This window comes from Photobacterium sp. S4TG1 (assembly GCF_036040035.1).
GTDB lineage: Bacteria > Pseudomonadota > Gammaproteobacteria > Enterobacterales > Vibrionaceae > Photobacterium.
The window spans coordinates 115,343-173,013 of sequence record NZ_JAYXUH010000006.1 but is presented as its reverse complement, the minus strand read 5'-3'; the positions used below and the strand labels follow the sequence as shown (position 1 = coordinate 173,013).

The 57,671-nt window shown below is 37.5% G+C and carries 49 protein-coding genes and 1 pseudogene (1 of these 50 cut by a window edge); 29 read left to right on the top strand and 21 right to left on the bottom strand.

The features are described 5' to 3' along the window. Nucleotides 1–48 carry the 5' portion of a transcription antiterminator/RNA stability regulator CspE gene (gene cspE / locus VXS03_RS10175; protein ID WP_080157479.1) on the bottom strand. The gene continues 162 nt to the left of window position 1, outside the view, so 48 of the gene's 210 nt are visible here — the first part of the coding sequence; it begins with the start codon at nt 46–48; the stop codon falls past the left edge of the window. A gap of 543 nt (nt 49–591) precedes the next feature. Here cspE and VXS03_RS10170 point away from each other — a divergent pair. Next, the gene (locus VXS03_RS10170; RefSeq protein ID WP_080157478.1) at nt 592–906 is read left to right on the top strand and encodes a DUF496 family protein; all 315 of its coding nucleotides are present in this window, start codon (nt 592–594) and stop codon (nt 904–906) included. Between the two features lie 302 nt (nt 907–1,208). Here VXS03_RS10170 and rsmF read toward each other — a convergent pair whose 3' ends face one another. The 4 genes from rsmF to VXS03_RS10150 form a co-directional block, all read right to left on the bottom strand. Next, nucleotides 1,209–2,639: a 16S rRNA (cytosine(1407)-C(5))-methyltransferase RsmF gene (rsmF, locus tag VXS03_RS10165; RefSeq protein ID WP_327763593.1), complete on the bottom strand. Its 1,431-nt coding sequence runs from the start codon at nt 2,637–2,639 to the stop codon at nt 1,209–1,211. Between the two features lie 201 nt (nt 2,640–2,840). Continuing rightward, nucleotides 2,841–5,468, bottom strand: a complete 2,628-nt coding sequence (locus VXS03_RS10160) for an MlaD family protein (RefSeq protein WP_327763591.1) — start codon at nt 5,466–5,468, stop codon at nt 2,841–2,843. Further along, nucleotides 5,449–6,645, bottom strand: coding sequence for a paraquat-inducible protein A (locus VXS03_RS10155; protein ID WP_327763590.1), 1,197 nt, complete (start codon nt 6,643–6,645; stop codon nt 5,449–5,451). The genes VXS03_RS10160 and VXS03_RS10155 overlap by 20 nt, the downstream gene beginning before the upstream one ends. 116 nt (nt 6,646–6,761) lie before the next feature. Then, nucleotides 6,762–8,594, bottom strand: coding sequence for an ABC transporter ATP-binding protein (locus VXS03_RS10150; protein WP_327763589.1), 1,833 nt, complete (start codon nt 8,592–8,594; stop codon nt 6,762–6,764). A gap of 86 nt (nt 8,595–8,680) precedes the next feature. On the opposite strand from VXS03_RS10150, the gene VXS03_RS10145 reads away from it, so the two are divergent. From VXS03_RS10145 to VXS03_RS10130, 4 genes are all read left to right on the top strand, one after another. Further along, a complete protein-coding gene (locus tag VXS03_RS10145; protein WP_327763588.1) occupies nt 8,681–9,139 on the top strand; it encodes a GAF domain-containing protein in 459 nt (152 codons plus the stop codon). A gap of 109 nt (nt 9,140–9,248) precedes the next feature. Continuing rightward, nucleotides 9,249–9,881, top strand: a complete 633-nt coding sequence (gene proQ / locus VXS03_RS10140; protein WP_327763587.1) for an RNA chaperone ProQ — start codon at nt 9,249–9,251, stop codon at nt 9,879–9,881. Nucleotides 9,882–9,898: 17 nt separating this feature from the next. Then, a complete protein-coding gene (gene prc, locus VXS03_RS10135; protein ID WP_327763586.1) occupies nt 9,899–11,902 on the top strand; it encodes a carboxy terminal-processing peptidase in 2,004 nt (667 codons plus the stop codon). Between the two features lie 238 nt (nt 11,903–12,140). Next, nucleotides 12,141–12,806, top strand: coding sequence for a hypothetical protein (locus VXS03_RS10130; protein WP_327763585.1), 666 nt, complete (start codon nt 12,141–12,143; stop codon nt 12,804–12,806). Nucleotides 12,807–12,911: 105 nt separating this feature from the next. Here VXS03_RS10130 and pncB read toward each other — a convergent pair whose 3' ends face one another. Beyond that, the gene (pncB, locus tag VXS03_RS10125; protein ID WP_327763584.1) at nt 12,912–14,111 is read right to left on the bottom strand and encodes a nicotinate phosphoribosyltransferase; all 1,200 of its coding nucleotides are present in this window, start codon (nt 14,109–14,111) and stop codon (nt 12,912–12,914) included. Nucleotides 14,112–14,489: 378 nt separating this feature from the next. On the opposite strand from pncB, the gene pepN reads away from it, so the two are divergent. The 9 genes from pepN (at nt 14,490) to rmf (ending at nt 27,372) form a co-directional block, all read left to right on the top strand. Next, complete coding sequence (pepN, locus tag VXS03_RS10120) at nt 14,490–17,120, top strand: aminopeptidase N (RefSeq protein WP_327763583.1); 2,631 nt, start codon at nt 14,490–14,492, stop codon at nt 17,118–17,120. 121 nt (nt 17,121–17,241) lie between these two features. After that, nucleotides 17,242–17,460, top strand: coding sequence for a DUF2835 domain-containing protein (locus tag VXS03_RS10115; protein ID WP_327763582.1), 219 nt, complete (start codon nt 17,242–17,244; stop codon nt 17,458–17,460). A 478-nt stretch (nt 17,461–17,938) separates the two neighbouring features. Continuing rightward, complete coding sequence (gene pyrD, locus VXS03_RS10110; RefSeq protein WP_327763581.1) at nt 17,939–18,949, top strand: quinone-dependent dihydroorotate dehydrogenase; 1,011 nt, start codon at nt 17,939–17,941, stop codon at nt 18,947–18,949. Between the two features lie 220 nt (nt 18,950–19,169). After that, nucleotides 19,170–19,712, top strand: a complete 543-nt coding sequence (locus tag VXS03_RS10105; RefSeq protein ID WP_327763580.1) for a cell division protein ZapC — start codon at nt 19,170–19,172, stop codon at nt 19,710–19,712. Nucleotides 19,713–20,632: 920 nt separating this feature from the next. Further along, nucleotides 20,633–22,771, top strand: a complete 2,139-nt coding sequence (rlmKL, locus tag VXS03_RS10100; RefSeq protein WP_327763579.1) for a bifunctional 23S rRNA (guanine(2069)-N(7))-methyltransferase RlmK/23S rRNA (guanine(2445)-N(2))-methyltransferase RlmL — start codon at nt 20,633–20,635, stop codon at nt 22,769–22,771. After that, entirely contained in the window at nt 22,772–23,032 is a 261-nt protein-coding gene (locus VXS03_RS10095; RefSeq protein ID WP_327763578.1) for a glutaredoxin family protein, read from the top strand. It abuts the gene before it with no gap. Nucleotides 23,033–23,038: 6 nt separating this feature from the next. Beyond that, a complete protein-coding gene (uup, locus tag VXS03_RS10090) occupies nt 23,039–24,973 on the top strand; it encodes an ATP-binding cassette ATPase Uup (RefSeq protein ID WP_327763577.1) in 1,935 nt (644 codons plus the stop codon). Continuing rightward, nucleotides 24,973–27,027 (top strand): DUF3466 family protein, encoded by a 2,055-nt coding sequence (locus VXS03_RS10085; protein ID WP_327763576.1) that lies wholly within the window; start codon nt 24,973–24,975, stop codon nt 27,025–27,027. The genes uup and VXS03_RS10085 overlap by 1 nt, the downstream gene beginning before the upstream one ends. Nucleotides 27,028–27,198: 171 nt before the next feature. Next, on the top strand, nt 27,199–27,372 hold the full coding sequence (gene rmf / locus VXS03_RS10080; protein WP_036794667.1) for a ribosome modulation factor: 174 nt from the start codon (nt 27,199–27,201) through the stop codon (nt 27,370–27,372). 295 nt (nt 27,373–27,667) lie between these two features. Here rmf and fabA read toward each other — a convergent pair whose 3' ends face one another. Continuing rightward, on the bottom strand, nt 27,668–28,183 hold the full coding sequence (fabA, locus tag VXS03_RS10075) for a 3-hydroxyacyl-[acyl-carrier-protein] dehydratase FabA (RefSeq protein WP_045029019.1): 516 nt from the start codon (nt 28,181–28,183) through the stop codon (nt 27,668–27,670). Nucleotides 28,184–28,251: 68 nt separating this feature from the next. Next, a complete protein-coding gene (locus VXS03_RS10070; protein ID WP_327763574.1) occupies nt 28,252–29,967 on the bottom strand; it encodes a Lon protease family protein in 1,716 nt (571 codons plus the stop codon). 196 nt (nt 29,968–30,163) lie between these two features. On the opposite strand from VXS03_RS10070, the gene matP reads away from it, so the two are divergent. The 3 genes from matP to VXS03_RS10055 all read left to right on the top strand — a co-directional run bounded on the left by matP (nt 30,164) and on the right by VXS03_RS10055 (nt 31,463). Then, entirely contained in the window at nt 30,164–30,625 is a 462-nt protein-coding gene (gene matP, locus VXS03_RS10065) for a macrodomain Ter protein MatP (protein WP_327763573.1), read from the top strand. A 65-nt stretch (nt 30,626–30,690) separates the two neighbouring features. Next, nucleotides 30,691–30,996, top strand: a complete 306-nt coding sequence (locus VXS03_RS10060; RefSeq protein ID WP_327763572.1) for a DUF3634 family protein — start codon at nt 30,691–30,693, stop codon at nt 30,994–30,996. A 65-nt stretch (nt 30,997–31,061) separates the two neighbouring features. After that, nucleotides 31,062–31,463, top strand: coding sequence for a PPC domain-containing DNA-binding protein (locus VXS03_RS10055; RefSeq protein ID WP_327763571.1), 402 nt, complete (start codon nt 31,062–31,064; stop codon nt 31,461–31,463). 34 nt (nt 31,464–31,497) lie between these two features. Here VXS03_RS10055 and VXS03_RS10050 read toward each other — a convergent pair whose 3' ends face one another. The 6 genes and pseudogenes from VXS03_RS10050 to VXS03_RS10025 all read right to left on the bottom strand — a co-directional run bounded on the left by VXS03_RS10050 (nt 31,498) and on the right by VXS03_RS10025 (nt 38,305). After that, entirely contained in the window at nt 31,498–31,743 is a 246-nt protein-coding gene (locus tag VXS03_RS10050; protein WP_327763569.1) for a hypothetical protein, read from the bottom strand. A 120-nt stretch (nt 31,744–31,863) separates the two neighbouring features. Then, nucleotides 31,864–32,283, bottom strand: coding sequence for a hypothetical protein (locus tag VXS03_RS10045; RefSeq protein ID WP_327763568.1), 420 nt, complete (start codon nt 32,281–32,283; stop codon nt 31,864–31,866). Further along, a complete protein-coding gene (locus tag VXS03_RS10040; protein WP_327763567.1) occupies nt 32,273–33,040 on the bottom strand; it encodes a winged helix-turn-helix domain-containing protein in 768 nt (255 codons plus the stop codon). The genes VXS03_RS10045 and VXS03_RS10040 overlap by 11 nt, the downstream gene beginning before the upstream one ends. Nucleotides 33,041–33,538: 498 nt before the next feature. Then, nucleotides 33,539–34,633 (bottom strand): annotated as a pseudogene (locus VXS03_RS10035) (ISNCY family transposase); the annotation flags it as partial. Between the two features lie 406 nt (nt 34,634–35,039). Next, a complete protein-coding gene (locus tag VXS03_RS10030) occupies nt 35,040–37,136 on the bottom strand; it encodes an ATP-binding protein (RefSeq protein ID WP_327763566.1) in 2,097 nt (698 codons plus the stop codon). Nucleotides 37,137–37,141: 5 nt separating this feature from the next. Then, nucleotides 37,142–38,305 (bottom strand): FIST signal transduction protein, encoded by a 1,164-nt coding sequence (locus VXS03_RS10025; protein WP_327763565.1) that lies wholly within the window; start codon nt 38,303–38,305, stop codon nt 37,142–37,144. A 150-nt stretch (nt 38,306–38,455) separates the two neighbouring features. Between VXS03_RS10025 and VXS03_RS10020 the strand changes: the two genes are divergently transcribed. Beyond that, nucleotides 38,456–39,193 carry an SDR family oxidoreductase gene (locus tag VXS03_RS10020; RefSeq protein WP_327763563.1) on the top strand — a complete coding sequence of 246 codons (738 nt, stop codon included), beginning with the start codon at nt 38,456–38,458 and terminating at the stop codon, nt 39,191–39,193. Between the two features lie 59 nt (nt 39,194–39,252). Here the strand turns inward: VXS03_RS10020 and VXS03_RS10015 are convergent, their stop codons facing one another. Beyond that, nucleotides 39,253–39,699: a hypothetical protein gene (locus VXS03_RS10015; protein WP_327763561.1), complete on the bottom strand. Its 447-nt coding sequence runs from the start codon at nt 39,697–39,699 to the stop codon at nt 39,253–39,255. Between the two features lie 154 nt (nt 39,700–39,853). Here VXS03_RS10015 and VXS03_RS10010 point away from each other — a divergent pair, with 154 nt between their 5' ends. From VXS03_RS10010 to uspE, 5 genes are all read left to right on the top strand, one after another. Then, nucleotides 39,854–42,244: a heavy metal translocating P-type ATPase gene (locus VXS03_RS10010; RefSeq protein ID WP_327763622.1), complete on the top strand. Its 2,391-nt coding sequence runs from the start codon at nt 39,854–39,856 to the stop codon at nt 42,242–42,244. Further along, nucleotides 42,245–42,463: a cbb3-type cytochrome oxidase assembly protein CcoS gene (gene ccoS, locus VXS03_RS10005; RefSeq protein ID WP_327763560.1), complete on the top strand. Its 219-nt coding sequence runs from the start codon at nt 42,245–42,247 to the stop codon at nt 42,461–42,463. Beyond that, complete coding sequence (locus VXS03_RS10000; RefSeq protein ID WP_327763559.1) at nt 42,450–43,127, top strand: sulfite exporter TauE/SafE family protein; 678 nt, start codon at nt 42,450–42,452, stop codon at nt 43,125–43,127. The genes ccoS and VXS03_RS10000 overlap by 14 nt, the downstream gene beginning before the upstream one ends. A 74-nt stretch (nt 43,128–43,201) precedes the next feature. Further along, entirely contained in the window at nt 43,202–43,957 is a 756-nt protein-coding gene (locus VXS03_RS09995) for an FNR family transcription factor (RefSeq protein WP_080157434.1), read from the top strand. 272 nt (nt 43,958–44,229) lie between these two features. Next, complete coding sequence (gene uspE / locus VXS03_RS09990) at nt 44,230–45,177, top strand: universal stress protein UspE (RefSeq protein ID WP_327763558.1); 948 nt, start codon at nt 44,230–44,232, stop codon at nt 45,175–45,177. Nucleotides 45,178–45,230: 53 nt separating this feature from the next. Here uspE and VXS03_RS09985 read toward each other — a convergent pair whose 3' ends face one another. The 3 genes from VXS03_RS09985 to VXS03_RS09975 form a co-directional block, all read right to left on the bottom strand. Beyond that, entirely contained in the window at nt 45,231–45,539 is a 309-nt protein-coding gene (locus tag VXS03_RS09985) for a hypothetical protein (RefSeq protein ID WP_327763557.1), read from the bottom strand. A 78-nt stretch (nt 45,540–45,617) separates the two neighbouring features. After that, complete coding sequence (gene ttcA / locus VXS03_RS09980) at nt 45,618–46,511, bottom strand: tRNA 2-thiocytidine(32) synthetase TtcA (RefSeq protein ID WP_080157429.1); 894 nt, start codon at nt 46,509–46,511, stop codon at nt 45,618–45,620. Between the two features lie 162 nt (nt 46,512–46,673). Next, on the bottom strand, nt 46,674–47,852 hold the full coding sequence (locus VXS03_RS09975) for a D-alanyl-D-alanine carboxypeptidase family protein (protein ID WP_327763556.1): 1,179 nt from the start codon (nt 47,850–47,852) through the stop codon (nt 46,674–46,676). Between the two features lie 344 nt (nt 47,853–48,196). Between VXS03_RS09975 and VXS03_RS09970 the strand changes: the two genes are divergently transcribed. Further along, a complete protein-coding gene (locus VXS03_RS09970) occupies nt 48,197–49,681 on the top strand; it encodes a carboxypeptidase M32 (protein WP_327763555.1) in 1,485 nt (494 codons plus the stop codon). A gap of 156 nt (nt 49,682–49,837) precedes the next feature. After that, nucleotides 49,838–50,080: a hypothetical protein gene (locus VXS03_RS09965; protein WP_045039549.1), complete on the top strand. Its 243-nt coding sequence runs from the start codon at nt 49,838–49,840 to the stop codon at nt 50,078–50,080. A 90-nt stretch (nt 50,081–50,170) separates the two neighbouring features. On the opposite strand, the gene pepT is transcribed toward VXS03_RS09965, so the two are convergent. Next, complete coding sequence (pepT, locus tag VXS03_RS09960) at nt 50,171–51,400, bottom strand: peptidase T (protein ID WP_327763554.1); 1,230 nt, start codon at nt 51,398–51,400, stop codon at nt 50,171–50,173. A 307-nt stretch (nt 51,401–51,707) separates the two neighbouring features. Continuing rightward, complete coding sequence (locus tag VXS03_RS09955; RefSeq protein WP_327763552.1) at nt 51,708–52,538, bottom strand: hypothetical protein; 831 nt, start codon at nt 52,536–52,538, stop codon at nt 51,708–51,710. A 444-nt stretch (nt 52,539–52,982) separates the two neighbouring features. Here VXS03_RS09955 and potA point away from each other — a divergent pair, with 444 nt between their 5' ends. The 4 genes from potA to potD all read left to right on the top strand — a co-directional run bounded on the left by potA (nt 52,983) and on the right by potD (nt 57,190). Further along, entirely contained in the window at nt 52,983–54,101 is a 1,119-nt protein-coding gene (potA, locus tag VXS03_RS09950) for a spermidine/putrescine ABC transporter ATP-binding protein PotA (protein ID WP_327763551.1), read from the top strand. Beyond that, entirely contained in the window at nt 54,085–54,942 is an 858-nt protein-coding gene (gene potB, locus VXS03_RS09945; protein ID WP_327763550.1) for a spermidine/putrescine ABC transporter permease PotB, read from the top strand. The genes potA and potB overlap by 17 nt, the downstream gene beginning before the upstream one ends. After that, on the top strand, nt 54,942–55,709 hold the full coding sequence (gene potC, locus VXS03_RS09940; protein ID WP_327763549.1) for a spermidine/putrescine ABC transporter permease PotC: 768 nt from the start codon (nt 54,942–54,944) through the stop codon (nt 55,707–55,709). Before potB ends, potC begins: the two co-directional genes overlap by 1 nt. A 428-nt stretch (nt 55,710–56,137) precedes the next feature. Continuing rightward, entirely contained in the window at nt 56,138–57,190 is a 1,053-nt protein-coding gene (potD, locus tag VXS03_RS09935) for a spermidine/putrescine ABC transporter substrate-binding protein PotD (RefSeq protein WP_327763548.1), read from the top strand. 86 nt (nt 57,191–57,276) lie between these two features. On the opposite strand, the gene VXS03_RS09930 is transcribed toward potD, so the two are convergent. Next, nucleotides 57,277–57,519: a hypothetical protein gene (locus tag VXS03_RS09930; RefSeq protein WP_327763547.1), complete on the bottom strand. Its 243-nt coding sequence runs from the start codon at nt 57,517–57,519 to the stop codon at nt 57,277–57,279. Nucleotides 57,520–57,671 lie beyond the last annotated feature (152 nt).

Here is a 57,671-nt window from a genome sequence, read left to right as displayed (position 1 = left end):
CCCTTTCTCTTCGTTAAACCACTTAACGGTACCTGTTGCTTTTGACATGTTGTCTCCTGATCAATCTATTCATCACACGTTATAGCCAATATTTGATTACGGAGCGATTTGAGTGTTGAACTCTGTTGCTGATCATGAAGATGACAGCGAAGATATCCTTGTTCAGATTGCTTTAATTGTAAATAAGTACTGGTCTACTATGAAGATTAGGTGGAGATCGGTGATTTGCAAATCAAATTGGTTATTTTTTATAAAGAAAACGTAATTATTAAAGTGTCATCATTATTTCTTCGGTTGTTCATCTCTATGTCTTCTTTATTGGTAATTATCTCAAATGTTTCTTGAACGAAATCAAAGCACACTTAAATAATAAAGGGCATAATTTAGACAAGGAAAAATCTTTGAGCGTATGTTAACGCACCATCTAGATGATAATCTGCGGGTATTACTTGAGTTTACAGCAGATTTTCTGTTATAACGATTTTAGAAAAAAACTGAGACTCGACGGTTATGTACTAGGAAGTGCATTTTTCCTAATTATTAGCATTAAATCAGTTTCACAAGGCTTTATTTTCAGACTAAGGACAAAACATGAACAACATCCTTGAACTTGTTCGTCAGACTCGCCGTAAAAATAAACTTAAACGCGAGATTCTAGATAACGATCGTAAAATTCGTGATAACCGTAAGCGTGTAGAATTACTAGAAAACATGCTGGATTATATCAAACCAGATATGAGTCACGATCAAATTTTAGAAATCATCGAAAACATGAAAGGTGATTACGAAGATCGTGTTGATGATCATATCATCATCAGTGCTGAGCTATCTAAAGAGCGTCGTGACGTTAGCAAAAACGTTAAAGACCTTAAAAAAGCAGAAATTACAGCACACAAACATAACTAATTTTATGTATGTAGGCTAATAAAGACCTGGGCTATTATGCTCAGGTTTTTTTTGTTTATTTTTTATGGCAATGTTTAGGTAAGAGTAAGCGAATAATGACAAGGCATAAAAAGAGCCCGAAACGATTCCTGTGTCGGGCTTAGGGGAATGGCTCACTAATGAGCCTTGCGCTAACTGGTTATGTCTGGAATTTGATTACACTATCAATATTAGTTTAGCTTTGACGATTTTCCAGTTTTTATAACGAGCTATTGCTTATTTCATCAATAAACGGGTGGTTAACTTTGGCGCATTGAATAAAATTAGATATCAAACAAGTTAGTATCGCGTACTAATTCGCGAGGTAAACCATTTTTAATTCGATTTCCAACCCATTTACCGATGCCAATAGGGTAATCACGGTAAGTGACAATAACTTCACCTTTACCTGTTAAGTCTTCAGGGCGAATATCTCGTCCCATAAACCACTCTTTAGCTTGTGCTGCGGTTAATGCGATAACAACGGATTCTTGACCTGTCGCCAGTGTCATGATCGCTTCATGCTGCCAGCGATAACCTTTCTTATGTTGTTCAGCAAGCTTAATACCGATACGTTGGAAGCGAATTTCACCAATTAATGGTTTAATTTGTGACGGGAATAGCCACACTTCTTTATCACGTAGCCAAATATCACTGTTGGTTGATAACGTGATATTAAGATCGGTATTGAGTTGTTCAGCAATCAGTTGTTGTTCATCGGCTTTAACTTGAGTAAATGGGAATTTGCCCATCCGTTTTTTAACTGGATCGGTGTCAACGGAAGCATGTTTACGAATCCGTGCAACAAAGAAGCCTTCACTGTCAAAAACCTGAGGATAAACGTGTAAGAAGCCTTCAGTCGTTAATGCTTTGGGTGCGCCTTCAAATAAATGTTCTAAAGACTCAAATTCAACGGCATCACCAAAGGTTTCTTTTAGGTAATGACAGACTTCTTGGTTTTCACGCTGGTTAAGGGTACAGGTTGAATACACCATAACGCCGCCTGGTTTTAATGCTTGGAATGCACTAACAATTAATTTGCGTTGTACTGCGGCAATTTCATCGATGGATTCAAGACTCCAGTTAGCCATAGCATCATCGTCTTTGCGAATTGCCCCTTCACCTGAACAGGGTGCATCGAGCAAGATAGAGTCAAATGCTTCTGGTGCCCACGTACCGAATACACAGCCATCAAAATGCGTTAAAGCCACGTTATGGACGCCACAACGCTGTAGGTTTGCATGTAATACTTTAATACGGCTTGCAGCAAGTTCATTTGCCACTAATGCGCCTTGGTTTTGCATTGCACACGCTATTTGAGTTGTTTTAGAACCTGGCGCTGATGCCATATCAAGCACGCAATCAAGGGCATCATTGTTATCAAGTAAAGCAGTAACCGGCATCATTGAACTGGCTTCTTGAATATAAAACAGTCCAGCCATATGTTCGGCAGTATTACCTAATGAAACGCTTTCTTCATCCTCACGTTTGATCCAAAAGCCCGTATCACACCAAGGAACAGGGGTTAACGTCCAATCTTTATCAGCAACGCGAGTAAGAAAATCGGCCACACTTATTTTAAGTGTATTAACGCGAATGCTACGACGTAACGGCGTTTTACAACAGCTAATAAATTCATCAATACTCAGGTTTTCTGGCATTGTATGCTTGATGAGATCAATAAAAGCGTCAGGGATATAGATATTTGGATGCAAGGTAGCACTCTCTGTCAAACTAGCAATATCGGGATTCTATACTAAATAGGAACAAATATATATCAGCTATCTATGCTTCTAAGTCTGTTATAGGTAAGGAAGGATTGTCATTTTTATATTGTGAACAAAAACCGTATTTATTTGCGTTAAGCGATCAAAAAAGGAGCATTAGATGCTCCTTTTTATTAGCGGCCTATATGATTATTTAGCTGGAATAGCCGTACGCCAGTTTACCCATTGTGGATTCACTTCTTTATTAAGCAAAAAGTGCTTGCCCTGTTTGGCTTGTGGAGCCAAGGGTTGTGTTGCTGGCGTTGCAAATGAAATTCCACCGCGTAATAAGCTATCAAATGTTCCTGCTTTTACTTTGGCGCCTGTAATGCCTACATCGACATTTAGACCTGAAGCATTCCAGAAGACGCTATTAGTACGAACAAGATGACGATATTTTTGTTCGATTTGAACTGTGATTAAAACGCGATCTGCTAACGCACCTAAAGCGACATTAATAACTTGTCCAACTTGAATGTCGCGGTAAAGTAGCGGTGTCCCTTCACTGACCGAGCCGCGTTCTTCGCTTTCAAGAATAAATGTTTTTCCTGCATCAAATAATTCAGCTGAGCCTAATTTAAAGCGATGAGCACTAACACCGTTACCGGGTTGTACGGCAATATATGAGCTTAATAACGAGTCTAAGTTTTCACTGCCACTTAAACTGATTTTTGGCTTAACTACCCAAAAATAGCTATCTTTACGCGCAACGATATTGGCATATTGAGGGAATAAGCGCGCTTCAACGGTTACATTATTATGATCAAAATTTGGTTTGATGTTATCTACTTTACCAATGATTACGCCTTGGTATTTTATTGCGGTTGATGATGAGATTGAACGAGCATCATCAGCGGTTAATGTGATCATAACGCCAAAATGTTGAGCATCATTCAAACTTGAGTAAAGCTTATAATCATTTCCTGAACGATTAACCACTCCTTTGATTGAATCAAAGGCAATGCCACCTTTTAAGAGGGTTGAGAGTGGGTCAGCTTTGATCTTTACGCCGTTAAGTCCAGCTTCAACTTCAACCCCTGAACGGTTCCAAAAGACGGTGTTATTGTCGATTAAATGGCGGTATTGCTTCTGAATGTTGAGTTTAATTTCAACCCCTGATGTCGTAAGTGAAAAACTGGTGATTTCACCCACTTGTAGATTACGATAAAGTACAGGGCTACCTTCAGAAATAGGAGGTAAGTCTTTCGCGACTAATGTAAGCGTCGTAAATCCTTTTAATTTTTCATCTGCAAGCTTAGCTAAGTGTCTATTTTTAAATAGTGAATAATGCTTTTTAATGCCAGGTTTACCACTAGCAGTAAAGCTTATTGCACTGCTTATTAGTTGATCTGCTGCGGGAATGGAAACATCAACACCTTTGTTACTGATATTAGCTTCAATGCCACCATCAATAAAGAAACGACTATGAGAGCGAACTAAATGGGTATATTGAGGTTGAACTAAAGCATCAAATCTAACCTGATCACCATCAAGTTTTACGGCAGTAATATGGCCAACATCAATGCCACGATAACGCAAGGTTGTTCCTGACTTGATGCCATAACTCTTGTCTGCAAAAAGAGAGAATACAGCAACGCCAGGCTGTTGTTCTTCAAGTGTGTTTTGGGTGATAGCCGTAAAGTGACGGGTTTTTTTACCTTCTCCGGGAATTAAGCGTAGGTAGTTACCACGTACAAGGTTGCCAATATTTTTAACACCAGACAGTGAGACTTGTGCTTCTTCAAGTAATAGTCGAGATCCACTGTTGAGTAAATCACTCATGCTCGGTTCAATTGCAGCGTGGGCGACAATTTTATTGGTTTTCTCATCCAATTTTAAATCAGAAATTTTACCTATTTGAAGGCCTCGATACATGATAGGTGCACTGGAATTGCTCACATCATTGTTATCTGGCAAAGTAACTGTGATCGCAATACCTCGGCCTGCGGTATTAATGTCAGGGTAGAGATTAAATAAATGTCCTTCATCAATAGGTTTGCCTTCATCTGGTGAATCAAAGGCAATAGCCCCTGCAATGAGTGCCGATAGACTTTCAAATTGAACATCAACACCATTAAAACCAATGTTGGCATTGACGCCACTGACATTCCAAAAGCGGCTTTTATTCGTTACGAGGTTGGCGTAACGAGGCTTGATGAGTGCGTCTATTAATACTTCTTTTTTATTGGCACTTAATGTGTAGTTATAGATTTCACCAACTGGGATTTTTTTATAGAAGATTTGAGATCCAATACTCAATGAGCCTAAATTAGGGGCTTTTAATTGTAGTGTTAAGCCATTGTGTGCAGGTAAGTTCGCGGGTTGGTTTTCTAGTGCAGTAAACTTGGTTGCAAATTCACCTGCGCCGGGTTGAAGGGCAATATAATTACCCGATACAAGGGCATCTAACCCTGAAATACCTGTAATGGATGCTTTGGGTTTAACGAGCCAAAATTGAGTATGTGTGTGCAATGTTTTGACCGCTTCAGGATAAATATCAGCGGAAACATAAATGCTTTTAAGATCTTTTGACAATGTTACATCGCGAACGATGCCCACTTCTAAGCCTTGATAGCGAATGGTTGTACGGCCAGCAACTAAACCGACAGCATCATTAAAATGAATTTGAATACGCTCACCACCTTCATTAATGGCTTTATATAATAACCAGCCGGCAACAATAATGGCGAGAAGAGGTAATAACCACAGAGGAGATAAGCCGCGATCACGGCGAATATTAACCTGTTGTGGTTGAGTATTATTTGGTTCGTTGTTCATATTTGTCCCAGATTAGACGAGAATCTAAGCTCTCAGCAGCTAACATTGTTAAGATAACGACCATGGCAAAAGCGATTGCGCCAGGTCCTGGTGTAAAATCAAGAATTTGTCCACGATCGATTAACGCAACCATAATCGCGATAACAAAAAGATCCATGACCGACCATTTGCCAATCCAATGCACTATTCTAAAAATACGCATTCGTTGTAAGCGGTGGCGTTGCTGTTTAAATTGAATGCATAACAATATATATGCTAGTCCAATGATTTTAGCGACGGGAACAACAATACTAGCCACAAAGATTATGATGGCAATGCCTGTCATTCCTGTTTTTACTAGCCCAGCGACTCCCGAAAAAATAGTATCTTCAATACGCTTACCATTATTCATAAAGATAGAAATAGGGTAAAGGTTTGCTGGCAAAATGAAAATACTTGCTGTAATTAGGTAAGCCCATGTTTTTTGCAATGACTTAGGAATTCGATGATCTAAATGGCTGTTGCAACGGCGGCAATTAGGTAATGCTTCTTGGGTTAATTGGCAACAGTGACAAACGGTATCAAGCTTATCACTGATATGTTCATCTTCTGGTTGCCATGCATCCCAATAACGACGAACGCTGATCTTAGTTAGTAATACTGATAATAGTATTTGCATACTGATTAAGCAGTATAAGCCCACGCCAACATAAATTTCTGCTACCTCTTGTACTTTAAAACATGAAATAGCCAAACTCACTAAAAAGACTTCTAGCATTGTCCATTGTTTTAAATGGGACAGAATCCATAGTGATACTTTAAAAATACGAAAGTGTCGAAACCGTAATGAGAACTGCGCACTTAACACAGCGCTGATCAGTAATAATGGAGCAATGGCACTACAAAAAAGAATTAATATCGCAACCGCAGGAAACGTTGGTGCAAGGGCGAGTGTTCCAGATGCGAGTGTTGCTGGAATCATTTGGCCAACCAGCCGAATGGTAATTAGCGGTAAACTAATAGTGGGGATATAAATAATAAGACAAGCAACCGCAAGCGCTAATTCTGCATTAAAATGTGCAATACCACCGCGATAGAGTCGAGTATGACAACGTGGGCAATAGGCACTGTGTCCTTGCGTTGCCGTTTCGGGCAGCACAAGTAAATCGCAGCCTGGGCAGCGTCGAGCCTTCGACATGGTGCGTTTCTTCCTTTTGTAATTAGGTGCACAAAAGCGCTCATTGAGTGACGAGTTATCCCTTGTTTATACAAACGTTGAATACTCTCAATGAACGCCGATTGATGCACACTATATTATTTTGCGCTGATGCTGGCTACTGCTTCGTGAGAATCGATATGATGAGACGGGCCTTCTGCTGACTGAATTGAGCCATAAAGTGTCTGATATAGTCCTTGTGTATTGACTAACTCTAAGTGCGTTCCTGATTGACTGACTAAACCATCTTCCAGCACATAAATAATGTCAGCTTGTTTTACTGCAGATAAACGATGAGCAACAATAAGCGTGGTTTTGTTTTTCAAAAAGCCATTAAGCGCTGTATGTAGTGCCGCTTCTGTGGCAGTGTCTAACGCTGATGTTGCTTCATCAAGAATAACAAATTCAGGATTGGTCAATACCATACGGGCAATAGCTAATCGTTGGCGTTGTCCTCCTGATAAGCGAATACCTTGACGACCAATTTCAGTCTCTAAACCGTGGGTCAAACGTTCTGTTACATCAGTAAGCTGAGCAATATCTAACGCTTGCCATAGTTCTTCATCACTAAATGATGCGCCAAGGGTTAAGTTATGACGTAACGTTTCATTAAATAACACGGGCTGCTGTAACACCACTGCCATTTTTTCACGTAAGGCTTCATAGCTAACGGCTTCAATAGGATGATTGTTTATTAAAATATCACCACTGCTTTTTTGATAAATACCTAATAGCAGCTGAATTAAGGTTGATTTACCACCGCCAGAGGCACCCACCAAAGCCACCCGTTTCCCTGCTGGAATATCAAGATTCAAACCGCACAGCACTTCTTTATCGTTATCATAAGAAAAATGTAAGTCACGAATGTTAATTGCAATAGTTTCCTCGCTATTAAAAGGGTAAACCGTAGCGGGGGGACGAACTTCTTCTTCCAAGGCTAATAAGGTATTGAGACGTTGCATAGCAGCTGCTGCACCATACCAAGCGAATTGAATACCCAATAATTCTTGAATTGGTCCTAACATAAACCATAGATAACTAAAGACAGCTAACATTTCACCAATGGTTAAATTACTAAATAACACCATCAGCATGGCGGCAGCACGAAATATTTCAAATCCGATTAAGAATAATAGGAAGGAAATACGGCCAGCAGCTTCTGATTGCCATGCATATTTATCTGCACTGTGACGAATATCACTGGCATTACCTTTTAATTGGTCTAAGAAATCACGTTCACGATTAGAGGCACGTAATTGGTACAAGCCATCTAAAACTTCAATTAAGTGGTGTTGAAATTTTTCGTAAGATTGATTTTCTTTGCGTTTTAAGTTTTTAACGCGGCTTCCCATTAGCTTGGATGCATAGACAACAATAGGGTTGATGATCAAAATGAAAAGCCCAAGCTTCCAATCTAGCCATAATAGAACGCCAGCAGTACCGACAACGGTAAGTAGCCCAATAATAAAGCGGCTTAATGTATCACCAACGAATTTATCAATCGTCTCGACATCAGTAATGAGGTGGGAACTAATACCGCCACTACCACGTTCTTCATACTGACGCATACTTATACGGCCTAATTTATCCAATAAATGTTGGCGTAAGTTATAGGTTATATCTTTTGATACTAATGTAAATTGTCTACTTTGCAGTATATTCAACGCCTGACTAGCTGTGCGCATTAATACAACTAAGACTAGTACTAGTAAAATATATCCCGTTGCATTGTGCCAAGCCGAAGGTAGAAGGGCGTTAAGATAAGTGATGCCTTCTCCTGGTTTATTCAATAAAACTTCATCCACCATCAGTGGCATTAAAAGTGGAATAGGCACACTGATTAAGGTGGCGATAACCGCAATAATGTTCGCAACAACTAATCTTGGTTTATGTAATGTCGCTTGTTGTAGCAACCAGGACCAATTAATCATAAGATGGTTCTTATCTTTCACTGTGAGAATAATTCCTATTATCAATTTTATTCTTGCTATTCTAACGGCTATATACGGAGTAAGCTATGGAAAATACAACCGCTTTTTATAATCGTCTCACCCAACAGGCATTGGCGTTGATTGAAGGTGAAACAGATCTTATTGCTAATATGTCTAATATTAGTGCGTTATTAAATATGGAGTTAGAACAAATTAATTGGGTTGGGTTTTATTTACTTAAACAAGACCAATTAGTCTTAGGTCCATTCCAAGGAAATCCCGCGTGTGTTCGCATTCCGGTTGGGCGAGGTGTGTGCGGTACCGCGATTTCTGAGAATAAAGTACAACGTATTGCTGATGTACATACTTTCCCTGGGCATATTGCTTGTGATGCTACAAGTAATTCAGAAATCGTTATTCCGCTTACAGTGAAAGGAAAATTAATCGGTGTGCTGGATATTGATAGCCCAAATTTGTCAAGATTTGACCAAAATGATGAACAAGGTCTAGTTTCTTTCGTAGAAGCACTACAAAAAGTACTCTAATTTCATGCTTTCGGTGGTTTTTCCGCGTTAGGTAATTATAATAGCAGCACTATTTCTTTTTGAACAAAGCACAAATAACGAGCAATCCTCGTTTATGTCAGGAAACTCCATGGAAAACTCTGAAAAGTTAACGAACAGTAAAGAAGTTATTGCATACATCGCTGAGCGTTTCCCAAAATGTTTCACTGTTGAAGGTGAAGCTAAGCCACTTAAAATTGGCATCTTCCAAGACCTTGCAGAGCGTCTTAATGAAGATCCAAAAGTAAGCAAGACTCAGTTACGTACAGCTTTACGTCAATACACATCTTCTTGGCGTTACCTTCACGGTGTTAAAGCGGGTGTGAACCGTGTTGATCTAGATGGTAATGATTGCGATGTTCTAGAGCAAGAGCACGTTGATCATGCGCTTAAAGCTTTAGAAGAAAGTAAAGCTAAAGTCCGTACTCGTCGTAAAGAGCAAGCAATTGCAAAAGCGGCTAAAGAAGGCGATGCTAAAAAAACACGAGCAAAAACAGTTAAATCTAACAACACTAAGCCAAAAACAGCTACTATTAAAAAGAAGCCTGTAGAGACAACACGTGCGCTTAATGCTGATGAAGTAATTGTAGGCAAAAATGTTCAAGTGAACATGGGTTCAGGTAACATGCCTGCGACTATTGTTGAAATTAACAAGGACGATGTGCGAGTTCGTTTAAATAATGGCCTAGTAATGGCTGTTAAAGCGGAGCACTTGCGTTCATAAAGGAGAATGCGCGACACATGAATTGTCGATTCCGTTTCTCACTGATAGCTGCTGGCATGGTACTAGCAGCTTCGGTTCAAGCCGCTGAGGCTAAGTATTCATTAAGTGATGTGCCGCATCTTGCTTCTGAAAAGCAGCATGCAACGGCGAGCACTAGAGTGGCTTCGCGTTATATGCGTTCTCACTATAAGCATTTTACACTTGATGATCAGTTTTCTGGACAAGTATTCAATCGTTATATTGAAATGCTTGATTATAATAAAAGCTTTCTTAACGCAACAGATGTCAAACAGTTTGGTAAATGGAAAAGCCAGTTAGATGATCAACTGAAATCAGGGAATACATCAGCTGCGTTTGATATTTTTAATAAAGTCCTTCAACGTCGTTTTGAACGGTATCAATTTGCACTTACGCAATTAAATACAGAAATCAAATTCGATGGTAAAGATGATTTTGTTATTGATCGTTCAGAGCTTGAATGGCCAAAAGACAATACTGAACTGAATGAGATTTGGCGACAGCGCGTTAAATATGATGCGCTAAATCTTAAGCTTACAGGAAAGAAGTGGCCTGAAATTCAAAAGACGTTAACTAAACGCTATAACAATGCGATTAAACGTTTAACACAAACACACAGTGAAGATGTATTTCAGCTATATATGAATGCTTTTTCACGTGAGGTCGATCCACATACAAGTTACTTATCGCCGCGTAATGCTGAACAATTTCAGGCAGAGATGAATCTGTCATTAGAAGGAATTGGTGCAGTATTGCAGGTTGAAGATGACTATACCAAAATTCGTTCTTTAGTTGCTGGTGGACCAGCGGCGAGCTCGAAAAAAATCACAGCAGGTGATCGCATTATTGGCGTAGGTCAAGAAGGCAAGAAAGTTGTTGATGTTATTGGTTGGCGTCTTGACGATGTTGTTCAGTTAATCAAAGGGCCTAAAGGCAGTAAGGTTATTCTGGATATACTACCTGAAGGCAATAATGCAAAGAGTTACACCGTAACTATTGTACGCGACAAGATTCGTCTTGAAGATCGTGCAGCGAAGTCGGAAGTGAAAACTGTCGATGGTAAAAAAATTGGTGTGCTTGAAATTCCAAGCTTTTATGTGGGACTATCAGAAGACACCAAAAAAGAACTGGTTAAATTAAACGATCAGAAAGTTGATGGTGTTGTGATCGACTTACGTAATAATGGCGGTGGCGCATTAACTGAAGCGACAGCATTGACAGGACTCTTTATTACAAGTGGGCCTGTAGTGCAAGTGCGTGATAGTTATGGTCGAATTAAAGTTAATGGTGATTCAGACGATCAAATTTCTTTTGATGGACCATTAACCGTATTAATTAACCGTTATAGCGCATCAGCTTCAGAAATTTTTGCGGCTGCTATGCAAGATTACGGACGTGCTATTGTTTTAGGTGAACAATCTTTTGGTAAAGGTACGGTGCAACAACACCGGTCATTAAATCATCTGTATGATTTATTCGATAAACCATTAGGCCATGTTCAATATACTATTCAAAAATTCTACCGTATTAATGGTGGAAGTACTCAGAATCTAGGTGTTGTGCCTGATATTTCTTTTCCTTCAGCTATTGATCCTGCTGAAACAGGAGAGAGTGTTGAAGATAATGCATTACCTTGGGATAGTATAAAGCCTGCAGGTTATAAGAAGTTACATAATTACAATACGCTTGTACCGATACTAACAGCTGATCACCAAGCCCGTATCAAAAATAATATGGAGTTTGGTTTTATCAATGAAGATATTTTGACCTATAAAAAGGAAAAAGATATCAATACGATTTCATTGAATGAAAAGACACGTGTAGCCGAGCAAGATAAAGAAGATTCAGATCGTTTAGCCCGCTTAAATAAACGTCAAAAAGTATTAGGTAAAAAGCCTTTTGCTGATTTGGATGCGGTGCCAAAAGATTATGAAGCGCCAGATGTTTATCTTGATGAAGCTGTCGCGATAACGGCTGATTTTAGTGATCAAAAACAATCGTAATAATGATTAACGGAACGACATTATCGTGTTGATGTCTCTATTATTAAAGCGCTCCTTAGGAGCGCTTTTTTTTGATCGTAGTTTTTGTGTCTTATTATTGAGATAAATTAAATCACAAAGTGTGATATTGCGCATATTTTTCATCGAAAATTAGGTTTCCCAACTAGCTTTAGTATATGACCTCTGCAGCTTGAAGAGGCAATACAAAAGCTAAAATATTCATCAAGGGGAAATGCGTATGATGAAGACGTTTTATTTTTTCTGGTTATTTATCTTGAGCTTGTTTAGTTTTCATTCTGTTGCTGATGATATTACTGAATTTGACTATCCTTTTTTATTAGGTAATTGGTATTGGTTTAGTGATAAACAAGAAGGTATTGAAAGTGATGGCGAACGGTATCGTGCAATGCATGTCATGTTCAAATCAGATTATCAATTTGCAATGCGCTTATTACGTATAGATGGTCAAGTTGAACAATGGACTGGTGGATATGATATTGATGATACTAATATCACTTTTATTTCCGCGGGTGAAGATGATCAGATTCATACTTATTTACTAAGTTATAATCGGTTTGTTCTTGATGGAGCTCAGTTTACTAAATTAGCACCTGAGCATTTAGCTGGAAATTGGAGCACAAAAGATATTTCAGGCCAAGATGTTGCTGACAATATTTCTGAGTTTACATTATCTCTACGACCAGACTTTTTATTCTCTGCTGAGATCTCCAATCTTGCAGGTAAAAAGAAAGAACACCGTGGTGTATATTATTTAGAAGATGATCAAATTGTATTGTTATATGAAGAAGGGCAACATGATAGTCGGTTTGTACTGAATGGCCATAATACCTTAACGTTAACGAATAAACATTTTGGAATGGAAGCGGTATTAAATCGAGACTGATGTAAATAGTGAAAAGCATTAATTATTATTATTATGAAAAAAAAGAGCGGACAATTACTTGTTCGCTCTTTTTATTGAATATTATTAAGAATCGTCAGTCGATTATTATTCGTTAACTAACTGGAATGCTGTGCGCAATTGATCAAGGTAGTTTTCATCACGACAAATACTTTTACCAGGTTCGTCCGATATCTTAGCGACAGGGCGACCTTCACATTCTGTTAGTTTTAACACGACATTCAGTGTTTTTACATTAGGCAGATCACAAGTAAGTTGTGTACCAATACCAAAGCTAACATTAATACGATCATTAAAATGTTTGTAAATAACTAATGCCTTATCAAGAGTGAGGCTATCAGAAAATACTAATGACTTTGTTTTTGGATCAATACCTAAATCTTGATAGTGTGCAATGGCTTTTTCACCCCAAGAAATAGGGTCGCCACTGTCATGACGCAAACCAATAAAACGCTCAGAAAGACGCTGATCGAAATCACGTAAGAAAGCATCCATATTGATACAGTCTGTTAATGCTATACCTAAATCATATGGATATTCTTGTAACCAACGGTTAAGTGCTAATTGTTGAGAATCAGCCAATTCACCAGACAGTTGTTGATGTGCTTGGAACCATTCATGTGCTTGAGTGCCTACAGGAGTTAATCCACGAGTGTAGGCTAAGTAGTAATTTGACGTACCTTTGAATTCAGGCATATTATCTTTAAGATAATCAACGACATGGTGATGAACATCTTTTGAAAAACGACGACGCGTACCAAAATCAACTAATGCAAATTGGCTTAAATCACAGTCTTTCGCATCATGATAAAAACGGTCAATTTTAGTTTTTAATTGTTCAATAGCAACGGCTGCTGTTGCTTGTGGATAAAGATGTTTACAGCGCGTTTCGCAGATAATGGCAAGTAGTGGTACTTCCCATAAAATGACATCAAGCCACGTGCCACGAATCGTAATCGCGAGTTGATCACCTGAAGTATCAATTTCAACATCATTAGCATTTAGTTTGAAATTTTTTAAAAATGCAAGGTAATCAGTATGGAAAAAAGTCAGAGTCGATAAGAAATCGAGTTCACCTTGGGTGAAAGATAAGGTCGCAATGTGATCAATTTGTGCTTGAATTTCAGCAGCGTAAGGACGTAAATCTTCTTCGCTACGGCAATGAAACTCAGCCACAGCTTCAACGCCTGGGTATTGATGAAAAACTGCTTGTTGCATATGCAATTTATAAGCATCAGTATCAAGCAGGGAGTCGATAACCCCAATATTGTGTCTGTTATTATTCATACCTGGTAGTAGATACTCAAATTAATAAACTTAAAGAATTTATTTTTATAATTATAGGATCTTTAAATTCAATGTCTTGGACATGGTTTATAAGGTTTAGTAAATAAATAACTAAACTATTTAACTGGTGTGAGATTGTGACCTAAGAGGTGAACTACGTCAAGGAATATCAAGTTTACTCATTGTGACTGTTGCATTAATCATCTCAACGTGTATCACGAGTAAAACACGGAAACGATTACGTTTAAAATTATAAATATTGTCGGTTAAGTCATGCTTGAAAAGTGTTATTGGTGACACAATATTAAAATATAACAGTCAACATTAATCGGTCGCTCGTGGCTAGCGCTCTGAGCAATCATAAAGGATATAAAAATAATGACAGAACATTCTACAGTGACTCAACCTGCGGCAAAATATCGTTCAGACTATCGCTCGCCTGACTACACCATTACTGATATCGATCTGACATTTGACCTTCATGATACTAAAACAACCGTTGTTGCTATTAGTCATGTTGTACGTCTTAGTGACGAAGCGAATGCAGATTTAGTGTTAGATGGCGATGATTTAACATTGATTAGCGTAGCTATTAATGGCCAAGATTGGCAGGATTACCACCAGCAATCAGGGCATTTGACGTTAACTAATCTTCCTGCTGATTTTGAATTGGCAATTACGACTGAAATTAATCCTGAAGCGAATACGCTACTTGAAGGTCTATATAAGTCTGGCGGTGGTTTTTGTACTCAGTGTGAAGCTGAAGGTTTCCGCCGCATTACGTTCTATTTAGATCGCCCTGATGTTTTAGCACGTTTTACTACTAAAATTATTGCAGACAAAGCCGCTTTTCCTTACATGCTAAGTAATGGTAATCGAATTGCGGAAGGTGAGCTTGATAATGGCCGTCATTGGGTACAGTGGCAAGACCCATTCCCTAAACCATCGTACTTATTTGCACTTGTTGCTGGTGATTTTGATGTATTGCGTGACACATTCACCACTATGAGTGGACGTGATGTTGCACTAGAAATTTTTGTCGATAAAGGCAATCTTGATCGTGCTGATTATGCAATGACATCATTGAAGAATTCCATGAAGTGGGATGAAGAACGTTTCGGTCTTGAATACGATCTAGATATTTACATGATTGTGGCGGTTGATTTCTTTAATATGGGTGCAATGGAGAATAAAGGTCTCAATGTCTTTAACTCTAAGTTTGTATTAGCAAATCCAAATACCGCAACAGATACTGACTATCAAGGTATTGAAGCTGTCATTGGTCATGAGTATTTTCATAACTGGACAGGTAACCGTGTTACTTGTCGTGATTGGTTTCAATTAAGTTTAAAAGAAGGCCTAACCGTTTTCCGTGATCAAGAGTTTTCTTCAGATTTAGGCTCTCGACCTGTTAACCGTATTGCTAATGTGCGTATTGTTCGTGGTCCACAATTTGCTGAAGATCGTGGCCCAATGTCTCATCCAATTCGTCCTGAAAAAGTCATTCAAATGAATAACTTCTACACATTAACTGTGTATGAAAAGGGCAGTGAAGTGATCCGTATGCTACATACTTTATTGGGTGAAGCAAATTTCCAAGCGGGCATGAAGCTATACTTTGACCGCCATGATGGTACAGCAGCAACCTGTGATGATTTTGCACAAGCGATGGAAGATGCTTCTGGGATTGATTTAAGTAGTTTCCGTCGCTGGTATAGCCAAGCAGGTACACCAGTTGTTAGTGTTTCAACTGCGTATGATGCATCAGCGAAGAGTTACGCTGTCACTATTAAGCAGCAAACCCCCGCAACCGCAGAGCAAGTAGAAAAGCAGCCACTGCATATTCCGTTTGATATTGAGCTATACAATAGCAAAGGTGAAGTGATTGCCTTACAAATCAATGGTGAAATAGTACATAACGTACTTGATGTAAAAGAAGCTGAGCAAACATTTGTATTTGAAAATGTGACAGAGCAGCCAGTGATTTCGATGCTACGTGAATTCTCAGCACCAGTGATCTTAGAATATGATTACACTGATGATGAGTTAATTTTCTTAATGGTTAATGCATCGAATGAATTTGCTCGTTGGGATGCAGGACAAATGCTATTAGCTAAATATATTCGTCAAAATGTAGCCCAAGTACAACAAGGTCACAGTGTAACGTTACCTGATGCTGTTATTGATGCGTTCCGTGGCGCATTACTGGATGAAAACCTTGATCCTGCTTTTATTGCTGAGATGCTAACACTGCCAAGTGAAAATGAAATTGCAGGCTGGTATACAACTGTTGACGTTGATGCGATCAATCAAGTTGTGGGTGCATTTACCCAGTTACTTGCGTCTGAAATGGAAGATGAGTTTAGTGCGATTTATCACAGCTTAACGCAAGGTAGTTATAGCTTAGATCATACCGCAATGGCACAACGCGCACTGCGTAATAAATGTTTGTCATATTTAGCATTTACCGCACAAGGTAATGCATTAGTAGCTGCGCAATATAAAGTTGCTGACAATATGACAGATACGATGGCCGCAATGTCGGCAGCCAATAATGCGCAACTTGATTGTCGTGCAGAGCAAGTGGCTGATTTCAGTGATAAATGGAGCCATGATGGCTTAGTGATGGATAAATGGTTTATGTTGCAAGGCACCAATCCTGCGGCAGATGCATTAGAAAATGTACGTCAGACAATGAACCATCCGACATTTAGCTTGAAAAACCCTAACCGTACTCGTAGTTTAGTTGCTGGTTTTAGTGCTAATAACCCAGTCCATTTCCATGCTAAAGATGGTTCTGGTTATGCGTTTTTAACTGAAATATTAACGATTCTAAACACCAGTAACCCACAAGTAGCGGCTCGTTTGATTGAGCCTTTACTTAAACTGCGTCAATATGATGCTAGCCGCCAACAATTGATGCGCGAGCAACTAGAAAAATTAGCAGCGATGGATAATCTAGCTAAAGACCTATTTGAAAAAGTACAGAAAGCGTTAGATCAAAAATAAGTTATTGATGATCTAATATGATGGTAAGCGAAAGCCAGTGACTGATTGATAATAGTCACTGGCTTTTATTTTATCTTATTGTTTTAACCGATTTGATATCACAACGAATGGATAATTAGCTATGCGCAGCTTTACATTTACGATTGATATGAGTTACACCCTTTTTCAGCAACATTATTCAGGTGCCGCCAGTAGTGTGGTGGTTTTAACGGATACTGGCTTAAAGCTTCAACTACCTGCGATAAGGTTACGGCGTTTTTTAACTCATGCTGGTATTACCGGGAAATTTCGTGTAGTGGTTACCAATGATAATAAACTTGAGACTATCGAACGCCTTTAGCTGTGTTTTTAAATTTATTTTCAGCGGTTACTCATAATGGACAATAATAATGTTATTGCATGCTATTTTACAACGTTGGCATTATTTACTACACCTGAAATACCATCATTGATGGCTGTTTTTCTATTAAATAAGGTGAAATGATAGCAATAATGACTAATAAGAAAATACTGAGTTGTGGTTATATATAAAAAATGACGGCCTTAAATAACAGGTTTATCGTAAATGAAATGTATTAATTAGTGATTGTTATGTAAGGTAAATGTTCTTATGTGGTTTGTTTTACCTCACATCACGAAAACGTTTGCTTTTAAGGGTAATTATTTGAAACTAATGCCGCTTATAAGCTATTGTAAATATTGATATAAAATATAAGTCCATGTTTTATTGATAATAATCAAAAGAATAGGGATTGTATTTAGCCTTATAACTGTGAATAATACCACCCCGTTTATACGGGATTTTTAATGGAGTTATAATGTTATATCGCATCGCACGATCCGCTATTTTCCAGTTGGATGCAGAAAAAGCACACGACCTCGCTATTCAGAATTTTTCTCGCTTTACTGGCACTCCACTTGATCTCTTCTATCGTCAACATGTTCCTGAGCGTCCTGTTGAAGTTATGGGTATTACGTTTAGAAATCCTGTCGGTTTAGCGGCTGGCCTAGATAAGAATGGCGAATGTATTGATGCATTTGGCGCAATGGGATTTGGTTTTGTTGAAGTTGGTACAGTAACACCTCGCCCTCAGTCGGGTAATGATAAACCACGTTTATTTCGTTTAATTCCAGCTGAAGGCATTATTAACCGTTTTGGTTTTAATAACCTAGGCGTTGATAATTTGGTTGAAAATGTAAAGAAATCAAATTACGACGGTGTGATTGGCATTAACATCGGTAAGAATAAAGATACACCGATTGAAAAGGGTGCTGAAGACTATTTAATCTGTATGGAAAAAGTTTATCAGTATGCAGGTTATATTGCAGTCAACATCTCATCGCCAAATACACCAGGATTACGTTCGCTACAATATGGCGAAGCATTAGATGATTTATTATCACAACTAAAACAAACACAAACTGAGCTAGCTGAATTACATGGCAAGTATGTACCGTTAGCACTTAAGATCGCGCCTGATCTTGATGATCAAGAAATAGTTCAAGTTTGTGAATCACTCATTCGTAACAATATCGATGGTGTTATTGGTACTAACACTACATTAGATCGTACCTTAGTTGAAGGTATGGATCATTGCGATGAAATGGGAGGGCTAAGTGGTCGCCCATTGCAAAATAAGAGTACTGAAGTTATTCGTAAAATGGCTATTGCGTTGAATGGCGCATTGCCGATTATTGGTGTCGGTGGTATTGACTCTGCAATGGCTGCTCGTGAAAAAATTCAAGCAGGTGCGCAATTGGTTCAAGTTTATACTGGCTTTATTTACCATGGCCCACGTTTAGTAAAAGACATTGTTAACGGTCTTTAATATAAATAGCTAGCCATCGTTCATCTATCATAAGATTATTATTGGAGCCAAATTGGATCATGCATTCAATTTGGCTTTTTTGTATCTACGAATAAAAAAAATAATAAAACTGCATAATTTCAGGGGAATTATTGTCATTATTTTTCCCCTTTTAATTTTTCATCTGTGACGTAAAATTTTGTCTACAATCGTTGATATAGAGTAAGAGAGTGAGGGAATCATGCTAACTCCAAACAATTCTTGGCACTGGCGGTTTGATATGCAACGTAATACGCTGATACTTGATCTTGGCAATGAATTATTATTTTGTGTTTCTATACCAACCAAAAAATTAGTTGAAGAGGCCAGATCAACATCAAAGCAAGTCTTTACGGTAACCGATGTAGCGGCTTATCAAGCGTTTAAAGAAGGCATGGATGAGCTAACACTTTCTGAAGCGCGTAAATCTGAATTAGCATTAAATGCCGTAGCAACGTATCGTTTTCAAAAACCTATAATGGCTAAAAGTTGGTTTTTTACGCCGCAAATAGGAGCTGATCCTCATTGGGGAGAAGTGGTTATACTACAAACGGATCATGGGTGTGCTCGATTTATTGTGGTTGAAAATGACGGCAATTCAAGCCTTTGTATGTTAGCTGATGTAACACCAATGGCATTAGATAATAATAAGGTAATGAACTTTTCTGATACGATCCGCGTAATGAATAATCGAATGACATCTTATTTAGACGCTAAACCAATGAACTTTGCTTTAGTAGGGTAGGGAATAGTTTTCCATTCTTCTCCATTTAGGTTCGTAAATGGTGTTTAGGTTTATTCATCACCAGTCCCTAATCTTTAAGCATTACCCTTGCGCGTAATATACTTCCTTCTTCCATACGAACAAATCTCGATTACACTTTCGCTTTATTTCTATCGTACTAGTGCCTTTCTGTCTGCTTATCATTGTAATCAATTTAGTACCATCACAACCAATATTCCTTAATCGACCTATATAGACTTATCTATCTGCTTAAATAGTCTTGTCTACATTTGACCTTTTGTCTTGTTATTGTGCTGGTGGTTTTAAGTAAATTGCGACAAAAAAGTGATATGGGTATCATTAACTATGTGATCAATCTCAAAAAAATAAACATTGCAGCCTAAATAATAAGCAAATCAGGCACACTTAAATACGAATAATCTTACCAATATTACAGCTAATAACCTCACTTATTATCTGCTAATTTCCTTATTTTGAAGGCACCAATACCCTGATTATAAAATAGTGCATTTGGTTATTCCAATTATTCCAAATACCAGTTAAAAGGTTAGTGTTTGGTTTTTGTTTTGCGCGACACTCATTGTAAAGTTAAGAGTTTATCTATATTTTTTTATTATTAATTAATGGTTTATCTATTGTTTATATTTGAAAACAATGGATTCAACCTTGGTTTTGGTGATGACAGGTAGCAATATTTGGCTATATTGTTTCTATACGTATTCAATGATGCTTATCATAAGACAAATGACTTGCTAGTAAAAATATGCGCTGAATTTATGTTCAAAAAGTGAGGTGGAAAGGCTTATCAGTTAACAAAGGTTGTTTTTTTCATCTAATAAGGAAATTGATTGAGGTAAAAGCGAGGTATTTAATGTGATTTCAGTTATAATTCGACGCAATATTAGTGTGAAAAGAACGCCATGAATCAATATTTAGCGATTACTTCCCGCGGCCTAGAAAACTTGCTTGCGGATGAACTAGAACAATTAGGTGCACAAAACATTCAAGTTGTGCATGCCGGTGTCCGTTTTAAAGCAGATCAAGCAATGGCTTATCGTTGCTGTCTATGGACACGTATTTCCTCTCGAATCATCCAAGTGTTGAGTGAGTTTAATGTCCGTGATGATATGGACTTATACTTAGGTGCAACGGCGATTAATTGGATGAGCCACTTTGATAGCAATACCCGTATTGTGGTTGATTTCAATGGTACTAACCGTGAAATCCGTAATAGCCAATACGGTGCGATGAAAATCAAAGATGCGATTGTTGACCGTTTTACTAAAGCGGATCTTCGTCGCCCTAATATCGATCGTGAAAATCCAGATTTACGTATTCATATGCGTCTGTCTGGTGAGAAAGGTATCCTTGGCCTAGATATGGCAGGCAGCGGTTTACACCAACGTGGTTACCGTAGCGAAGCTGGTCGTGCTCCTCTTCGTGAAACTCATGCTGCAGCTTTAGTTATGAAAAGCGGTTGGACACCAGAAATAGCATTGTTAGATCCAATGTGTGGTTCTGGTACGTTAGTCATTGAAGCCGCTATGATGGCTGCTGAAATTGCACCAGGCCTTAAACGTAAGCGTTGGGGTTTTGAGTCAATTAAAGACTTTGACAAAGAAGCATGGTTAGAAATTCATGCTGAAGCGACAGTAAAAGCGCGTCGTGGACCATCAAAAGTAACGACTAAGTTCTTTGGTCGTGAAATGGATCAACGTGTATTAGCGATTGCTCGTGATAACGCAGGTCGTGCTGGTGTGAAGAGTTTGATTGATTTTGCCTATGGTGATGCAACACAACTGATTCGCCCAGAAGGTTTTGATACTGGCATCATTCTTTGTAACCCTCCTTACGGTGAGCGTTTAGGTACAACATCTGAACTTATCTCATTGTACAAAGAGTTTGGTAATCGCTTAAAGCTGGCTTTTGAAGGTTCAGTTGCGGCTATCTACTCAGGTTCAAATGAATTGTTAAGCTGTATGCGTATGCGTGCTGACAAACAATTTAAATTAAGTAACGGTGCATTAGATTGTGTACTTAAAACATACTTAATTACGGCAGGTAGTGTTAAGAAAGAAGACGGCGAAAAAGAAGGCGTTATTGTTCAAGAAGACGTAGCACCTGATTTTGCCAACCGTTTAAAGAAGAATATTGCTAAGTTAGGTAAGTGGGCTAAACGTGAAGGCGTTGAGTGTTACCGTATTTACGATGCGGATCTTCCTAACTACAATGCCGCTATTGATAAATACAATGATTATTTGATCATTCAAGAATACGCGGCACCCAAGACGGTTTCTGAAGAAACAGCGCGTCGTCGTATTATGGATGTATTACGTGCCACGATTGAAGTAACAGGTGTTGAGCCAAATAAAGTTATTTTAAAAGTGCGTGAGCGTCAAAAAGGCCGTAATCAATACCAAAAGCTATCAAGTGCAGAACGTCACATGACAGTGGATGAATACGGTATTAAGTTTAAAGTAAATCTTTATGATTACCTTGATACTGGTTTATTCTTAGATCACCGCATTACGCGTCGTATGCTAGGTAAAATGGCAGCAGGTAAAGATTTCCTTAACTTGTTTGCTTACACTGGTTCTGCAACGGTTCATGCAGCAGTCGGCGGTGCTAAGTCGACAACAACGGTTGATATGTCGAATACTTACTTGCGTTGGGCTCAAGAGAACATGGAGCTTAATAACCAAGTAGGTGATCAACATGAGTTTGTTCAAGCTGACTGTTTACAGTGGCTACAAGAAGTTGATGATACGTTTGATCTGATTTTTATCGATCCACCAACGTTCTCAAACTCTAAGCGTATGAAGCAGACGTTTGACATTGAACGTGATCACATCATGTTGATGGAAAACTTAAAGCGTATGCTGCGTCCAGAAGGACAGATTGTATTCTCTAACAATAAGCGTCACTTCAAGATGGATCTTGAAAAACTGACTGAACTTGGCCTACAAGCTAAGAATATTTCAGATAAGACTTTACCACTTGATTTCGCTAAGAATAAGCAAATCCATAACTGTTGGATTATCACTCACAAGGAAGACTAAGTGTTAATCACACTTTATAGCACACAAGGATGTCATCTCTGCGAGCAAGCTTATAGTTTGCTGGTGGAGATGGGTGTGCAACATCAAGTAAGCATCGTTGATATTGCCTTTGACGATGCTTTATTCTCTCGTTACGGTGTAACAATACCCGTACTCTCAATTTCAAATCATGATGATCACACTATTTCGAAGCCAGAACTTCATTGGCCGTTTGATCGGAATAGGTTAACAGCATGGTTAACTACTAATGAGCTTGGTTAAAAAAAGATGGCACTAATTAAAATCAGTAACGCCCAACTAGCCTATGGCGATCATGCTTTACTCGATAAAGCTGAATTTCTTCTTCATTCTCATGAGCGTGTTTGTCTTGTTGGTCGTAATGGCGCAGGCAAATCAACATTAATGAAAGTGATTGCTGGTGAGGTATTACTTGATGACGGTAGCATTCAACGTCAAAACGAGCTGGTGGTTTCGCGCTTAGAGCAAGATCCACCACGTAATGCTGAAGGTTCAGTCTTTGATTATGTTGCTGAAGGTCTTGCTGATGCCGGTCGTGTATTACGTGAATATCACCACCAGTTAGATTTAGTGACAGAAGATCCTAGTGAAGCGAATATTAATAAGCTAGCGCGTATTCAAGAACAAGTTGATCACCATAATGGTTGGCAGCTTGATACACGCATTGCTGCTGTTCTAGAAAGTTTAAAATTAGAACCACATACACTGTTAACTGACCTTTCTGGTGGTTGGCAACGTAAAGCGGCACTTGCTCGTGCGCTTGTATGTGATCCTGATATCCTTTTATTGGATGAGCCAACGAACCACCTCGACGTAACAACAATTGAATGGCTTGAAGGTTTCTTAAAAGATTTCCGTGGTTCAATTATCTTTATTTCTCACGACCGTGCATTCATTCGTTCAATGGCAACACGTATTATCGATTTAGATCGTGGTCAATTAGTGTCTTTCCCTGGTGACTATGAAGCTTACTTAGATGCTAAAACTGAACTATTACGTGTAGAAGAAGAACAAAACGCGTTATTTGATAAGAAATTAGCGCAAGAAGAAGTATGGATCCGTCAAGGTATTAAAGCACGTCGTACGCGTAATGAAGGGCGTGTTCGTGCACTTAAAGCATTACGTAACGAGCGTAGTGAGCGTCGTGACGTGGTTGGTAAAGCTGATATGCAGCTACAAGATGCTAACCGTTCAGGTAAGATTGTCTTTGAAGCTAAAAATATCGGTTATAGTTACGGCGATAAGCAAATCGTTAAAGACTTTAGCTTTAATGTTATGCGTGGCGATCGTATTGCATTAATTGGTCCTAACGGTTGTGGTAAGAGTACGCTGATTAAAGTGATGCTTGATAAATTACAAGCAACAGAAGGTGACTTCCATTGTGGTACTAAACTTGAAGTCGCTTATTTTGACCAATACCGTGAAATTCTAGATCCAGAGAAAACGGTAATGGATAACCTTGCTGACGGTAAGCAAGAAGTAACCATTAATGGTAAGACGCGTCATGCTTTAGGTTACTTACAAGATTTCTTATTCCATCCTCGTCGTGCTCGTACGCCGGTTAAAGCATTGTCTGGTGGTGAGAAAAACCGTTTGTTACTCGCAAAATTGTTCCTTAAGCCTAATAATTTATTGGTTCTCGATGAACCAACAAACGATTTAGATATCGAAACATTGGAACTTTTAGAAGATATTCTTGCCAATTATCAAGGGACACTACTTTTAGTCAGTCACGATCGTCAATTTGTTGATAATACTGTGACTACAAGCTGGATTTTTGAAGGTGATGGCGTTGTTAACGAATACGTTGGCGGTTACCATGATGCTCAGTCTCAGCGTGCTAATTCTTATGCTAATCAAGCGAAAGAGCAGGCAGCTCAAATTGAATTAGCAAAAAAGAAAAAAGCAGATCAAGAACAAAAGCAGCAACAAGCAACACCTAAACGTGCAGGTAAGAAGCTATCTTTTACGCTTCAACATGAGTTAGCAGGCTTACCGCAAAAAATTGAAGACTTAGAGAATGAAATCGCAAAATTGCAGGAACAAGTTAATGACCCTGCGTTTTTCTCGGATCCGAAAAAAGATACTCAAGCGACTCTTACAGCTTTAGCTAAGCTTGAAGAAGAATTTGAAGTAGCTTTTGAACGATGGGAAGAGCTGGACGCGATGCAAAAGGAATCCTAATGCCACATAAGATGTTAAAGCTTTCTACACTTGCTATTTTAATTGCAGGGGCATCACAAGCGAGTGCTGCTGTATATACTGTTGTACCTGTTGCAAATGCTGATAGTGCAGGTGTTAAGCAACTCGCTAATCAAGATTATTTTGCAGAAGCTCAAGCTAACGCAAACAGTACGCCGATCACTGTATCAAGTACGGGTATTAAGCCATCAGCTGAGAATGCGAACTGTTTTACAGGTACTGAGTGTGCTGTTGATGATTACACTGTTACAGGTGTTGCTCGTCGTGGTACAGAAGGTACACCAATTGTTGATGTCACACCATACAATCAAAATAGCCAAGATATTGTTAACCAATATGAATTACATCGTTATTGTGATGATTACTTAGGTTATGGCACTTGTGATGTTTGGGCTGAAAATCAATTTTTTGGTCTGAAATATACTGATGATAATGAATGGGATGGTCAAGGTTTAGGTGGCTTACAGAAAAAGTTAGCTGCTTGGGTATACGGTTACCATTCTAATTCTCAAGGCTTATTGAATGGTGAAGCTATAGATTCTTTTGCTACTGATGCGGCAAAATACGATGGTACTCAAAAATCAAACCTTGGTAATATTATTGCCGACACTACAGACACGCTTGTAAAGGGCGCTGTAGGAACTAATTTTGTTTACGGTATTACTTCATCGTCATTATTTAAGAATGGCTCTGGTATGCCGCGTGCATTTGAAAAGCGTGGTTTTGTTAATACTAACGGTCAGTCTGTTCAATTAGCGCCTGTAACTACATCAAATGCACTTGTTTCAAATATGGGACAAACACAGGCTAATGATGCTGTTGCTATGACTGACGGTAAGTTACTTGTTGTTGGTTCATCATCTTATGCGCCAAGTTTCTTCGCTAAAGATAGTGATGGCAAAGATCGTGAAGATGATGATAAATTACCAAGCTCTCAAGATATCTTAAATGATGGTTCAGACTTACTTCATTTTGACACAATGAAGTTATGTACAACCAACGTATCTGAGAATATTTATTCAAATTGGGAATGTCAGTTTAGTACGTTTGCAAACGAAGCTGCATATTGGCTGGTGGATACTGATGGAAGTGTAACATCCCATGCCATTACTGCGGGTAGCGGCGATAATCGTGACGGCTTAGCTGTTATTGATAAAGACAATGACGCATTATCATTTCAAGCCTCAGCTCAAGCGGTTACATTAGATGCCAACGGTAATCCCATTGTTGCTGGTTATTCAACAACAGATGTTAGAGATGACTTTTACGCAATACAAGCAGCATATTTCACACCTAAATCTGCTGATTTAACCTCATGGACTCGTACTTTAATTCCTGGATTAGATATTAAGCCTGGTGACGATCGTGATTTTACTTACACTATGGCAAATGGTGTTAACAATAAGTCTGTTATTGTAGGTGATGCAAAAGGTAATGGTGAGAAACCACAACGTGCATTCGTTTACAAAGCAGGACAAAGTAAAGCGCAGTTTTTTGATGATCTAGCACCGTCTATTTTCTTTAAAGATTCAAACAGTAATGCAGCTGCAGTCAATGATAATGATCAAGTTGTAGGCTGGGTTGATATTGAAGCAAGTAGAGGTAAAGAAGCACGTCATCGCGCATTTACTTATATGACAAATAATTCTGTTATTAAGAATGCTAATGGTGAAGTTGTTCTTGCTCCAAATAAGGCATGGATGCTTGATGATCTAACCAATGATCCAAATGCAGGCGTGGGTTCTGTAGCAAACTCATACCGTATTTTAGACGCGACTGGTGTTAACAATGCGGGTGTGATTGCAGCGACTGCTTATTACTGTCAAGGTGGATATGCGAATCTTAGTAATCTTGCCCATTGTAATAGTACAGAGCAACGTGTCATCGTTAAGCTAGTACCTAATGCAAATGCAACAGCTAACGATATTCAACCTCGTGTAAAAGATGAAGATGAACCTTTGGAGCGTTCAGGCGGTTCATTAGGCATTTTAGCTTTGACAGCACTAGGTTTTATTGGTTTCAGAAGAAGAAAATAATTTTTTAATTAAATTATTTAATTGCAACGGGCTCACAAATTGTGAGCCCGTTTTGTTTTTGAGCTTGATCAATTTCAAAATTTGACCCATTTTTAATAAAGGAGTCATAACACTCCGTCATTACTTTAGTGTAATGAAAAGTACCAAACAGATAAGGATGAGGATCGAACTATGAAGAGACAAAAGCGGGATCGTTTAGAACGCGCACAAGCTCGAGGTTATCAAGCCGGTTTGAATGGCCGTTCTACAGATGATTGTCCGTACAACGGTACTGACGCCCGTACGAATTGGTTAGGCGGTTGGCGAGACGCAAGAGAGGAAATGCAACAAGGTCTCTATAAATAAGATAACCTCCCTCATGGTTAACCTTTCTGAGGCCCCTTAGGAGAAGGGGCTTTTTATTATTGCTATCATTCTTGTAGAACGATGTTTATCACACTCGCGAAATAAGCTATCTATTTCTAATTTATTGCTGGTGGATGTTAAATTAGCTAGCATTAATTTCAAAGGTGATTGATCGGCGGTGGTATTGTCTGAGGCAATTATTGGTGGGTACAATAGAATATTAAATAGATAAAACAAGCGAAAAAAAAGCTCTGAAGAAAACCCCAGAGCTTTAATATTTTAGCATCTAGTTGTATTAGAAGTTGTCCGTATCTTTAAATAGACCTACTTTAAGATCTTTAGCAACATAGATTTCTTTGCCATCAACAAGAACGCGGCCATCTGCAACACCCATAATAAGCTTACGGTTGATAACACGTTTAAGTTGAATATCGTAAGTGACTTTTTTCGCTGTTGGTAATACTTGGCCTGTAAATTTAACTTCACCAACACCAAGTGCACGGCCTTTACCTTCACCGCCAGACCAACCAAGGAAGAAACCAACAAGCTGCCACATAGCATCTAAGCCAAGACAACCAGGCATTACTGGATCACCAATAAAGTGACAATTAAAGAACCATAGATCAGGATTGATATCTAATTCCGCATGGATAAAGCCTTTGCCGTGGTCTCCACCTTCAGCTGAGATATTCACAACACGGTCAATCATCAGCATATTGTCTACTGGTAGTGATGGAAATTCAGGACCGTATAGCTCGCTTTTACCACATGCAACTAGTTCTTCGTGTGTATAAGAATTCTGGCGTGTCATTAGAATCATTTACTCCTTCAAAAGTATGCAAGCAATTTAGCTTACACGTGTACGCTAAACAACTCGGATCAGTTCTGGCCCAACCAGTTGGATATCATTAATCGTAGTCGATTTACAATACCAATCTCACTTGAAAGGTCGCCATGGTGGAAATAATCGATGCGTTCTTCAATTAAAGAGAGGATAGTTTCGTCGTCCTCGTTTTCACTACGGAACGCTTTATTGGTAAGGCGAGGGATCGCTTCATCAACATTATTTACCGCCCAAACATGGAATTGTTTCGCTTTAATTGCTTCGATCACTTCATCGTTTAAGCAAAGGCTTGATAAATTAGTATGCGGTAAAATTACACCCTGATTACCCGTTAGGCCGCGATGAACACAAACCTTATAGAAGCCTTCAATCTTTTGGTTGATGCCACCAACCGCCTGCACACGGCCAAATTGGTCAACTGCGCCTGTCACTGCAATTTCTTGATTAATAGGTTGTAAGGATAATGCAGACATTAATGCACAAAGTTCAGCTAATGATGCGCTATCACCATCAACTTCTGAATAGGATTGTTCAAAAACAATCGATGCAGAATAAGGAAGCGCTTGATCTAAATCTAGGGCTGTTGCGACAAAGGCTTGCATGATCATCATACCTTTCGCGTGAATATTACCGCCAAGTTCAACCTTACGTTCAACATCAGTAATATCACCATCGCCAAAGTGGACCACACACGAAATACGTGCTGGCTCACCGTAAGCGCTAGGATGTCCTGGCATTTCAACAACCGTTAAGCCATTAACTTGACCGATTTCTTCACCTTCAGTCGCAATTAATACTTGGCCGTGATGGATATCTGCAATGGCACGCTCAGGTAAATATGACTCACGATATTCTTTTGCTCTTAATGACGCTTTGATGTGAGCCGCAGTAATTAGATTACCTTCTGACTCAACTGACGCTTCTGAGAGCAAATTTAAATGCCATAATGGACATAAAGGTAAGCGTGTTTGATCTTCTGCGTGACGAGCACCTGCGAGTAATAGAGTATGAATCGCGTCTGAATCAGCAAAAGCGGGTAAGTTATAGTATTGGCTAATACCTTTAACATAACTGATGTAATCGGTCAGTGTTGCTTCATTAAGCAATAGATCTTGCTCAAATTCACCGTACATTGCCATACCATCACTTAAATCAGGCTCGGCAGCATCAAGCTCTGCCATTAAATAACGTTCGCCTATAATTATAAGCTTAACATTAACTGTTTCTGATACTGGTATTTCATAGAGACGTTTATTCGTGATAGGTTGCCACTCAAGTTGGCCATCCATTAGAACATTTTTTAACTGCGGCCATAAGCTTGGATCGCTTAAAATGGCAGTAATAGATAAAACAAGGTAACCGTTATGGGCTTGATGAAGTAGACCGTGTTTTAATTGTGGTTGTGTTTCACCGTCTTTAGCCGGATAAACTGCGCCAAATAACTTCTCATGAGTGACGTTGTCACCTGCAATGATGATGGGTTGTTCTACAGTGTTTTCATTATTTACGCTTGATTTATTAATACTTTTTTTTAGCAATTCAATAATGTAATCACGATATAACGTGTTATCGGAAGCTGTAATGCGTAGAATGCGTGGCTGTAAATTCATCGCGGTGAAGCGGCGTATAGCATCTGACAAGCGAGACTGAAGGATGCCGACCAGAGTAGGTTCTAGATCATCATATTGATCTAATACGTGCTGATACGGGCTGTAATCTGGAAACATGTTACGCCAAGATTCTTCATGCATAAATTTATGATTTCTATTGTTACTGTGATAAAGATGTGCAGTATAAAGCAATCAAAGGGCTCATAATAGACACTTATCGTCTATATTTAAATTTCAATATTAAGGCGACTTAATATTAAGAGAATAGATTGTTATTTTACCGTTCCAGAGTTACACTGTAACAGTTAACTTTAATAGTTTGAGAATTATCAATCCTATGAAATATCAGCAACTTGAGAACCTTGAAGCAGGTTGGAAATGGACTTATTTGGTGAAGAAATGGAAAGAAGGAGAGGCAATAACAAGCTTTGTTGATCAAAGTGAAGCTGATGCAGCAATACAAACCTTGCTCGCAATTGAACATGAACCAACCAAGGTTATCGAGTGGATTAATAGCAATATGGCGAATAGTTTAGAGAATAAACTAAAACAAGCCATTAGAGCCAAGCGTAAGCGGCATTTTAATTCTGAACAGACGCATACAAAAAAGAAATCCATTGATTTGGATTACCGCGTTTGGGAAAAATTAGCCGAAAAATCACAAGAGTTAGGCTCAACATTATCAGACACTATTGAATATTTGATCAGTGAAAGCTCTCGAACCGAACAAGCGAGTCAAACCGTTTCAGATTTAAAAAATGACCTTAACCAACTACTTAATTCAGATTCTTTTGAATAATATACTTTTGATGACGTCGTTGGTGTTTTTCTTTTAAGCTAAACTTTATTATTAAGGAGTGTGTAATGGAATATGTTCTTTTATTAGCTGTTGTGGTTATTTTTCTTGTATTTAAAGATCGACCAGTAATGGTACTAGAGTTTAAAGATGGTGAGCTTACTAAGACAAAAGGGCAAGTGCCTACTGGATTTCAAACTGCTTGTCGAGATATAGCTCATAAAACCCCATTCTCTGGACGCGTAAAAGTATATAAAACACGATTTGCGACTAAATTAGATTTTTCAAATACCGTTCCACCTAAAGTAAAACAACGTATAAAGAATGTTTTTCCTCATAACATATCGACATCAAAACGTGGAAAAAGAGCATAATATGGATTTTAAATAAAATAACGCTATCAATTTCGGTAGCGTTTTTTATTATAATGAGGTTTTAAATGATAACACCCTATGCAAAGCGGTTATTAAAAGGGGATGATTTACGTTATTCACTATTAGAAATTATTCAATTAAAGAAGATACAGGCTGGTTCATTATTAACAGGCATCGGCTGCTTATCTCAAGCTAAAATTAGATTAGCAAATGAGCAAAAAATATTACACCTTGAAGGGCCATTAGAAATTATATCGTTGTCTGGAACATTAACACCTAAGCATGTTCATGTACATATTTCTGTAGCTGATAGTGAGGGGCGTGTATACGGCGGCCATTTAGTTCCCGGTTGTATAGTGTCTTACACTGCAGAACTTTGCTTACTTGAATATAATAATTTAAAATTTATATGTGAGTATGATAATAAAACGGGCTTTGATGAACTGGTTATATTTGAAAATAACTAATCAGCCCAAGTTATTTATTCTTGGGCTGTCATTGTTATCCAATAGATTTCAGTAATGCTTCTTTACTTTGAATAAAAAAGGCAATCTTTTCTTTTAATTCTGCTAGTTCTGTTTCTGCTTTTAGTCGCAGAATTGTTTCTTTTTCTAATTTTTCGCCAATTTCAACAGCTAAATAACCACCTTTAATTAATGCTTTAGTTGTTACATTTGTTTCTGTAAGAGATTTTAATGCTTCAATCATGTAATAATGTTGATCGATATCTCTAATTGTAATAGCCATAGATACTCCTTTTGTTATTAATAATATCAAGAAGATAGTAATCAGTGAATCTTTTATTCTAATGCACTATAACTTTATTTATACTCTTATTTTAAAGCCATCTCTCGACGACTTTAAATTTTAAATTATTGTTCTTTTTCCTATTAGAATCTCAGAAAAAGCCCCGTTTTGACAAGAAAAAGGGGAGCGTGATATATAAATAGCATCACCAGAACGTAATGAGTCTATAAAAAAGTTACTAAACATTAACTGTGAATTATTACTATCTAAATGCTCCATACCTAATAAATAGTAGTGGTTTTGGAATCTCAAAAATAAACCATTAAAACGACTAGAATAATAATTATTCGTACTACATTTTCGTGAAATCAACATAGAAGCATGGCCATCATTCAATGTTAACTGTAATGTATCCTGTGCTGCATTATTATTTTTTGTAGAAAACTCATATGTAGCTTTCGTATTTACTGAGCTGATTATTGATTGAGCTAATAAAAAAACAATTGCACTAATAATGCCAATAAGCGCTTTATTTAACACTACAAATTTCCTGTTTGATCGTTGATGAGTAATCAACAAAATGGCCATTACTTATGCTAAATAATTGATAATAATTACAACCTTTACTCATCGGAAAGGCGTACCATTGGCTTATACTGCTATTATCATTTTGTAATATTGCATTCTGCACCGGTTTAGGCAAATCTACACCATCATAAATAACAGGTAATCCTTCAACAGAAGTTGTATCAACAAAAAATAACAAGCGATAACAAATTATTAATGTAGTAAAGAAAAAAGCAAGAGCAATGATAATATCAAACAGTTTTATATTACGGATACGTGTTTTTTTAAAAGCTACGTTGTCTAATTCTTGATGTTTTATATCTTCTTTTTTTTCATTTTTAACAATGGATTGAGCTTCACTATTTACAGCATCATTTTTAGGAGGGTGAGAACCGTCATCAATAAGTGCTGTTTGTCGAATACAATATCCTAATTTAGGCTCAGTCGTTATTATTTTATGCTCACCAATTTTAGTAAATGCAGTACGTAAATTTTTAATTGCAACCGTTAATGAATTATTGGTAACAATTTTACCTTGCCAGCATTCAGCTAATAAAACTTCTCTATATATTGTATTATTAGCTGCTTCAGCAAGAAGAGTGAAAATTAAGGTTTCCGATCGTGATGCTTTAATAAAAGCACCATCACTAATCCGCGTTATGGTTCTACGTGCAAAATCAACATCGAAACGCCCAAGACGTTTACAACCGCCGTTTACTTCATCGTTCATTTTTATTCTTATCTATCAGTTTTAGCTATAAAACAATAACTAAATTGTCATCAAATACACAATATCAAAGTAGAGACAGTGTCTTAGTATTCTATACAAAACCGCTAAATATGCAATTGTGAAACGGGTATAACCATCATAAAACCTATAACTCTTCGAGATGATTTATTCTCTTTAGAAGATAATCTATACATTATTGTCTTAAATCTAAGTATTTTTATCGTAAATGTTAATTTCCTACCTGGCTAATGCAAGATAACTTATATTTTATGGTACTAATAGTGCAGAAAATTTAAATACGAAGAGCAAAACGCTGGTTTATTATGGTTAAAAATAGGCAATAAAAGAGGATATTATTCATAGAGACTGATATATTTTGTTGAATTCTGCTTAATCAATGGATGTTGATCACGATAAAAACATCCATTGATTAAGCTACAATGATAAAGCTAAGATTATAGAGCAGGGAAGTTAGGCATTTTTCAAACGTCTTAAAAAATGACCATATTGAATGATGATGGTGCCATCTTGGCGATCAAGAACCTTAACACCTTGATGTACAAGCCGTTGATTTTCTTCAGTTGGGTCAATTAAATAGATGACTTTGTCGTATTGAAATGTCAGTGACTTTGAGACTTTTCTTGGCTCTTGCCATGCGAAAATATCATGTAATTCATCTACTGATTCTCGTAATGGCCGATGCATGTCTTTAGGATATTGAGCAGCTTTGACAAAACGTTGGTTAAAAACAGTGATAAAGTCGGGGAGCCACGCATTAGCTTGTTCAATATTATCAATGTGTTGTAAACGCATTTCTTTGACTAAGCGATCTTGTAAGGTTTTGTTAGCACGCTCAACACGACCTTTAGCTTGAGAGCTATTTGCGCAAATCAATTCAATGTTTAAGTCATGCAATACACGACCAAACTGAGTCATACGGTTGGTTTTTGCATCCCGTTTACTGACATGAAATACCGCATGCCGATCACTATAAAAAGCAGAGGGTTTGCCATGGTGTTCAACATATTCACGCGTGGCGACCATATAATCAAACACAGATTCTGTTTCACTAAAACGTAAGTTCATCAGTTTGCCGGTGGCATCATCAATGAAAACCAACAAACAACATTTGTCACTGCGACCTTCAAACCAATCGTGATGTGAACCATCTATTTGAATTAACTCGCCATAACAATCACGACGATGACGCGGTTGATAGACGCAAGGCTTACGTTTGAAATGTGGTACCCAAAAGCGATCAGCGATCATCCATTGGCGTAAGGTTTCTAATCCAATTTTAATGCCGTGGCGTTCAATCAATTTTTCACGTGCCAATGTCGGCCCAAAGTCTGCGTAATATTCGTGGATCAGGTTTAAACATTGATGGCGTATATCAGCATTAATTTTATTGCCTGGTGATTGGCCACGACGCTGATGAACCAAACCAACAGCACCGAGATCTCGATAGCGTGTTATTAATCGTTGAACCTGACGAACACTGACATTAAGAAGCTGTGCAGCATCTTTACGTTTGATTCGTTTTTCACAAACATCACGAATTGTACCTAAGCGAAATATCTCTTTGTCATTCATGGTAACCAACATATTTTGTTTAACTCAAATTGATCAGCAGATACTGATCACTATAGAAAAACAGGACATTTTAGCTTTGCAAAAAAGAGACACTTTACCTTGGGAGCTACAACCTAAGTGCGCATTATGTATATTATGTTAAATAAGGTGTAAGGTATTGAGTCTCTGCTGCTATATTGTATGAACTTACCTTTAAGTACTCCTCTTTTATCTTGTACTTTATCAGTTGAACCGGTCTATTTAACAGTATTAGCTATTTACCATAAAATAGGTAATTAACACTTAATTTAAATACTGCCGCACATGTTCATTTTGCTTGGTACTTAAATTAAGTGTTAATTACTCACAGATCAAAAAAACGGACAACTATAATAGCTGTCCGTTTGGTTCATCAATCAACGTTCATTTATGACGATACTTTACTGACAGATTTTAGATTTTGGTATTTTTCCAGCATTAAATCTAATTCTTCTGGTTGTATTGGTTTAGCTAAAAACCCATTCATTCCAGCTTGTTGATATAGAAATTGATCACTTTGCATTGCATTTGCCGTTAAAGCTACGACTGGAATGTTTATATTGAGCTTTCTGATATGCTTCGTCGCTTCTAATCCATCTAAAACAGGCATTGATATATCCATAAGCACTAAATCAAACATATTGTGACACTGTAACAGTTTTAAAACCGCCTCTTGCCCATGATTAGTTATCGTGACCTTATGACCTCGGCGCTCTAACATTAGCTTAGCGACTAACTGATTAGTTGGACTGTCTTCTGCTAATAATATATCTAAAGACCGCGTTGAGTGTGAATGCTTATCGGCCGTTAAATTTTCGGTCTGTTCAACAGCTGGCTTAATGGGAAATGTTATTTTAAAACAACTCCCCACACCTAACTCACTGCTAAGTGTAATATTACCGTGCATTTTTTTGATCAATAACTGACTGATCGTCAATCCTAATCCTGTGCCACCGTACTTACGAGTAATACTACCATCAGCTTGGTGAAAAGGATGAAATAGATTATCTTGAGCATCTTCAGCAATACCGATACCAGTATCACAAACGGAAATCTCAATATTGTTATCAACTTTATTAGCAATGATTTTAACTAAACCAATATCTGTAAATTTAATCGCATTACCAATGAGGTTAAACATGATTTGAATAATACGATTCTTATCTGCAAAGATATATTCAGGAATTGATTTAGCAATATCACACTCTAGAAGTATGCCTTTTTTATTGGCTTCTGGTAGAAGTTGGTTCTTCACTAAAACAATACTGTCAGAAAGATTTATATTGCTATTAAACAGTTCAAAACTACCTGATTCAATACGGGATAAATCAAGAATGTCATTAATAATAGTTAATAGTAAATGTGCTGATTGCTCCATTTGCCCTAACCATTGTCGCTGTCCATTCTCTAAGCCTGATGAAGACAACATATCCATTAAGCCTAATACTGCATTTAATGGCGTTCGTATTTCATGACTCATCATTGCAATAAATTGTGATTTGGCTTTGTTTGCTGCCTCAGATTGTTGACGTGCTTGCTGTAAATCAAATAGTCGTTTTTTCCTAACCGTGATATTTTTTACAGTACCACGATATCCTAACAGTATCCCGTGCTTACTATAGTAAGGTGTACCGCTAAAACTTAACCATTGTTCTTTGCCATCAATGAATAATTGCCATTCTAGATCTTCAAACGATTTATTTTGTTGTAATTGTGTACGAAACTTTTGTTTGAAATCTTCATGCTCGCCAAAGAAATCTAAGATATTATCTTTATCTATTAAGTGGTTAGCGATTTGAGCTGCAGAAATATAACTGAATTTATAGTCAGTGTCGATTTCCCAGAACCAATCACCAACAGTACGAGCAAAGTCTTTAAATCGTTGCTGACTATGGATCAATTCTTGGGTTCGTGCTGTCACTAAAGACTGTAACCGCTCACGATAATCAATATCTATAATCGCACGTTCAAGTAATGGCCGGAATCTATTTAGCACTCGACGGCAACTGGATGTGAAATGCCCTTTTTCACTACTCATTAGAATGATCATGGCATCACCAGAGCTAATCTTCACACCAGTAATTAAACTAGAATGACAAATATTTAATAGATCTGGGCTTTTATTTTTAAATTCTTCTATATCTTTGGGTGAATATAAAGCGATACATTCGCCATTTATACACCGATTAAAGGTACTACTAACTTGCCAATGACTTAAATCAAGGGCTGTTACTGTGCTCATTAATACATGTAAATCAGATGCTTCGTCATCACGAGTTAAAACAATAGCATTATCAAAAGCAATAAACTTACGTAATACTTCTAATAAACTATTAAAAACTTGTCGCTTATTATTAGCGCCAGCCATTGCTGAGACACCCTCAAGAATAGCCGCATTCTCTATACGTAATTGTGTTTCTCTTTCTTGAGTTCGCTGAAGATCTAATAACGTTTCTTGTAGTTTTTCTGAATCACTACTAATCATAAATATTAGTCCCTATGAAAAACAACAGCGGAAATCATTAAATTGCCATGAGCATTTTCACCCGTAACAAATTGTCCTTGCTCACCAAAAGTAAATGGACAAACAAACGGTTTATTATGCATGGCTATATTCACATACACTGCAACTTCGTTCATACGCTGCTGAACTTTAAGCATACAACCTGCACAATATATTGTTAAACCACCAATAGGATTTAATTTAATGCCATTAGTTGCAGTTATTACTCGGCCTGCCCGTGTTATTAAACGTTCATCAGTACCTGTCATAAAATATAACCGTTCGCCTTCAATAATTGAGGCAAACATTTTTAATCCATTCGTTTGAGTAACCATTAGTGGATGAGCTAATTTAAAATAAGGTAAATCATGGATAGTGCCAACTAAACGACCAAGTGGATTTAAACTACTTTCATTTATAATACTGCTATTAGCTTCAAATTTCTGTTGAATCCATTTTTGGTAAACGTCTGCTGCAGGTTGATGATCTAGTTCAATAACCTCACGTCCACGTACCTTTGTTGCAATAGCTGAATATTCTGTTGCGGCATATCCTGAGTGAAAAGAAAAACTTATTTCACAATTAGGATAAAATACAGTAATACCTATACCTTGTTGTGTTTGTTGTTCTTGATTAAATATCTGCCACTTACCTTCTACATTATTATCTGCTGCGCTACCGCCAATAATAGCAATATTTTTTCCAACTACATCTTCTATACCACGAATAACCTCTTCTTCGTTACCAGGTGTAGCATGAAGTAATATTAATGCCGGCGATTCACCAATACGGCCGCTATTATTAATGGCTTTAAGTATTGCCTGACGGGCTATATTAAAGATGGAACTATTAGAAGAAACAATTGATGTTCCATAAGCACCAATAATATCATTAATAGCCCAAAGTGCTAGGCCTTGTCCTTTTATATACCCATCTTCTGTCATAAACCCCTGACAAGATGAGCAAGCAAGAAAAGGAGTATTTGGGTAATGTTCAGTCAACATTGATTGTAAAATATCGCAATCGTAATCTTCCGAAAAATACAGTAATAATAATGATGGTGGTGCTATTTTCTCATCTAATTTATTGATAGCTTCAATAATTGCGTCGCGAGAATTATTTAGCAAAGAAAAACTTGTTGCAATATCCATAGCCATATCTTTTTAATTTTTCCCTATCATAATCATTTTTCTGAATACGATCAGTAAGCAAATCATTTTTAATTGTTATTTTTTATCTTATTATTAATAATCACTCAGTTATCTCCTATCATAGTACAGTTAATAGACTCATGGAGTATTATGTCACATTCAATTGTTCAAAATGTTATCTTGGTTACAGGTGGTGCAAAAGGTATTGGGAAAGGTATTTGCCAATATTTATCAAATAAGAATAATATCGTCATTGCTATCGATATTGATATTGACGCAGGACATCAACTTGTTGCAGATGATCCTAAAATTCGTTTTTGGCCGGCGGATGTAACCAATAAAAATGACATCAAAACGATTATTAACGAAATAACATTACAGTTTGGTCAACTCAATGGCCTTGTCAATAATGCTGCAATTGCTGATCCTTATAACACCCCATTAGATTCATTATCTCTTGATGAATGGCAGCGTATTATTGATGTGAATTTAACTGCGCCATTAATGGTTACTCAACAATGTTTACCTTTATTAAAAGCATCACATGGAAGTGTTGTTAATATTGCTTCAACGAGAGCATTGCAATCAGAAGCAAATACTGAAGCTTACAGTGCAACGAAAGGAGGAATTGTTTCTTTAACACATGCATTAGCTGTAAGTTTAGGGCCTGAAATAAAAGTAAATTGTATTTCACCTGGTTGGATTAATGCTGCCAACAACACACTAAGCCAAATAGATCATCAGCAACACCTCACCGGACGTGTTGGGCATACTGATGATATAGCAGAAGTCATTGAACTTTTAATTTGTACCCAATCTGGATTTATTACGGGGCAAAATTTTGTTATTGATGGCGGAATGACAAAGAAGATGATTTATACAGAGTAAATAATGATGACAGTTTATTTACTCTATATAAGGTATTCGGCGCTACTTTAGGTCGAATATCACTGTTTATTAACAGTAAATTGTGACGAATAAATATCTTTATCCATTTTAATATCAATAACCCATGTCATTTTATCATGGGTGCAATCAGGAACAGTAAACTTACCAAGCCAACCTTCCTTTTGTTGCGTAAATTCAATAGGTAATATACCCATATTCATTGTTATACCACTAACAGTTGCACTAGGAGCAATGTCAACATTACTAATTTGTAGTTCAAGCGGTGCATCAGCTTGTGGTTCTTTTGATAGTAGTGTTACTGTTGCCTGCTTATTATTAATAGTAAATACACAATCGCCAACATTTAAATTGCACGTCGTTTCCTGAACCTGAGTTGGTACTTTTGGTTGGTATGTTACTGTTCTCCAAACAAAAGCCGTGATTAATATAATCATTAAAACAATAATTTGAATTAATCGGCCTCGTGTTAATTTTTGTGCTGCCATGGTTATTTATTCCTTGGTTACTATTGTAATATGTTCTGAAGTTAAAAATACTTTTTATATGATATTAAGTGCTAACCTTATAGGGAGCGAATAATTTTCCTATTTAATTACATGGGTATAGCAATAAATGACCTCAACAAGTATAACACCACCCATGGTTCAAGGTTGTTATCATTGTGGTGAACCAATCCCGGAAAAATGTAATTTAAGTGTTGAGATTCTCGGTGAATCTCGCCATCTATGCTGCGCTGGATGTGAAGCTGTCGCAACAATGATCGTTGAAAATAACCTAACCAATTATTATGAATACCGTACCCAACCGGCTCAAAAATCAGAATTAGTCCCTCAGCATCTAAAGACATTATTACTTTATGATCATCAAGATATACAAGATGACTTTGTAAGGGAAAATGCCCAACACCATAAAGAGATAGTACTCTCTGTTGATAGTGTTTCTTGCGCCGCTTGTGCATGGCTAATTGAAAAACAATTATATAAACAAAGTGGTGTTATTACTATTGAAGTTAATATTACTACTCAACGTGCATTATTAGTGTGGGATGACTCCCAGGTAAAATTAAGCCATTTACTTACGCTTATGCATCAATTAGGTTATAAAGCGGCACCTTTTGAAGTCGATGCACAAGAACAACACTACCAAAAAACAATGCGTCATTATCTTTATAAACTTGGTATTGCTGGCATTGCGACAATGCAAGTTATGATGTTTGCCATCGCCTTGTATTTTGATGTTTTTGATAAACATGAGAACAGCTTTCGGAATTATTTACGCTGGATAAGTCTTTTTATTACAACGCCTGTACTATTATATTCAGCGTTGCCTTTCTACCGAAATGCATGGCGTAATATTAAAGCGTTAACATTAGGAATGGATGTTCCTGTTTCTATTGCTTTATTATGCGCTTATAGTGCGAGTATTTTTGCTACAGTCACAGATCAAGGTGAAGTATATTTTGAATCAATTTCGATGTTTACTTTTTTCCTGCTTCTAGGTCGATTTTTAGAAATGCGAGCAAGACGCCATGCAACAGCAATCAGTTCAAACCTCTTAAAACTCATACCAGCAATGGCAACTCTGGTTTCTGGTGAGCAAGTAGCAGCAAAAACCTTGAAAAAAGGTGACACTGTCACGATACTGCCTGGGGAATATCTCCCTGCCGATGGGGTTATTATTCAAGGACTAACAACCATCGACGAATCAATGCTGACAGGGGAATCAATCGCAGTTAAACGTTCTAAAAATGCCCATGTTTTTGCAGGGACATTAAATGGAAATGGCAATATAACCATCAAAGTGACGCATAACCGAAAAGATGCCTTCATTTCAAGCATTATACGCTTACAAGATCAGGCGTTATATTCTAAGCCTAAAATTGCCGTAATGGCTGATAATGTTGCACGTTATTTTGTTGGTGCTATTTTGGTTATTGCTGTCATGACATGGCTATATTGGCATGTTTATCGTCCAGAAGATGCTTTATGGATAACACTGGCTGTATTAGTTGCAACCTGCCCTTGTGCATTATCACTTGCCACACCAACAGCCCTTACTTGTTCGACATCAAGTCTAGGACAGTTAGGGTTATTAGTTCGTCGTGGCCATGTTCTTGAAACTTTATGCAAAGTAAATCATGTCATTATAGATAAAACAGGAACGTTAACGGAAGGAAATGTTCAGTTAGTTGGTACCACTATTTTTGGGCAGTATTCAACCTCTGATGTGCTTACATACGCAGCCGAATTAGAACGCTATGCTAATCACCCTTTAACTAAGCCTTTTCTTCCTTACCAAGCGAAAAGACCACTTTTTGATAGTGTTAAAAATATCGTTGGCCATGGCTTAAGTGGCAAAATAAACAACCAACAATGGCGTATTGGTAAATACGAATTCGTTAGGGATAGTCAATCCAATTTAGCCCCTCTTGCGAATGTTGATTATTGCGATGACTATTCAATATGGCTCTCATGTGATAACCATATAGTTGCCGCATTCAAAATTGAGGATCCTCTTCGCCAAGACAGTAAACAATTGGTAGATAGCTTTAAGCTACAAGGAATGAAAGTCACGATATTAACAGGAGATAATTCTGTTCATGCTCAACGTGTCGCTGAACAATTAAATATTGATCATTTACACGCAAATATGACGCCAATAGGTAAATTAAATTTTTTAAAGGAAATACCCGCAACGGATGTTTCATTAATGATTGGTGATGGCATTAACGATGCCCCTATTCTAGCTGGTTCGCATCTATCAATTGCGCTTAATAGTGGAGCCGATATTGCAAAATCATCAGCTGACATCGTGTTGTTGGGTAATAATTTGTTATCTATTATTGCAGCGCGTCAATTAGCTTTACGCACTCGAAATATAATTCGAGAAAATTTGGCGTGGGCATTAGGCTATAATTTAATTATTCTCCCGCTGGCTATCGCTGGACTTGTTGTTCCTTATATTGCAGTTATAGGAATGTCTGTAAGTTCAATTATTGTTGTATCAAATTCTTTAAGGTTATTAAGATAAATGGCAATTCTTTACATATTAATACCAATAGTGCTCATTTTTATTTGCCTTACAATCATGGTTTTTTTATGGGCTGTACACAATAATCAATTTGAGGATTTGGAACACCAAGGTCACAATATTTTGTTTGATGATGATGTCGAAAAACCTTCACATCCTTCTCAAATGTCGTCAAAAAATAGCCCTCATTTATCTGATTCTGACGATGACAGAACTTAATTTTGTTGCTGCGCTACTCATTGGTTTAACGGGAGCAGGCCATTGTATTAGCATGTGTGGTGGTATCGCAGCGGCGGTAACTATTGGAATGCCAAACAAGCCCCAACATCATTGGATATATTTACTTTATTACAACCTAGGTCGAATAAGTTCATACATGATCGCAGGTTTGATTGTTAGCCAAGTTATTGTTGAAATTTCAGCCATAAGTAATTCGGCTAGTATATTGATTTTAATGAGAATAATAGCTTCTCTTATGATGATAATATTAGGGCTGTATATTGGAAAATGGTGGTCAGGCCTTACTTATATAGAGCGTGTTGGACATGTCATTTGGCGTTTTATTTTACCGTTAACGAAACACTTTTTACCATTAACATCACCGACTAAAGCAATCCCTTTTGGTTTCCTTTGGGGATGGTTACCCTGCGGGTTAGTTTACTCAACATTAACCTGGGCAGCCGTCTCTGGCAGTGCCATTGACGGCATGATGATTATGCTAGCTTTTGGCTTAGGAACCTTACCTGCAATGCTTGCTCTTGGGTCTATCGCTGACAAATTAAAATCATTATTGAGCAACAGCTACTTTAAACGAATTAATGGTTTATTTATCATCCTTTACGGTATTCATACTGGTTATATTGCAATCAATCAAATATGGTAAGGTTTTTAACACTCGTAATATTGCTTCATAATATGTTAAAATATTGACCTACATCAAATTGGTTAGATAGGCATATGATTTCAGACAAATTTACCACAAAACGTATCCAATCAGGTGGATGTGCTATTCACTGTCAAGATTGCAGTATTAGCCAGCTATGTATTCCATTCACGTTGAATGAATCGGAGTTAGATCAACTGGATCAAATAATCGAACGTAAAAAACCAATCCAGAAAGGTCAAGAGCTCTTTAAAGCGGGTGATGAACTGAAATCATTGTATGCCATTCGTTCTGGTACCATCAAAAGTTACACTATCACTGAGCAAGGTGATGAGCAAATCACAGCTTTCCATTTAGCTGGTGATTTGGTTGGTTTTGATGCTATTAATGAAATGCAACATCCTAGCTTTGCACAATCACTTGAAACATCAATGGTTTGTGAAATACCGTTTGAAATACTTGATGATTTGGCGGGAAAAATGCCAAAACTTCGCCAACAAATCATGCGCTTGATGAGCAGTGAAATTAAAGGCGATCAAGAAATGATTTTATTGTTATCAAAGAAAAATGCTGAAGAACGTTTAGCTGCATTTCTTTACAATTTATCACTGCGTTTTTCTCAGCGTGGCTTCTCACCTCGTGAGTTCCGTCTAACAATGACTCGTGGTGATATCGGTAACTACCTTGGCCTTACGGTTGAAACTATTAGTCGTTTATTGGGTCGTTTCCAAAAGTCTGAAATGCTAAGTGTTAAAGGTAAATATATTACAATCTTAGATCATGACGAACTAGCCAAACTTGCAGGTGTAAGTAAGAACAACAATTTATAATCTGCTATACCCTATCTAATCTATTTATAAGCAGGTGCTATTTTAGTACCTGTTTTTATATCTATCACTACCGCATATAACTGTTCATTTATCCCATTTTTGCATTTTATTGCTCAAACTACTCCCCATCTTGATGAGTTTAGAGTACAGTAAATATTATGTTAATTTTTTAATCACTTGATTTGAAAGTGTATCTGATAAATACAACGGTAAATGTATTTCTTTGTTCGTACTCATTCAGAAAAGAGATTCTGCCGTAGGGAGACATTATTATGCAAAAATATAAAAACATACTTGTTGTCGCTGATCCTGAACGTGAACAACAGCCAGCAATATCTCGTGCTATTCATTTAGCTAAGTCTTGTGATGATGTGAAAATTATTGTTTTCCTAGCTATTTATGATTTTTCTTATGAAATGACATCAATGCTTTCTTCTGACGAACGTGACGCAATGCGTCGTGGTGTCGTTATGCAGCGCGAAGAATGGCTAAAAGAAATCATACAACCACATGCTGATCTTGGTCTTAACATTGAGATTAAAGTCGTATGGCACAACCGTCCTTACGAATCCATAATTGCTGATGTATTTAGTCAAGACATTGATTTACTCATAAAAGCCACACATGAGCATGCAAAATTAGGATCAGTTATCTTTACACCAACAGACTGGCATTTATTACGTAAATGTCCTGTGCCTGTTTTATTAGTAAAGGGTGAAAACTGGCCAGCAAATGGTAACGTTCTTGCCTGTGTGAATTTATCTGCTGAAGATGAAACCCATGATGATCTTAACGATAAGATTGTAAAAGAGGCCCTTGCTTTTTCATCAATCACACACGCAAACGTCAACTTAGTGAATGCCTACCCTGCAACACCAGTTAATATCACAATTGAATTGCCTGAGTTTGATCCCGCATCATATACCGATGCAGTCCGCGGTCATCACTTAATGACGATGAAATCATTACGCCAAAAATACGCTATTGATGAAGAGCAAACCTATGTAGTTGAAGGCTTAGCTGAAGATGTCATCCCTAAAATTGCTGATGAGATTAAAGCTGAGCTAGTTATTCTAGGTACAACTGGACGTACTGGTTTATCTGCGGTCTTTATTGGTAATACGGCAGAAAATACAATTGATAGTCTAAATTGTGACTTATTGGCTTTAAAACCAGATGGTTATATTAGTCCATTAGCGCCTAATTCTATCGATGAGTAACTGTTTCAATCTATATCTGTATAACAATAAACGCCTCAGCTGAGGCGTTTATATTATTTAGGTTCGACTTCTTTTTCATTGGCAAGCCATTTAGCAAACTTTGTTAAATACCATTCATTTTCTTGTTTTGAACAATAAGCTCGACTCAATTTACGGTGCTTCCACTCTGCAGCTAATGACACGCGAGTTTGGTTAGTTGCCCGTTTACCTAAATATGTTTCACAAAGCTGAGTATTAGACATCTGTCGAGCATAGCTATTTACACTGCTTCCTTGTATACCCATCTGCTGAGCTTGATGTGAGCTACACCCTCCGATTAAGCCGCATAGGCCTACTAGTATAATTAGCCGTAATTTTACCATTCTTCATATCCTATAAAGCAAAACAGCACCGGCTCAATAAAGAACCCGATGCTGTTTTGTGACTAATTGTTATTATATTTAAACGTTAGTAACATCAATAAACATGCTTTCATCAATGTTTGTCGAAGATACTTTTGCTTCAGTGAAAGCATATTCAGCTCTCTCACCTTCACGGTCTAGTGGCAGATTAACAAAATCAAACAAGTTTTTATCTGCCAATTGGCTTGGACTGATATTCTGAATTGATTTGAAAATCGCATCAACACGACCAGGTGTCTTTTTATCCCAATCAATCAACATTGCTTTAATGCTTTGACGTTGCAGGTTTTCTTGTGAACCACAAAGGTTACAAGGAATAATCGGGAACTGCTTATACTCAGCGTATTTGATCAGGTCTTTTTCACGACAATATGTCAATGGACGAATAACAACGTTACGGCCATCATCTGAGCGTAATTTAGGTGGCATTGCTTTTAGACGAGAACCATGGAACATATTTAAGAATAGTGTTTCAACGATATCATCTAAATGGTGCCCTAGTGCAATTTTAGTCGCACCAATTGTTTCAGCAAAAGAATACAGCGTACCACGACGTAAACGAGAGCATAAACCACAGGTCGTTTTACCTTCTTCTACTTTTTCCTTAACCACAGAATAAGTATCTTTATCGACAATGTAGTAAGGAATATTTAGGCTTTGGAAATACTCTGGCAAAATATGCTCAGGAAAGCCTGGTTGCTTTTGATCTAGGTTAACCGCGACAACGTCAAACTTAATTGGCGCTGCTTTTTGTAAATTAAGCAGAATATCTAACATCGCAAATGAATCTTTGCCACCACTAATACATGCCATTACCACATCACCTTCTTCGATCATGTTGTAATCAATTATGGCGTTACCCATATTGCGGCGAAGACGTTTTTGCAGTTTGTTATATTCAAGTGTTTCTTTACGGTTATCTGTCTGATTCATTACTACTTCTCGAACTACCGACAACATCGATAGTAGAATTGCGGGATAAGAATTTATAGGGCATGAATTATACGTATTTTATTGTTGACTGGAAATAGCTATCCACAATAAAAAAGCTCAGCACGTAATGGCTGAGCTTTTTTAATCAAAATGATTGAGTGATTACTTAAATAATCCCATCACAAATTTCTTTACTTGGTCAATTAAACGGCTAAAGAAACTACCTTCATCAACAGCTTCTAATGCAACAAGAGGTTGTGTACCAACTTGTTTATCATTCACAGAGTAAATAATGTCGCCAACTTGTTGCCCTTTGGCGATTGGAGCTTCAAGTTCGCTGTTTAGTTCAACACTGGCGGTTAATTTTTTGGTATCGTTACGTGACAATGTCACATAACTTGTTTTATCGACACCTAGATTCACTTGATCTTTATTACCAAACCATACACGTTCAGTAATGATCTCATCACCCGCTTTATGCGGTGTCACTGTTTCAAAAAAACGGAAACCGTAGTTTAGTAATTGTTTGCTTTCTATTTCACGCGTTTTAGTACTTTTGGTTCCCATAACAACTGCGATTAAACGCATGTCACCTTCTGTGGCTGAACTGGTTAAACTATAACCTGCACCACTGGTATAACCGGTCTTCATACCATCAACGTTCATACTTGGATCGTTTAATAAACCATTACGATTACGCTGAGTAATATTGTTATAAGTGAATGATTTCTCACTATACAATGGATAAATACTTGGTAAATCACGAATAAGAGCCTGACCTAATAAAGCAATGTCATAAGGCGTGGTATATAAGTCATTATTATCAAGGCCATGTGGATTAGCAAAATTAGAATTATTCATTCCTAATTTTTTTGCCCATGAGTTCATTAAGCTAACAAATGATTGCTCAGATCCTGCCACATGTTCTGCAATTGCAACACTTGCATCATTACCTGATTGAATAATCAATCCACGGAAAAGATCCATTAGTGGAACTTCACTGCCTACTTCGATAAACATTTTTGATGAATCAGGGAAGTTTTTCGCCCAAGCATTACGGCTAATAACAACAAGATCTTTCTCATTAATATTGCCTTGCTTCATTTCTTGACCGGCAACATAGCTTGTCATTAATTTGGTCAAGCTCGCTGGGTTTAACTTTTCGTTTGCATCCTTCTCTACTAAGACTTTACCTGTATTGTAATCCATCAATACATAGCCTTTTGCACTTAATGTTGGTGCATCAGGTACGACTGTTGGCATTGCTGCAAACGCTGAAGATGATAAAGAGTAAAGCGCAGTAGCACCGACAAGAGACAAAAAACGAGTAGTCTTTTCCATGTTAGGCAAAATTCCTTTAAAAAACGATAAAATCAATCTACATAGCTATTAAGGACTTGCAGAAACCTAATAGGTATTGAGATTGGCTGCCAGTATATCGAAAAAATATAATAAAACAGGTCTTGGTAACATTGTCTTACGAATTCCTATCACTGATTACATTTATAACGATAATTGCTTTAAATATAAATCATTGCGAGCAATTAACTACTGCTTATTTGATTTTAAATTCATAAATACTGCTGTGTTCGCATTTTTATTACTGCACTAACTGAGAATCTCTATTAAATAGTCGTAGGTTAGGTTAAATTTATTCTATTGCTGTTTATCTATTAGGAACAAGTATGAATAATTACAATAAATTAGAACGTCATGCTAAAAAGCTATCTCGACTTGGCCATCTTAGTGCTATTTGTGGTTGGGATCAGGCTGCAATGATGCCTAATGGTGGTGCACAAGCGCGTTCAGAAGCAATGGCTGAACTTGCCGTTATGTCACATGAACTAGCCACTGCTCCTTATTTAGAAAATTGGTTTGCAGAAGCAGAAAAAGAACATCTTACCGCCGAACAACGAGCCAGCCTTACAGCCCTTAGACGTCATTGGATGATGCATAATATTTTACCCGCAGATCTTATCGAACAGCAATCACTTGCATGTTCTCAATGCGAACATGCTTGGCGCTCACAACGTAAAGAAAACGATTGGGAAGGCTTTAAAGCTAACTTAAAGCCTGTGGTTGAATTGGCTCGCCAAGAAGCCGCTATTCGCTCGCAAGCAACAGGCTTAAGCCGTTATGATGCTTTACTGGATATTTATGAGCCAGGAATGACATCTGCAGTACTTGATGATATTTTTGCTGAAGTTAAATCATGGTTACCTCAACTTATTCAACAAGTCGAAGCCAAACAAGCGACAGAAAAAACACTACCGCTATCAACCCCATTTGCTATCGAAAAACAACAATCGTTAAGCTTGAATGCCATGAAATTACTTGGGTTTGATTTTGACCACGGACGACTAGATATCAGTACTCACCCATTTTGTGGAGGCGTACCAACAGATGTCCGTATTACTACTCGCTATGATGAAAATGATTTCACCTCAGCATTAATGGGCGTTATTCATGAAACCGGTCATGCACGTTATGAACAAGGCTTACCACAACAATGGCGCGACCTTCCTGTCGGTGAAGCACGTTCAATGGGGATTCATGAATCACAAAGTTTATTTTGTGAAATGCAATTAGCGCGTAGTCCTGCATTTAGTAGTTTATTAGCTCCGATGATACAACAATCATTTGATTCAACGGCAGAATCATTATCGGCTGAAAATCTTTGTCTGATTAATACTCGTGTTAAACCTGGATTTATTCGTGTTGACGCAGACGAAGTCACCTACCCTGCACATGTTATTTTACGCTATGAAATTGAACGTGACTTAATTGAAGGTAATATTGAAGTTGATGATATTCCAGCTATTTGGGATCAGAAAATGTCTCAATACCTTGGGCTGTCAACACTCGGGAATTTCACCGATGGTTGTATGCAAGACATTCACTGGACCGACGGTAGTTTTGGCTATTTCCCAAGCTACACTCTAGGTGCAATGTACGCAGCACAATTTATGGCGACCATTAATAAAGAAATGAACGTAGAACAGCTCGTTACTCAACGTAATCTAACGCCAATATTTGAGTGGTTGCATGATAATATTTGGAGCAAAGGCTCAACATTATCAACTGATGAGCTGGTGGAGAAAGCAACAGGGGAAACACTAAATCCAGAGCACTTTAGAGAACATTTAATGCAACGTTATTTAAATAACTAATCACCACTTTTTTATGAACTATCAACAGAAAAACAGTAATTATTTGATAAGTTTGTAATATTTAGCAAGATAATATCGGTTAGATCACAGTTTAATCAGCATTGTTTTTTATACTCATAATCAATAAAGATAACGGTTACCATTAAGGATTTAAGAATGACTTATAAAGCAGCAGATCTAAATTACCATGGCGAGAATTGTGGTGTGCATAACTGGATCACAGATGGCGGTCAATCATTCTACTGGCATCCTGATTGGCTACATATTGCTGAAGATGAAACAGGTCTTCACAGTAAGCATGAAATTGAAGTTGAAAAAGGTGGAGAAATCACTAAGGGTCATGCTGTTCATGCGATTTTGAAGCGTTTAAATGAAATGTTAAGCAACGATCACGCTTAAATTACAAACTAGAAATTATTAATGTTTCATGAAAAAGCCACTATCAGCATTGATGATAGTGGCTTTTCTTTTATCTGTTAATTAGCAGAATTAAGCGTATCGATTCGCGGTATTCTCAGCAACTTTTACAATAACTTTAACGGCAAGTTCCATACCTTCAACAGTGATAAACTCATGAATACCGTGGAAATTATAACCGCCAGTAAAGATATTAGGACAAGGTAAACCCATAAATGATAGTCGAGCACCATCAGTGCCACCACGAATAGGTTTTATTTCCGGCTTAACATCACAATCAAGCATCGCTTGCTGAGCAATCTCAATGATATGCGGGAAAGGTTCCACCATTTCACGCATATTATAGTAAGAGTCCGTTAAGATCAGTTCTACTCGGCCCTGTGTTAGCTTACCATTTAGTTCATCTACTTTTTGCTGCATGAAAGCTTTACGCTTTTCTTGACCATCACGATCAAAGTCACGAATGATGTAACCCAATTCAGTACGAGCAACAGATGCATCCATTGACTTTAGGTGATAAAAGCCTTGGTAGCCCTCTGTGCATTCAGGGGTTTCATCGGCTGGCATCATTAATTGAAATTGTGCTGCAATGTTCATGGAATTAACCATTTTATTTTTTGCAGTACCAGGATGAACGTTAACACCATAACAAATGACATCTGCAGAGGTGGCATTGAAATTTTCATATTCCAACTCACCAATCGGGCCACCATCGATAGTGTAAGCCCATTGTGCACCAAACTTTTCAACATCAAATAAGTTTGCACTACGACCGATTTCTTCATCGGGCGTAAAACCAACACAAATATCGCCATGCTTAATTTTAGGGTTAGCAATAAGATAAGCGATAGCTGTCATGATCTCTGCAACACCCGCCTTATTATCAGCACCAAGTAGCGTTGTACCATCTGTCGTGATGATATTGTGACCATGTAACTTATTAAGATCTGGGTATTGGAATGGAGAAAGGATTTCATCCCCTATCCCTAACGCTATATCACCACCGCGGTAGCTTTCTACAAGTTGTGGCCGTACATCTTTACCTGAAGCATCGGGTGCTGTATCCATATGAGCGATAAAACCAATAGCAGGAATATCGCCATCCATATTTGCAGGTAATCGTGCGGTAAGGTAGCCGTTGCTATCTAGAGCAACGTCACTAAGCCCTAACTCTATCATTTCAGATTGAAGAGCTTCAGCAAAAACGCGTTGTCCAGCAGTACTAGGACAAGAGGAAACTGCATCGTTAGATTGAGTGTCAAAACTTACATATCGTAAAAAACGTTCTATTAACTTATCCATAAAGTCGCCTTTCTTGCTTGAGCTGACAGCTTATACTGCCCTTATTTATTATTATTTACATTATGGGTATATTGAAAATAAATGACATTGAGATACATCATCATTAAGGCTATTTTTTTGTAAAATGAGTCCCCATTTTTAAATGAAATTTTAATTAAACAGCATGATTTATTTGAAATTAATGATTATTGATGAATTTAAAGGTGTGTTTATTTCTTGATTAAAAAATAAAGTTATAGTGCACTAGGGTGCGAGTCTAAAAAAAAGCTCCTAAATAAAGGAGCTCTTTGTATCTATTCTGATTGTATTACGCATTAAACGTATCGTTGTTTAGTGGATCACTGACATTATCATCAGACCTTGGCTCATTACTATTATCGTTAGGATTAGATACCGAAGTTACCTGCAATGTAATACCAAACATATTACGATAGATAATCGCTTTCACATTAAAGAAAAATGGTAGTGTCCAAATTAAACCAATACCTGCTGTTGCAATAGACATGAAAAAGAAGATCATTACGATTAAGTAAATTGCAGTCATTGGCATCACTTTACGCACCGTAGCCATAAAAGAATATTGAATCGCTTTAATCGGAGTAACGCGCTTCTCACACACAAGTAAGATAGCCATGCTTAGCGCCATTGTTAAAAACAATCCGACTAAAGGGAAAATGCTGCTGCCAATACCCTGAATAGAAGAAATTAATAACATTGTAATAATCGATACGAGTGTAAACGAAAATCCTTTAACGATTTGGCTTGGTTTTGTTGGCAGCCCTACTGAATGATTAAGCGCCATTAAGCTAACCCCAACATATAATGGAGCAATCAAAACATCAGACCAAAAGTTAGCCATAAAGCCTGCTTTTAGGATGTCAGCGGTAAAGCCCTTCCCCGTTATAAAAGCGTCAAAAAACACATTAGGATTACCTAACTGAACTTTTAGACTTAATAGCAATAATGCGATTTGTGCAATAAACAAACAAATAACAGCAGGCAAAAACTTAGTGAAATTCTTTGCTGTAATTTTGAACGCTTCTTGAAGAACGGCAATAGGTTGTAGATCAACATCGCCCTTCATTGCTTTTTCAATTGAACCGCCAACGTGAAAACTTTTTTTAGTTGTCTCTTTCATACTCATATCATCATTATTTTGGTACTTGTATTGTACGTCACTCATCATGGTACAAAAACACTATTCACGTAAAAATTTATTTCAAAACCTCGTTACCGCCTGAAAAACAGCCAAAAAATTACTTGCAAGGCGATATCTACCGCTTTTTTTTACTTTCTTGTCCTCATTACTAACGTCTTTTGAACGTAAGTAAAAAAATTTTGAGCTTAAAAATAAAACATTTCGATTATTACTTTAATCGTAATTTATTTTTTCAGTATTATTTGTAATAGCGACCATATTGCAACGGATCGACGTGCTATCATTAAAGTAAGCAGCGTCTAATCTATAAATTTAGTGAGAAAATGCTTTAAATTGAAAGACTACAGGTCTATTATGCGCCCCTAATTTTAGCCAAAATATTGGGGCTTAACCAATCAGTCCCAAGGTGGAGATAACGTAGAATTGAACGTTGCAAAAACATCTAAGAAACCTGTAATTCAGCTGAAGGGTCTTAGCAAAAGCTTTGACGGTAAGCAAATCATTACAGGTTTGGACCTAGACGTAAACGATGGTGAATTTTTAACCATTTTAGGTCCATCAGGCTGTGGCAAAACCACAGTGCTTCGTCTTATTGCTGGCTTTGAAACTGCCGATAACGGTCAGATTACTATTGCCAATAAAGATGTTACTGACATTCCAGCTGAACAGCGTCTCGTTAATACGGTGTTTCAGAGTTATGCACTGTTTCCACATATGACAGTGTTTGAGAACGTCGCGTTTGGTTTACGCATGCAAAAAGTGCCATCGAGTGAGATTGAACCTCGAGTTATGGAAGCATTGCGTATGGTGCAACTTGATAAGTTTGCCCCTCGTAAACCACATCAATTGTCCGGTGGCCAGCAACAACGTGTTGCTATTGCCCGTGCAGTTGTTAATAAACCAAAAGTTCTTTTGCTTGATGAATCACTTTCTGCTCTTGATTACAAATTACGTAAGCAAATGCAGCTTGAACTGAAGCAGCTTCAACGGAAACTTGGTATTACCTTTATTTTCGTTACTCACGATCAAGAAGAAGCACTATCAATGTCTGACCGAATCATCGTTATGCGTGATGGTTGTGTTGAACAAGATGGTAGCCCTCGTGAAATTTATGAAGAACCGACGAACCTATTTGTTGCTCACTTTATCGGCGAAATCAACGTATTTGATGCCATCGTTAAAGAGCGTTTAGATAGTAAACGTATTATGGCAGATGTTGAAGGTCGTCACTCTTTAATCCACTGTGAGCTTGATGTCGCTATTGGCGACAAAGTGAAAGTGCTATTACGCCCAGAAGACATCCGTATTGAAGAAATTCATAACGGTGAACAAGCTACGGGTATTTTAGGTAAGGTTAAAGAGCGTACTTATAAAGGTATGACGCTTGATTCTGTGGTACAGCTAGATTCAGGAAAATCGGTAATGGTTAGTGAATTCTTCAACGAAGATGATCCTGACGTAGACCACTCTCTTGATCAAAAAGTTGCCATTACTTGGGTTGAAAGTTGGGAAGTGGTGCTAGCAGATGAGCAAGAAGTTTAATCTCCAAAACATCATCATAACGATTGTTGTAAGTTGGTTACTGCTATTTGTATTTGTACCAAACCTTATGATAATCGGCACGAGTTTTTTAACCCGTGATGATGCAAACTTGATCAAAATGGTGTTCACGCTAGATAACTATGAACGTCTTTTCGATCCAATGTATGCAAAAGTGCTTTTGCATTCATTTAATATGGCAATTACAGCAACGCTATTGTGTTTGTTGATTGGCTACCCTTTTGCGTATGCCATCGCTAAAATGCCTGAAAAATGGCGACCATTTATGTTATTTATGGTCATTGTACCCTTTTGGACTAACTCGTTAATTCGTACGTATGGCTTAAAGCTGATGCTCGGTACACGTGGTATTCTAAATAATGCGTTAATGTACTTAGATATTATAGATAAACCTATTCGTATTATGTACACCGAGTACGCTGTAATGATTGGCTTAGTTTATATACTATTACCGTTCATGGTACTGCCGTTGTACTCCGCGATTGAAAAGCTTGATAATAACTATATTGAAGCGGCTCGTGATTTAGGTGCGAATAAAGTTCAAACATTTATTAAAGTCATTTTCCCATTAACAATGCCTGGCATTATCGCCGGTTGTTTATTGGTACTACTTCCAGCATTAGGTATGTTCTACGTATCTGATTTACTTGGTGGTGCAAAGAACTTGTTAATTGGTAACGTGATTAAGAGTCAGGTACTCAACGCTCGTGACTGGCCATTTGGCTCTGCAACCAGTATTGCACTGACGTTAGCAATGGCAATTATGTTATATGCCTACTACCGAGCAGGAAAATTACTGAATAAAAAAGTGGAGCTTGAATAATGGGTCGTTTTTTTAAATTCAGCTTTATGTCCGTTGTATACACTTTTTTGTATGCTCCGATTGTTATTCTGATCATTAACTCATTTAATGCTAGTAAGTTTGGTATGAAATGGGGTGGCTTTACGACCAAATGGTATGAAGAGCTAATCAATAATGACAGCTTGATGCAGGCAGCTGGCCACTCAATTACGATTGCGGTTATTTCAGCAACAGCAGCATCGCTAATTGGTAGCTTAACCGCTGTTGCCCTATTTCGTTATAACTTCAAGGGTAAGAAGTTTGTATCAGGTATGCTCTTTTTAGTCATGATGTCACCTGATATTGTAATGGCAATTTCATTACTGGCTTTGTTCCTATTAATTGGAGCGAATCTAGGTTTCTTAACGTTATTACTATCACATATTACTTTTTGTCTACCGTTTGTTGTAGTGACTGTCTACAGTCGTTTAAAGGGCTTTGATGTAAAAATGCTTGAAGCTGCACGTGACTTAGGTGCAAGTGAGTGGGTGATTTTAAAACAAATTATCCTACCTCTCGCTAAGCCTGCTGTTGCTGCTGGTTGGTTATTAAGCTTTACATTATCACTTGATGACGTAATTGTGAGTTCGTTCGTTACAGGACCTAGTTATGAAATTTTACCTTTAAAGATTTACTCGATGGTTAAAGTCGGTATTTCACCAGAGGTTAATGCATTGGCAACTATCATGCTGATCATTTCATTATTCCTTGTAATTTGTTCGCAATTACTTGCAAGAGAAAAGAAGTAATATTACAGCTTTTAGCATTATTAAATGGCTAACTTATTTAAGTTAGCCATTTTTTTATCTGCGTTTTATTACACCATCTAAACATTGAATGTCCGTTGACATCTCAGGCTGCATTAAGACAGCAGATCACACAGGTCATATCACAAGAACTATTCAAGTTCTATTTGCTGTTTAATTTGTATAACAATATTATCTAAACGTTAACTACCTGTTATTAATCAATAGTCTGTAAATAAATATCTTATAGATGTGTTTATATTTGTGATGGCAGTATGATTTTATCTGCTATAATAGCTACGTTTACCAATTCATATTTGTTTTAAAAGCACACTATTTTAACGTGCTTATAAACGACATAAAATTAGGAGAGGCGGTTAAAGCCGCTAGAGAACACTCTCGATATCCTGTTTAGTTAGGAGCTAACAACGATGAAAAAATGGTCTTTAATGATGGCCGGTACAGTTTGTGCAATGTCAATGTATTCAAACATTGCTACTGCTGCAGATTCAGATAGCAATGAATTATACTTTTACAACTGGTCTGAATACATTCCAAATGATGTATTAGAACAGTTCACAAAAGAAACCGGTATTAAAGTAATTTATTCGACTTACGAGTCGAATGAGACCATGTACGCTAAATTAAAAACTTATGATAAAGGCTACGATTTAATCGTTCCTTCAACTTACTACGTTTCTAAAATGAGTAATGAAGGCATGCTTAAGAAAATCGATAAATCAAAAATTCCTAATTTTGCAGGTATCGATAAAAACTATTTAGATAAGCCTTTTGATCCTAACAATGATTACTCTATCCCTTATATTTGGGGTGCGACAGGTATCGGTGTAAATACTGATGTCATCGATAAATCAAAAATCACTAGCTGGGCTGATTTATGGGACCCTAAATGGCAGGGTCAGCTAATGATGATGGATGATGCACGTGAAGTGTTCCACATTGCATTACGTAAACTAGGCTATTCAGCTAACACTCAAGATCCTAAGCAAATTAAAGCAGCTTATGAAGAACTTAAAAAACTAATGCCTAACGTATTAGTTTTTAACTCTGACTTCCCTGCTAACCCTTATATGGCTGGTGAGACATCACTAGGCATGTTGTGGAATGGCTCTGCATACATGGCGCGCAAAGAAGGCGCTCCAATTGATATCGTATGGCCAAAAGAAGGCGCTATCTTCTGGATGGACAGCCTAGCAATTCCTGTTAATGCGAAGCACGTTGATAATGCATACAAGATGATCAATTTCTTACTTCGCCCTGATATTGCGGCAAAAATTGCACTGCAAATTGGTTACCCAACACCCGTTGCAGCAGCGAAGAAATTATTGCCTGCTGATTTCGTAAATGATCCAAGTATCTACCCACCACAATCAGTAATGGATGCGGGCGAATGGCAAAACAGTGTTGGCCCTGCAAGTGAACTATACGAAGAGTATTACCAAAAGCTAAAAGCTGGTGAGTAATAATTATCGTTAGAAAATAAAAAAACCGAGCTTTAAAGCTCGGTTTTTATATGCAAAATAAATATTCTATTTAATGCTAATAAATATCACAATTTAGCACTTAGAATACTCACTTCTTTACTAATAGATTTAACTTCAAACTGATTACTTATTTTAAGTGACTCAACTTGAGGTAATCCCCATGCTTCATAATTCACAACATTCCCATCAGTGGTTATATTAATCGGATCACCAGTTAATACGTGACCACTCCATGAAACTGATGCGGCAAAAGTCATTGAACTGAAAATTGATAAGATTACCAACAAAAAATACTGTTTCTGTTTCATATTTAAGCAGCGCTATAGCTAAAGATTCATTACGACAACTATAGTGTTAGCATTATACTTATTGAATATTTAAATGTGCTAACAGGCATTTAATTGCTTCTCATCAAAAATATGCCACATCAAATTTAGAATTAATCTCTTTTTATATAGAA

Coding starts and splice junctions, on each gene's coding strand:
- VXS03_RS10170 (WP_080157478.1), top strand. CDS start 592: ATGAACAACATCCTTGAACTTGTTCGTCAGACTCGCCGTAAAAATAAA.
- VXS03_RS10160 (WP_327763591.1), bottom strand. CDS start 5,468: ATGAACAACGAACCAAATAATACTCAACCACAACAGGTTAATATTCGC.
- VXS03_RS10155 (WP_327763590.1), bottom strand. CDS start 6,645: ATGTCGAAGGCTCGACGCTGCCCAGGCTGCGATTTACTTGTGCTGCCC.
- VXS03_RS10150 (WP_327763589.1), bottom strand. CDS start 8,594: ATGATTAATTGGTCCTGGTTGCTACAACAAGCGACATTACATAAACCA.
- VXS03_RS10145 (WP_327763588.1), top strand. CDS start 8,681: ATGGAAAATACAACCGCTTTTTATAATCGTCTCACCCAACAGGCATTG.
- proQ (WP_327763587.1), top strand. CDS start 9,249: ATGGAAAACTCTGAAAAGTTAACGAACAGTAAAGAAGTTATTGCATAC.
- prc (WP_327763586.1), top strand. CDS start 9,899: ATGAATTGTCGATTCCGTTTCTCACTGATAGCTGCTGGCATGGTACTA.
- VXS03_RS10130 (WP_327763585.1), top strand. CDS start 12,141: ATGATGAAGACGTTTTATTTTTTCTGGTTATTTATCTTGAGCTTGTTT.
- pncB (WP_327763584.1), bottom strand. CDS start 14,111: ATGAATAATAACAGACACAATATTGGGGTTATCGACTCCCTGCTTGAT.
- pepN (WP_327763583.1), top strand. CDS start 14,490: ATGACAGAACATTCTACAGTGACTCAACCTGCGGCAAAATATCGTTCA.
- VXS03_RS10115 (WP_327763582.1), top strand. CDS start 17,242: ATGCGCAGCTTTACATTTACGATTGATATGAGTTACACCCTTTTTCAG.
- pyrD (WP_327763581.1), top strand. CDS start 17,939: ATGTTATATCGCATCGCACGATCCGCTATTTTCCAGTTGGATGCAGAA.
- VXS03_RS10105 (WP_327763580.1), top strand. CDS start 19,170: ATGCTAACTCCAAACAATTCTTGGCACTGGCGGTTTGATATGCAACGT.
- rlmKL (WP_327763579.1), top strand. CDS start 20,633: ATGAATCAATATTTAGCGATTACTTCCCGCGGCCTAGAAAACTTGCTT.
- uup (WP_327763577.1), top strand. CDS start 23,039: ATGGCACTAATTAAAATCAGTAACGCCCAACTAGCCTATGGCGATCAT.
- VXS03_RS10085 (WP_327763576.1), top strand. CDS start 24,973: ATGCCACATAAGATGTTAAAGCTTTCTACACTTGCTATTTTAATTGCA.
- rmf (WP_036794667.1), top strand. CDS start 27,199: ATGAAGAGACAAAAGCGGGATCGTTTAGAACGCGCACAAGCTCGAGGT.
- fabA (WP_045029019.1), bottom strand. CDS start 28,183: ATGACACGCCAGAATTCTTATACACACGAAGAACTAGTTGCATGTGGT.
- VXS03_RS10070 (WP_327763574.1), bottom strand. CDS start 29,967: ATGCATGAAGAATCTTGGCGTAACATGTTTCCAGATTACAGCCCGTAT.
- matP (WP_327763573.1), top strand. CDS start 30,164: ATGAAATATCAGCAACTTGAGAACCTTGAAGCAGGTTGGAAATGGACT.
- VXS03_RS10060 (WP_327763572.1), top strand. CDS start 30,691: ATGGAATATGTTCTTTTATTAGCTGTTGTGGTTATTTTTCTTGTATTT.
- VXS03_RS10055 (WP_327763571.1), top strand. CDS start 31,062: ATGATAACACCCTATGCAAAGCGGTTATTAAAAGGGGATGATTTACGT.
- VXS03_RS10050 (WP_327763569.1), bottom strand. CDS start 31,743: ATGGCTATTACAATTAGAGATATCGATCAACATTATTACATGATTGAA.
- VXS03_RS10040 (WP_327763567.1), bottom strand. CDS start 33,040: ATGAACGATGAAGTAAACGGCGGTTGTAAACGTCTTGGGCGTTTCGAT.
- VXS03_RS10030 (WP_327763566.1), bottom strand. CDS start 37,136: ATGATTAGTAGTGATTCAGAAAAACTACAAGAAACGTTATTAGATCTT.
- VXS03_RS10025 (WP_327763565.1), bottom strand. CDS start 38,305: ATGGATATTGCAACAAGTTTTTCTTTGCTAAATAATTCTCGCGACGCA.
- VXS03_RS10020 (WP_327763563.1), top strand. CDS start 38,456: ATGTCACATTCAATTGTTCAAAATGTTATCTTGGTTACAGGTGGTGCA.
- VXS03_RS10015 (WP_327763561.1), bottom strand. CDS start 39,699: ATGGCAGCACAAAAATTAACACGAGGCCGATTAATTCAAATTATTGTT.
- VXS03_RS10010 (WP_327763622.1), top strand. CDS start 39,854: ATGGTTCAAGGTTGTTATCATTGTGGTGAACCAATCCCGGAAAAATGT.
- ccoS (WP_327763560.1), top strand. CDS start 42,245: ATGGCAATTCTTTACATATTAATACCAATAGTGCTCATTTTTATTTGC.
- VXS03_RS10000 (WP_327763559.1), top strand. CDS start 42,450: ATGACAGAACTTAATTTTGTTGCTGCGCTACTCATTGGTTTAACGGGA.
- VXS03_RS09995 (WP_080157434.1), top strand. CDS start 43,202: ATGATTTCAGACAAATTTACCACAAAACGTATCCAATCAGGTGGATGT.
- uspE (WP_327763558.1), top strand. CDS start 44,230: ATGCAAAAATATAAAAACATACTTGTTGTCGCTGATCCTGAACGTGAA.
- VXS03_RS09985 (WP_327763557.1), bottom strand. CDS start 45,539: ATGGTAAAATTACGGCTAATTATACTAGTAGGCCTATGCGGCTTAATC.
- ttcA (WP_080157429.1), bottom strand. CDS start 46,511: ATGAATCAGACAGATAACCGTAAAGAAACACTTGAATATAACAAACTG.
- VXS03_RS09975 (WP_327763556.1), bottom strand. CDS start 47,852: ATGGAAAAGACTACTCGTTTTTTGTCTCTTGTCGGTGCTACTGCGCTT.
- VXS03_RS09970 (WP_327763555.1), top strand. CDS start 48,197: ATGAATAATTACAATAAATTAGAACGTCATGCTAAAAAGCTATCTCGA.
- VXS03_RS09965 (WP_045039549.1), top strand. CDS start 49,838: ATGACTTATAAAGCAGCAGATCTAAATTACCATGGCGAGAATTGTGGT.
- pepT (WP_327763554.1), bottom strand. CDS start 51,400: ATGGATAAGTTAATAGAACGTTTTTTACGATATGTAAGTTTTGACACT.
- VXS03_RS09955 (WP_327763552.1), bottom strand. CDS start 52,538: ATGAAAGAGACAACTAAAAAAAGTTTTCACGTTGGCGGTTCAATTGAA.
- potB (WP_327763550.1), top strand. CDS start 54,085: ATGAGCAAGAAGTTTAATCTCCAAAACATCATCATAACGATTGTTGTA.
- potC (WP_327763549.1), top strand. CDS start 54,942: ATGGGTCGTTTTTTTAAATTCAGCTTTATGTCCGTTGTATACACTTTT.
- potD (WP_327763548.1), top strand. CDS start 56,138: ATGAAAAAATGGTCTTTAATGATGGCCGGTACAGTTTGTGCAATGTCA.
- VXS03_RS09930 (WP_327763547.1), bottom strand. CDS start 57,519: ATGAAACAGAAACAGTATTTTTTGTTGGTAATCTTATCAATTTTCAGT.